The sequence below is a fragment of the Methylobacterium trifolii genome, assembly GCF_022179685.1.
In the GTDB taxonomy this organism is placed as follows: Bacteria; Pseudomonadota; Alphaproteobacteria; order Rhizobiales; family Beijerinckiaceae; genus Methylobacterium; species Methylobacterium trifolii.
In genome coordinates this window covers 1-46,631 of the sequence record NZ_BPRB01000227.1, presented here as the reverse complement: position 1 = coordinate 46,631, position 46,631 = coordinate 1, and the positions used below count along the sequence as shown (strand labels likewise).

Here is a 46,631-nt window from a genome sequence, read left to right as displayed (position 1 = left end):
CGCACGGGAGAGGGGGCCGGGCCGCGCTTCGAGCGACCTCATCGGTTCCGCTGCGCAGGTGTGTGAATTCGGCAGCCCGCACACGGGGGAGGGTTCTCGTCGCGCTGTTGATCGCCCTCGCCCCATTGCAGGCCGCTGCGCAGGCACAGCCACGCCCTGCGCCGGAACGCCCGGCCGAGCGCGCGCCGGAGGGCAAGAAACTCCCGGCCGACGCCACCACCCAGCACGCCGTCACCCTGCCGGACGGCCAAAAACTCGACTTCACCGCCACCGCCGGCAGCCTGCCGCTGGTGGACGAATCGGGCAAGCTCCAGGCCGAGATCGCCTTCGTCGCCTATACCCGTCCGGCGCAGGCCGGGATCGAGCGGTCCGTCACCTTCGCCATCAACGGCGGCCCCGGCGCATCCTCCGCCTACCTCAACATCGGCGCGATCGGCCCCTGGCGTCTGCCCGCGGACGGGGGCAGCATCAGCCCCTCGCGCCCTACCGCCCTGGTGCCGAACGACGGCACCTGGCTCGACTTCACCGACCTCGTCTTCATCGATCCCATCGGCACCGGCTACAGCCGCGCGGCGGACGGGGAGCCCAAGAAGTACTGGAGCGTCGATGCCGACGCCTCGGTGCTGGCCTCGGCCATCGCCCGCTACCTGCGCGTCAACGACCGGATGGCAGCGCCGAAATTCTACGTCGGCGAGAGCTACGGCGGGTTTCGCGGGCCGCTGATCGCGGGCAAGCTCCAAGAGGAGATCGGGATCGGCCTGTCCGGGCTGGTGCTGCTCTCCCCGGTGCTCGACTTCGCCTGGCTGCAGCAACCGCGCACCAACCCGTGGGGCTTCGTCCTGCGCCTGCCCTCCTACGCGGCCGCTGCCCTGGAGCGCGGCGACACGGTGCCGACGCGCGACCTCCTGGCCGACACCGAAGCCTACGCCACCGGCCCCTACCTCGCCGACCTGCTGAAAGGCCCGGCCGACGCCGAGGCCGTCGCCCGGCTGACCGAGCGCGTCGCGGCGCTGACCGGCCTCGACCCGGCCTTCGTGAAGGCGCAAGCCGGCCGCCTCTCGTCCAGCAGCGTCCAGCGCGAGATCGACCGGGCGGGCGGGCGCGTGGCGAGCGCCTACGACACGGCCGTGACGGGCTGGGACCCGGACCCGAACGCACCCCATTCCGGCTTCGAGGACCCGCTGCTCACCGCGATCCAGGCCCCGCTCACCAGCGCGATGATCGACCTCTACGCCCGGCAGCTGAACTGGCGCGTGCCGAACCTGCGCTACGAACTCCTCAACGGCGCGGTCAACCGCGGCTGGACCTGGGGCTCGGGCCGCTCGGCGCCGGAATCCCTCGGGGCGTTGCGCGGCGCCCTGTCGCTGGACGGCAACCTGCGTGTGCTGGTGACCCACGGCTTCACCGACCTGGTGACGCCCTACTTCGCCTCGAAGCTGCTGATCGACCAGATGCCGGCCTACGGGAGCGACAGGCGGCTGACGCTGTCCGTCTATCCCGGCGGCCACATGTTTTATTCGCGCGCCGATTCCCGCGCCGCCTTCAAGCGGGACGTGGCGCGGATGTACGCCGCCGCCCTGAAGGCGCGCGAGGCCGGTCCGTCCCGTCCCGCGATGCCGGCGGCCGAGCGCCTCAAGGACACGCCGTGACCCGACGCCTCACCGCCCTCCTGCTGACGACGAGCCTGCTCGCCGGCTGCACCAGCGCCGAGCGCACGCCGCCGCCGACCCCTTCCGAGATCGCCCCGGTGCCGCCGAGGCCGCCCGCGCCGCCGCCGCGCTTCACCGGCCCGGTGCTCGCGCCGGACGGCACCTGTACCGGGCCGGTGCCGGGCAGTGCCGCGGCCATCGAGCCCGGCATCAGTGAGTGCGACCTCGTGCGCCTTAAGGGCAAGCCGCCGACCGACGTGCTGGTGGGGGAAGGCCGCTCCGGGCGCGAGGTGCAGGTGCTCTACACCGAGCCCGGCGCGAAGGAGCTGTACTTCTTCGTCGACAACCGCCTCGACCGCATCGTGAAATAACGATGCGTCGGCCGCTCAGCGCTGCACCCGCCAGACCTTGAGCACGCCGGGGAGCGCCACCGGCTCGAGCCAGGGCGTCGATACCGTGCCCTGCGCCAGCCGCGTCGCGAAGGCGGTCTCGGCCTGGAGGTCGGCGCCCGGTCGCGCCGGGCAGGCGACGAGGTAACCGACGCCCAGCGCCGCGACGTGCCGGCGCAGGTCCGCCTCGGTGCCGCCCAGGCCCTCGATCGCCGCGGTGAGGCCGGTGATGGCGCGGTGATAGGGAGCCGCCACGACGGCGTGCGGCGTGCGCAGCAGGATCGACGGCCCGAGGAAGATCGGCGCCAGCACCGTGCCCGGCGGTAGGGCGGCCAGGGGCGCCACCGCCTCGTCCGACTGGCAGATCACCGCGCCCTGCACGTCCTGCGCGGTCCCCGCTTCCGCTTGCAGCAGGGTGGCGAGGTAGGCGGGCGCCATCCAGACCGAGCCGACGAGCCCAGCCGCGAGCAGGCCGGTGCCCGCCCGGCGCGCCGACGCGGCCTCCCGGTCGGCGGCGAAGCTCAGCGCCCGGTCGATCACGGGGCCGGCGACCAGGGGAATCAGGCCCGAGGCCACGTAGATGCCACGGAACTGGAACCAGCCGACGATCAGGCCCGGCCAGAGGAACAGGGCCGCGACGCCGAAGGCGCGCCGCTGCGGGGCCGGCCCGCGAAAGACCCCCCAGGATGCGGCGGCGGCGGCCAGCGCCAGCACCGGATAGAAGACCAGCACCTCCCACTGCCCCCTGGCCACGAACTTGGGCACCGAGGACATCTCGTTCACGGTGAGCAGCCAGTAGTCCCGCACCAGGGCGGGCATGCCGGGGAACGGGCCGCCGAGGCAGGCCGGGAACAGGGCGGCGAACCCGCCGACCAGCCCGGCGCCGATGAGGGCCACGAGCCCGGCGCGGCCGACGGGGGAGGGGAGGGAGCGGTCGGTCGCCGCGCAGGCCAGGGCCGCGAAAAGCCCCCCTCCGGCGAGCCAGAGCCAGGGCGGCGAGAGGGCGTCGCAGGCGGTCGTGCCCCACAGGGACGGTGCCGTCTGTGCGGCGAACAGCAGGGGGGCGGCGAGCCCGAGCCCGAGCCCGAACCCGAGGAAGCCCGGCAGCGCGGTCCGTCCGCGAAAAATCCAGTCGGCCACGAGGAACAGGGCGCCGAGCGCCACGTAGGGCAACCCCTCCAGGCCGACCGCGAGCGACAGGGCGGCGAGCCCGCCCGCCAGCATGCCGGCCCACAGGTCGCCGCGGATCAGGCAGAAGGCGAGACCCAGGATCGTGATGAGCTGGACGTTGTGGTGGTCGACCCGCCCCGCCCGGAACTGGACCGTCAGGCCGAAGGTCTGTGTCGCCGCGAGCACCGCCAGGATCGCCGCGCGTTTGGAGAAGAGACTCCGCGTTCCGCGATACAGCACCAGGGCGTAGAGCCCGAGCAGCAGCGGCGGCCAGAACGCGGCCGTGAGCCCTTCCGCGAGGCGCTGGCCCACGAGGGGGCGCAGGAGCAGGATCAGGCCGGCCAGCGGGGCGTCGACGAGGCGGGACCAGTGGCTCGCCACGACCCCCGGCGGCAGGAAGCGGTGCTGCACGGAATCGAACCAGCCCTGGCCGGCCACCAAGTCGCGGACTTCGACGAGGCGCATGGCGTCGTCCGTGTCCGGCACGCGCAGGTGGTCGATCGTCTGCCAGATCTCGGCCGGCGCGTTCAGCGTCACGACCGAGAGGGCGACCAGCAGCCAGAGGAAGGTGTCGGGGGCGATCCGCGCCGAGGACGCGGCCGGTAGGGACTGGGCCGGAATCGACATCTCACCGCTCCGATCCCGGGCACCTTGCGAGGATGTCCGAAGGTCTCGGGTCCGGTGTCGCATTTCGGGCCTTAACGGCCGGTCAAGGCCGGGCATATCCGCGCCCCGGATTAACCAATTCTCATCCCGGACACCGTAGCTTCGGCCCCGTTCCGGAGCGTGTCCGCATGTCCCAGCCAGCCCTGCGAAGCGGGCAAGTCGCCGTCGTCGGCATCGGCGCCCTCGTATCCCTGGCAAGCTGGCTCTCGGTCCGGCCCTGGGACACGGCCGGGTGGATGATCGGCGCGCCGTTCGGGCGCGACTTCGTCAACTTCTGGATGGCGCCGCGCCTGGTGATGGCCGGGAACGGCGCCTATCTCACCGATCTGCCGGCCTACCAGGGCGCGATTCGGACGCTCTTCGGCCTGTCGCTCGATCCGGCCCTGGTCTTCGTCTATCCGCCGCACGCGCTGCTGTTCCTGGCGCCCTTCGCGCTGCTGCCGTTCCTGCCGGCGGTCTGCGCCTGGACCGCCCTGAACCTCGCGGCCCTGACGGGGGCCCTGCGCGCCTGCGACACCGGGCGCAGCCTCCCGCGCGGCCTCCTCACGCTCCTCGTCTGCCTGTCGCCGCCTGCCGTGGCCATGATCGTCTACGGGCATTTCGGCGGCCTGATCGCACTCGCCGCCACCCTCGCGGTCGTGGAGGGCCAACGCCGCCCGTGGCTCGCGGGCTTCTGCCTCGCCTGCCTCACGGTGAAGCCGCAATTGGCCTGCGTGCTGGGCCTGATCCTGCTCTGCGGCGGCTACTGGCGCTGCCTGTTCGCATCCGGGGTCTTCACCGTCGCCCTCGTCGGCCTCTCGGTCGCGGCCTTCGGCGTCGAGCCCTGGCAGCGCTTCGTCACGGTGACGATGCCGATGCAGAGCGCCTTCGTGACCGCCTTCGACGCCCGCTGGATACAGACCTCGATCTCGGTCTACTTCTCGGCCCGGTTCTGGGACCTGCCGGCCGCCCTCGCCTGGACGATCCAGGGTAGCGTCGCGGCCGTCGCCTTCGCCGGCGCGGTGACGGCCCTGCGGCGCGGCCGACCGGACCCGACTCGCCTCCTCGTCATCCTCCTCGCGGCCATCGTGATCCTGCCCTATGCCAGCCATTACGAGCTGGCGGTGGTCGCCCCCGTGCTGACCCTCGTGGTCCTCGACCGGGCCGTCGAGCCGGCGCCGCCGCCGCTCCTCGTGCTGGCCTGGATCACGATTCCCCTGGCGCGCATCCTCTACGTGTTCGACCTGCCCATCCTGTCGTTCGTCGTCGCGGGCGGCCTGTTCGCCTTGAGCCGGCGTCTCCTGGCGGACGGGTGGCTGGCGCCCGCGCCCATGGACCGGCCGGCGCGGGCTTGAGGGCGGCGGAGCACACGCAATTCGGGCATGGGCCGCGCGCCGGCACCGCCCACAGGCGACGGGACGGCAGCGGATGGCACGTGTTCTGGTAACCGGAGGCTCCGGCTTCCTCGGGTCGCTCCTCGTCGGGCAACTGGTGCTGGACGGCCACGAGGTCACGAGCGTCGACCTCCTGCCCAATGCGATCCGGGACCCGCGCCTGCGGGCGGTGGTCGGCGACATCCGGGACCGGGCGCTCCTCGATTCGCTGCTGGCGGGCACGGGCCACGAGGCGGTGTTCCACTGCGCCGCGCTGCTGGCGCACGGCGCGCTCTCGCCCCGCGAGATGTGGTCGTCCAACGTCGAGGGCACGCGCACCCTTGCCTCGGCCGTGGCGGCGGCCGGCATCCCCAGCCTCGTCTACGTCTCCAGCAACTGCCTGTGGGGCCACGGCTTCGATCGGCCGGTGCGCGAGGACGACACGCCTGCCCCGTGCGAACTCTACGGCGCCAGCAAGTGGGAGGGAGAGAAGATCCTGGCCGGCCACGCGGGCGATTTCGCCGCGACGATCATCCGCTGCCCCACCATCATGGATGAGGGGCGGCTCGGCCTGCTCGCCATCCTGTTCGAGTTCATCGGCGAGGGAAGGCGCGTCTGGGTCGTCGGCGACGGCTCCCACCGCTACCAGTTCATCTACGCCCGCGACCTGATCGCGGCGATGCTGCTGGCGTGGCGCCGGGGCACGGGGGGCGTGTTCGGCATTGGCTCGGACGATGTCGACACCATGCGCGACACCTTCGCCCACGTCATCGCGCGGGCCGGCAGCGGCTCGCGGATCGGCTGCCTGCCGAAGGGGCCGGCCGTGCTGGCGATGAAGGCCGCCCACGCCCTGCGGGTGTCGCCGCTCGGCCCCTACCATTACCGCATGATCGCGGCCGACTTCGTGTTCGACACCACCCGGATCAAGGCGGAGCTGGGCTGGCGCCCCACGCTGACGAACAGCGAGATGCTGCTGCGCGCCTACCGCTACTATGCCGCCAACCGGGCCGAGATCGCCGCCCGGCGCGACGTGTCGGCCCATCGCCGCTCCGCCGACATGGGCGTGATCCGCATCCTCAAATGGATGTCCTGACGGGTCCAGTATTCACCCTCGCGGCTGCCGAGGAAGCGGTTCCTTAACCTTCCCGGTGTCACTGTCACCCCCGCGAGCGGGCCCGGCGCGGGTCCTCGCCGTCCTGCCGGAGCCGCCGATGAGCCACCACACCGAGACGCTCGTCATCGGCGCAGGACCGGCGGGTCTGACCGCCGCCTACCTGCTGTCCAAGCACGGCCGCGACGTCACGGTGCTGGAGCGCGACCCCGCCCAGGTCGGCGGCATCTCGCGCACCGTCTCGCACAACGGCTACCTGTTCGACATCGGCGGCCACCGCTTCTTCTCGAAGTCGAAGGCCGTGGTCCAACTCTGGGACGAGATCCTGCCCAACGACTTCATCGAGCGGCCGCGCCTGTCGCGGATCTATTACAAGGGCAAGTACTACGCCTATCCGCTCAAGGCCTTCGAGGCCCTGCGCAACCTCGGCATCCTCACCAGCACCTTGTGCGTCGCCTCCTACCTGCTCGCCCGCGCCAAGCCGATCGAGACCCCGAAGAGCTTCCACGAGTGGGTGCGCAACCAGTTCGGCGAGCGCCTGTTCTCGATCTTCTTCAAGACCTACACCGAGAAGGTCTGGGGCATGTCCTGCGACGCGATCTCGGCCGATTGGGCGGCCCAGCGCATCAAGGGCCTCGACCTCGGCGCCGCGATCCGCGACGCCCTCAAGCGCTCCCTGGGCCTGCGGGCCAAGCAGAAGCCCGGCGAGCCGGTGATCAAGACGCTGATCGAGTCCTTCCGCTATCCCCGCCGCGGCCCCGGCATGATGTGGGAGGCGGCCGCCGAGAAGACCGCCGCCCAGGGCGGCCGCGTGCTCCTCGACCGGGGCGTCGACGGCCTGAGCTTCGAGCCCGCCACCGGCATCTGGACGGTCTCGGCCACCCGCGGCGACGGCACCCGCGAGACCTACACCGCCCGCCACCTGATCTCCTCGGCCCCGGTGCGCGAACTGGTCGACGCGATCAAGCCGCGCCCCTTGAGCACCTTCAACGCCCGCTCACTGCAATACCGCGACTTCGTGACGGTCGCCCTGATCGCCAAGTCGCAGAAGGACTTCCCCGACAACTGGATCTACATCCACGACCCGTCCGTGCAGGTCGGCCGGGTGCAGAACTTCCGCTCCTGGTCGCCGGAGATGATCCCGGACGAGGACCACACCTGTCTCGGGCTGGAATATTTCTGCTTCGAGGGCGACGGCCTCTGGACCGCCTCGGACGAAGACCTCGTCGCCTTGGCCAAGCGCGAGATCGGCCAGATCGGCCTGATCGATCCGCGGGAGGTGGTCGATGCCTGCGTCGTGCGCCAGCCCAAGGCCTATCCGGTCTACGACGAGACCTATGCCGACAACGTCGCCAGCGTGCGGCGCGAGCTGGAGCACGACTTCCCGACGCTCCACCTCGTCGGTCGCAACGGCATGCACAAGTACAACAACCAGGACCACGCGATGATGACGGCGATGCTGACCGTCGAGAACATCATCGCGGGCCACCGCCGCCACGACGTCTGGCGGGTCAACGAGGACGCCGAGTACACGGAGGCGGGCGTCTCCGGCGCCCAGGACGCGCTGGCGAGCGAGCGCCTGGTGCCCCGCAAGGTCGCGTAAGGGACAGGACAGGCGCGGGCGGGCGTCACCGCGCCGCCTTGCCGGCTGCCGCCGAACGCCTACGATTCCCGGCAACGCCCGACGACGGGGCGAATCCGGGAAGGAAGTCCATGCGCTCCGCGATCCTCGCCGCACTTCTCGCCGGCGCCGCCACCGGCGCCCTCGCTCAAGGTGCCCCTCCGGCCGAGACCAAGGCCAAGGTGGACGACCTGGAAAAGCTCCAGGCGTTCAAGAGCACGAACACGGCGCCCGCCGCCGAGGTGCCGCAGACCGGCCGCCGCGCCGACGCGATCCGCAAGACGCTCGCCAAGATCAAGCTGCCCGAGGGCTTCAAGATCGACCTCTACGCCGTGGTGCCCGACGCCCGCTCGATCGCGGTCGGCCCCAACGCGGGCGTGCTGTTCGTCGGCACCCGCAAGAGCAAGGTCTTCACCGTCACCGACCGGGACAAGGACCGGGTGGCCGACGAGGTGCGGCCCTTCGCGCCGGGGATCGAGTTCAAGATCCCCAACGGCGTCTGCTTCTCGAAGGACGGGGTGCTGACGGTCGTGGAGCAGAACCGGGTGCTGTCGTTCCCGGCGGCCGAGTTCTTCTACGAGGCGCCGGACGTGGCCGCCGCCCTCGTGGTGAAGCAGGGCGACCTGATCCCCGCCTCCGAGGAGAGCTTCAACCACACCGCCCGCGTCTGCCGCGTCGGGCCGGACGGCAAGACCTACATCGCGCTCGGCCAGCCCTACAACGTGCCGGCCCCGGAGAAGCTCGACCTCTACGCCAAGCACGGCATCGGCGGCATCGTCCGCATGGATGCGGACGGCAAGAACCGTGAGGTCTTCGCCACCGGCATCCGCAACTCGGTCGGCATCGACTTCGCCCCGGACAAGACCCTCTGGTTCACCGACAACCAGGTCGACGGCATGGGCGACGACAAGCCGCCGGGCGAGTTGAACCGGGCCACCAAGGCCGGCGAGAACTTCGGCTTCCCCTGGTACGGCGGCGGGCAGGTCCGCACGGTCGAGTACAAGGACCAGACCCCGCCGGCCGGCGTGGTCGCGCCGGTGGCCGAATTGCCGCCCCACGCGGCCGACCTCGGCCTGACCTTCTACAACGGCAAGCAGTTCCCCAAGAGCTATCGCGGCGGCATCTTCATCGCCGAGCACGGCTCCTGGAACCGCAGCGAGCCGGTGGGCGCGCGGATCATGTTCGCGCCGGCCGGCGCGGACGGCAAGGTCGGGCAGCCCGCGCCCTTCGCCGAGGGCTGGCTCACCGGCGACGGCGAGTACCTGGGCCGGCTGGTGGACGTGGCCGTGCTCCTCGACGGCTCGCTCCTCGTCTCCGACGACACCGCGGGGGCGATCTACCGCATCTCCTACGAGGGCGATGCGAAGTAGGCGGCACGACCCGGGCGGCGCCGGAGCGCGCCGCCTTCCTGCTCGATCCCCGCGCCCGGTGGGTGGGGGCCGGCGCCCGAACGGAAGAATCCGGAGAGCCGCATGATCCGCCTGTCCGTTCTCGCCCTGCTGCTCGCCCTCGCGCCGGCCTGCGCCCAGGCCGGCGACGCCGGTGCGGGGCGCAAGCGTGCCTCCGCCTGCCAAGCCTGCCACGGCATGGACGGGCTCTCGAAGCTGCCCGAGGCGCCGAACCTTGCGGGCCAGGTCGAGATCTACCTCGTCAAGGCGCTCGGCGAATACCGTGACGGCACCCGGAAGAACGAGGTGATGAATGTCGTGGCAAAGGACCTGTCGGATACCGACATCGCCAACCTGGCGGCCTATTACGGCGGCCTGCAGATCGAGGTCCTGCCGCCGGGCTGAGACCGGCCTCAGAGCGCGATCCCGAACCGCTCGCGAAAACCTGCGCGGCCCGCCTCCGTCACCGTGACGGCGCGGCTGTCGCGGCTGCGGGCGATCCAGCCAAGGTCCTCGCAGCGGGTGCAGAGGGCGGCCCCCAGGATGCCGGCCAGATGCGGGCGCCGCTCGCTCCAGTCGAGGCAGGGCCGGCAGAACAGGCGCCGGCCCGTCCTCACCGGCTCCTGCGCGATGCCGAACTCCGCGAGCAGGGAGTGGCCGGCCGGCGTCACCTCGCCGGCCTCCTCCGTGAGCTGGATCGCGCCGCGCGCGACGAGGGCGTCGGCGAGCGACACCGCGAGCCGCCCGGCGAGGTGGTCGTAGCAGGTGCGGGCCTCCCGCAGCGCCGGGTCGATCCGCGGCGTGACGCGCCGGGCCGGGGCGGGCGCGCCGGCAAAGACCAGGATGCCCTCCAGCATCCGCGCCACCTCCGGCGAGGCGAGGCGGAAGTAGCGGTGCCGGCCCTGGCGGGCGAGGCCGAGCAGGCGCCCGTCCACGAGCTTGGCGAGATGCCCGCTCGCGGTCGCGGGGGCGATGCCGGCGGTGAAGGCCAGTTCGGTCGCTGTGAGCGCGCGGCCGTCCAGCAGGGCGGCCAGCATGTTGGCCCGTCCCGGGTCCGCGATGAGTGCGGCGACCTCCGCCATGCCGATGCCTGAACGCATGATGGGCGCAATCTAGCCCCGGATCGTCCCCCGATCACGCACGAACGCTTCGGCCGCGACCGAAGCGTTCCGGGATGACTCCGCCGGCCGGCCTCGCCATCCTTCCGCCCATGACGGCCCCGGCCGAGGACCGGCGGCATGACGCGACACGGGAGGAATCCGGCATGATCACCTGCTGCATCCGCTACACCCTCGATCCGCACCGCATCGACGCGTTCGAGGATTACGCGACGGCCTGGCTCTCGATCATCCCCCGCTGCGGCGGCGACCTGATCGGCTACTTCCTGCCGAAGGAGGGCAACAACACCGTGGCGCTGGCCCTGATCGGGTTCGAGAGCCTGGCCGCCTACGAGACCTACCGCGCACGCCTCGCCGACGATGCGCAGGCGCGGGCGAATTTTGCGATGGCGCAGGCGTCCCGCTGCATCCTGATCGAGGAGCGCACGTTCCTGCGCCGGGCCGCCGCCTGAAGGAGGATGACGATGTTCACGGTGATCTTCGAGGTCGAACCCGGTGAGGGCCGCAAGGACGCCTACCTGGCGCTCGCCGCCGAGATGAAGCCGGTGCTCGAATCGATCGACGGCTTCGTCGACAACGAGCGCTTCGCCAGCCGGGGCCGGGCGGGTCGCATCCTGTCCCTGTCCACGTGGCGGGACGAGAAGTCGGTGATCCGCTGGCGCACCGAGGCGCGCCACCACCTCACCCAGGAGAAGGGCCGCTTCGGGATTTTTTCGGATTATCACCTGCGCGTCGGCGAGGTGACGGCGGACACCCGCCCGCCCCAAGGCCTGTCCATTCGCGAGCAGCGCTTCGACGCCACCGAGACCGGCCGCGCCAAGGCCTGCACGATTACGGAACTCGAGCCCGACGACGCCGCCGCGCTGCCGGACGGGGTGGGCGGGGTGCTCCACGCGGTGGGGCTCGATCCGGCCGCGCCCGGACTCGTCGGGCACGACGTGTTCGCGAGCATCTACCGGCCCGGCAAGCTCCTCGTCCTCGGCTCCTGGGCCGGGCCGGAGGCGGCCGGCGCCTTCGGCCCGATCCCGCCCGCTGCCACAGGGATGCGCCACCGCGCCGTCCGGGTGATCCGCGACTACGGCATGTTCGACCGCCGCGAGAGCCCGCAATACTACCCCGACGTGGTCCGCTGACCGCGCCGGCGCTTCCTAAAACCAACCCGGAGACCGGCCATGCCGGACATTGCCGGACCGGGTGAGGGACATCGGAGCGCACGCGACGTTCGGCCTGATCAGCAGAGCCAAGATCGGAACCTTATATCGATCAGTCCGCGGGCCGACGTTTCGAGATGAGCAAAATATAGCCTCATCTCGGCAAACCGGCTAAATTTCCCCCATATTTCCAATTCCGGGGCGCGGCTCGAAACTTTCGCGTCCGGCTTCCGTAGGATTCGTCTTGAGGCGCGCGCGCCGAACCATCGGGAGCCTCTCATGCGGATCTGTCTTGGCGCCATGGCCTTCGCCGCCCTGGTCGCTCCCTGTTCGGCGCAGGACGGTGCGCGGCTACCGTCCGTGACGCCCGAACAGCGGGAATCCGTGGGCGAGAAGCGGGCGGAGGAGACCCGGGAACTGTTTAGGCGCGCGAAGCTCCGGCAAGGGCAGATCGACCGGAAGAACAACGCCCTGTGGACGCGGTGGATCTTCGCGGTCTGCGTTCAGTGCAGCATCACGCCGAAGAACGTCCGGATCGTCTACACCAATCCGATCCGTGTGCTGGCCGGCATCCCGGCGGCCATGGACGACGCGCGCCGGCTCCGGCGTGGGCAGTCGATCTGAGCCACGTCCCGTTCGGTCGTGGACGATCCGTCCGACCGGATGTACGCTTCCGGTCCCGCGCGATGCGAGGTCCGCCGGTCGGATCGCCGCGCCGACGGTCCTGTCTCTCGCTGGAGGCTCCGATGCACGCTTCGACCGTATCCGACGCGACGGCCGGGCTACGGCAGGACGTCCGACCCGCCCTGTGGCCCCCGACGGCCCGTGCCGTCCTGGCAGGCGGCACAGTGCTGGCGCTCGCCGCCGCGGGACTCGTCGTGCTGCGCGCGCCCGAGGTCGCCAGCGATCCGGATCTCGCGCGGGTGATTCGCTGCGTGGCCATGATCAAGGGCGGCTTCGCGCTCGCCGCCCTGGCGGCCTGCCTTTGGCGGCTCGGGCGCCCCGTATCCGGATGGCGGCACCTCGCCTACGTGGCCGGGCCTCCGCTGATGGCCGGCGGCGCGGTCGTGCTGTGGTCGCTGCACGGGCTCGCGGCGGCGCTCGGCCTGCATCTCGGCCTGTTTTCCGTCGTGGCCGCCGCTTTGACCGATGCGGATTTCATCCCCGCCCTGCGCGGCCGCCGGCTCTAATACCAAGCCTCGGTGAGGATGCCTCATCGTGGCTTGGCCCCCGCGACTGCGCGGCGGCGGCCGTCCACCGGACCTCATAGGTTCTTGCCTATGAGGCTTGGTATAAGTCTTTGATTTGACGCGCCCCCTTACGCCGAGCCGGTGCTCACTTCGGCGGGGAGCGCTCTAGCGGCGCTTGAGGGCGCGCCTGGCGGTCTCGCGCGCCCGGTGCTCGAAGTGGGCGAGGCGGATGCGCCGGTCGAGGGAGAGGGCCCCGGCACCGGGGGGGAGGGCGACGACCTCCGCGATGGTCTCGCGCTCGCGGTAGAGGCCCTCCAGCACGGAACCCGCCAGCGTCGCCGAATCGAGCCGGTCGGCGAAGGCGGTCTCATGGCAGGCGCGCACGATCTCGGCCTCCAGCAGCAGGCCGGGGGCATGGGTGCGCAAGCCCTCGTCGAAGGCGGTCTTCAAGAGCGTGGCGGTGCCATTGCCGGTGAGCGCCAAGCTGATCGCGACGGGCCGCCCGTCCAGGGTCAGGGCGTCGGCGCGCGCACCCACCGGGCCGTCCGTCTCGGCAAATAGCGCGCGGGCGAGGGCTACTGTCTGCGGGCGGCAGGCCATGGCGCTGCCGGCCTCACCCTTCCAGCCCGCCCGTTCGAGGTCGAGGAAGGCCTCGACCAGGGCCGTCAGGCGCGGGCCGCCGGCGGCCGTCTCGAAACCGAGCACACCGCCTTCGGCCAGCCGGCGCGCCCGCCGCCGCAGGTCCTTCAGGCGCGAACGGTGGGGATGGCCGGAAAGGAATGCCTCGTAACTCTCGCGGCGGTCGAGCACCGGCCGGGCGAAATCCGCGACCGTTGCGTGCTGCCAGCCTGCCGCGCGCATCGCCGCAAGCATGCCGGCGCCAGCCGGGCTCTCGACGGGGAGCAGCGGCCAGCGCCAGGCCCCGCTGCCCGAGGCGGCTCCGAGCCCGGCGACGAGGGCGTCGAGCGTGCCGGCAAGGTCCGGGCCGTCCGCCACGAGGGGCGCGGTCGCCGTGACGAAGGGCGAGAGGAAGGGGCGGGCGACGTGGGCGCCGAGGCCGCTGAGGTCGCGCCGCGACCGGAACGGCAGCAGGGCGTCGAGGCGCGCCCCGTCCCGGACGACGACGAAGGCGAGGTCGTCGGGCAGCAGGCCGGCGGCCCGGTGCGCGCCGAGCACGTGCCGTCCGTAATGCGGATGCGGCGCCCGTGCGCGCGAGAACAGGTCGTCCCAGGCGCCCGGATCGATCTGCGAGAACCCGCAGATCCCGGTCCGCGGGTCGGCGTTGCGGCGGGCGGCGATCATCGGGCCGCTCCCGCCAGCCCCGACCAGACCGGGGTCGACAAGCCGTGCACGGCGCCGGCCGCCACCGCCAGGACGAGGGCGCGCAGCACGGTGGCCAGCGCCATCGCGGAGGCCGCGCCGGTGACGCCGAAGGGCGGGATCAGGGCGAAGCACAGGCCGGCGGCCACCGCCAGCATCGCGAGCGTGATGCCCGCGCAGAGGCGCTCGCCGCCGAGCATGGTCAGCAGGTCCTCGCTCGGGCCGAACAGGCTCGCCGCGACGCTGCCGGCGGCGAGGATGGCGAGGATCGGCACGCTCGCGCCGAAATCCGGGCCGAACATCGCCAGCAGCAGCGGGCTCGCCGCGATCACGCCGAGGGCGACGAGGGCGGTGGCGCCCGCGGTGGCGAGCCCCATGCGCCGGACCAGCAGGATCAGGGCCTGCCGGTCGTCGATGGCGTGGGCCGCGCTGTAGCGCTGTGCGGTGGCGGCGGTGGCCGCGAAATGCACGAAGACCACGAATTGCTGGATGCGCGTGGCCGCGAAGTAGAGGCCCACGGCCGAGGGCGGCATCAGAAAGCTCAGGACCACCACGTCGACGAAGGTGAAGCCGGCATTGGCGAGGTCGATGGCCGCGATCGGCAGGCTGGTGCCGAGCCAGTGCCGCCAGCGGTAGCGGCGCGGGCCGGCGGGGATCGTCCGCCGCAGGCGCAGGATCAGGAGGACTGCCTGGAGGGTGATGGCGAGGCCTGCCGCCACCAGCATGCAGCCCATGGCGACGCCGGCCTTGGCGGGCGCGCCGGCCAGAACGGACAGCAGCATGGCCGCCATCATCACGATCTGGCGCAGCAGGTAGGGCGGGGCGATGGCGAGCACGGCCCAGTCCTGGCTGCGGGCGACGCCTTCCAGGTAGTCCTGGAGGGCGAAGAGCGGCAGCACGCAGGCCGCGATCAGCAGGGGCGCCTGATAGGGCTGCGAGACCAGGTTCGGCCAGAGCGTCAGCAGGGCGGCGCCCGCGAGGGCCACGACGAGCGCCGCGCCGCCGGTGACGAGGGCGCCGGCCATGAGGTAGCCGCGGGCGTGGTCGAGGTCGCCGCGGGCCTGGTCGACGGGCAGGAACCGGCAGGCGCCCTGCGACAGGCCCAGCGTCACGGAATGGCCGAGCATCGCCGTCCAGACCCAGACGGTGGCGAAGATGCCGTATTCCTCCCAGCCCATCAGCCGGGCGGCCAGGACCTGCGCGCCGTAGGCGAAGGCGGCCGAGGCGATGCGGATGGAAAAGACCGTCAGCGCGGACCGCGCCGGTCCGCTCCGGAGCGACCGGAGCCGTCCGAGCGTCGTCCCGAAGGATGCCCCCGCTGCCATGCCCGTGTCCCGACCGATCGATCGGCTCCCGCCCCGGAGCCCGGCCCCGAGACTTAAAGGGCCGCCGTTGCGGGGGCGTTAACGGCGCCTCACCGGTCGGCGGGCCTGGTCACGGGAGCAGGTGTGGCCTTGCCGGGCACCGTGCCGGTGGCGTCGGGCTGGAGCAGGGACAAGGTGATCGCACGGGTGACGTGCTCGGCGAGGCAGCGCAGGCCGAGTTCGTTGAGGCGGAACTGGCGCCCGAGCATGTGCCCTTCGCCCTTGTCGGTGCGGCCCGCGAGGTAGCGCAGGGCCTCGTAGCGCAGGACGAGGGGGACCTGCTCGCGCGCGGCGACCTCCCGGACGCTGCGCACGATGCTGCTGTAATAGGCGTCGTCGGCGAGACTCGCGGTATAGAGGGGATCGACGAGGACCACGTCGATGTCGTGCGACTTGATCCACTTCACGGTCTCGTCGAGGGCGTCGGCGAAGGCGTCCACGTCGACGCGGGCCAGGGCGTCGTGGGTGCCGACCTGCCAGATCACGAGGTCCGGCTCGACCTCGGCCACCATGCCGCGCAGGCGCTCGGCCGCCCCGCCCGCGACCTCGCCCTGGAGGCCGCGGGCCTCCATCACCACGTCCACGTCCGGCAACGAGCGCTCCAGGGCGTTCTCCAGCTTGACCGGATAGGTCGCCGACGCCCCCAGCGCCGAGGTGCCGCCGATCGCCAGAACCCGCACCGGGCGCTTGTCCTTGAGCGCGGCCTTCACCGCCGCCAGCTTGGCCAGGGTGTAGAGCTGGGAGCCTGGAACCCGGCATTCGGGCGAGAGGCTGGCGTCGCCCGCCTCCGGCGGACTGCCGCCGGGGAGCGTCGGCGGCGAGACGATCGTGGGGGAGACGGCCTGCCGGCTCGCCTGCGGTTCCTCGGCCGCGGCCGTCCCTCCGCACAGGAGGGCGGCGGCGAGGAGCACCCGGGTGGCGGGATGCCGGGACATCAGGCCCGTTGTCCGGGCTTGCGGGAACGCCATTCGACGAACCATGCGGTGAAGCCCAGGCCGAATACGCCCGAGCCGACGACGATCACGTCGACGAGTAGTCCGCCTCCCGTCCAGAAACGCAAGAGCTGGCCGGCGAGGCTCATGACGGAACCCATCGAGAATACAGCGAGCGAGTTTCGGCCGAGGCGCGCGAGATAGCGGACGACCGGTCCGATCCGCGGCGCGATCATGGGATAGACCGGTCCGAACGCGAGCAGCACCCCGAGGAAGTGCACCAGCCGCGCGGGGGTGAGGTAGGACTTCTCGAAGGTGAACAGCAGGCGGGGCTCCGGCACCGCGAGGGGATCGGGCCTGATCTCGAGGACCGAGAGCACCACGCCGACGACGACGATGACGACGCCTGCGGGAAACAGCCGGCGCGACCAGCGCCGCAGGGTGTCCGATTCCCGGTTCCAGTCGTGGAGCACGAAGCCGAGCACCAGCAGGAGCTGCCAGCAGAACGGGTCGAAGAACCAGTCTCCCTGCCCGGGCCAGGACGGCAGGTTCCACTCCTCGATCAGGCTGAGGAGGTAGATGCTGGCCGAGAGCAGCATTGCCATGGTCCGGCTGTCGCGGGCGAGCAGCACGAAGAGCGGTGCCGCCCCGAGCAGGACGACGTAGAGCGGCAGGATGTTGAAGAAGCCGAGCTGGTGGGACAGCAGCGCCACGCCGACGATGGACTGGATCGGGTCGGCGAAGAACGTGCCGGCGTTGTGCCATTCGAGGATGAGCGGGTTGTCGAGCACCAGTGCCGTGCCCGCGATCATCGCCAGCGCCAGCACCATCACGGTAAGCTGCGCCCGGTAGACCTCGATGGTGCGCGAGAACAGGCGCAGCACGGTCTTCAGCCGCGGCTCGGGGACACCGTCGCGCCCGCGGGTGGCGATGCCGATCGACCAGCCGGCCAGGAACACGAACAGCTCGGCCGCGTCCGAGATGCCGTACTGGGAATAGGTGTAGCGCTCGAAGGTGTTGCCCGGCACGTGGTTGACGAAGATCGTCACGAGGGCGAGCCCGCGCCAGAAATCGATCGCGTTCGGTTCCCGCATCGCGGTGGCGGCTCCGGAGTTCTGCTGAAGACCGCGTGCGTGGTCGGGCGGGGTGCGGCGGGCCCTGATACGGCGCGCGGGCCCGATCTGCAAAGATGGACGAAGGCGGGCGGCCACGAATCACGGTGTGGGTCCGCCGTCCGGGCGAACCGCCGCCACGCTTGCGCGTTAGGCCGCTTCGAAGGAGATTTTTCGATGCCGATGTCGCACCTGCTCACCGCCCTGTCCCTCCTGGTCCTGACGGTGCTCGGCGCGCCGTCCGCGGCCCGCGCCCAGGCTCAGACCGGGACCGGCGGCGGCCCGGCATCGACCGTCACCGCGCCCAACACCTCGACCGTGGGCCGCACCAAGCCGCCGGGCGCGGCCGCCGGAGCCGAGACACCGGGCGACCGGCGCGAGCGCACGCCGGAAGAGAAGCAGAACGACAAGATCCAGAAGGGCATCTGCATCGGCTGCGGCGCGAAGTAGGCGCCGGTCACCGCCGCGGCTTCATTACCAGCCAGGGCGTCGCGCCCGAGCGCCATTCCCACATCGCCAGCAGCCGGTCGAGATGGGTGGTCTGCTCGAACCAGTCCGGCAGGGCAGGGGGCGTCAACTGCTCGTCGACGCGCCGGACGTGGTGGGTGGCCCGAAAACGCTCGGCGATGGTCTCGCACAGGCCCGGCTTGAAGATGTCGTGGCATTCCACGAGCACGCTCATGCCGGCGAGGGCAGAATAGAGGTCCGGCCGCAGCAAGGCGTCCTCCCCGCCCTCGATGTCCATGACGACGAGCGTGCGCCCGCCGGCATGGAGCGCGAAATCCGCGCCTTGGAACTCGCCCCCGGTCTCGATCCGGTCGGCCACGCCGTTGAGGGCCGCCAGTTCGCGCACCGCGTCCTGCGCGATCGGGTTGGTGTCGTGGGCGAGGACGCGCGTCGTGGTGGTGCGGCGCGCGAGCCCCACGGCGTAGTAGCCCTCCGCCGAACCGATATCGATGATCGTATCGAAGGCCGAGTCCGTCACCTCCATCAGGAAGGGATGGAGGGGCGCCTCGTAGCAGCCCAGCAATTTGGGCGCGAGGCAGCCTTCCGCCGACCGGTTCAGGAACACCATTCCGGCGAAGGGGCCGTTCTGCACCGTGAGCCCGTGGCGGGCGATGATCTGGTTGTCGATCAGCTTGGAGCGCCAGATCGCCAGGGCGCGCAGGCACTGGTTCAGCCCGGCCGGCGAATCGAGCGCCCCGTCCTGGATCGCCTTGCGCAGATGCTTGGCGGCGAGTTCGTGAAGGTCCATCCGGTCCGGTACTCGACGGTGACGGCGCGTCGAAGGGGAGGTGCGACGGACGCCCGGGGGCGACAGTGTCCGCTCGGTGCTTGCAGGATACAAGAGGCCGATCCTCCGGCGGACGTGCATCGGACGAGGTGGGGTTGTGAGGGCCGGCGCTTCGTGAGATGCCGCGCCCGATGACCACGCCCGATCGCCCAGGCGACGCATCCGCGCGGACCCGGCCGGCCGAACCGGAGGCGCCGGGCCTCGGGCTCGCGATCCTGTTCTGGTTCTACAAGGCGCCCGAGATCTGCGAGGACCGCCTGCGGCAGTTGCGGGCCCTCAACCCGGGCACGGCGATCTACGGGCTCTACGGCGGTCCGCCCGGCGAGGCCGCCGGGATGGGCGAGCGTCTCGGGCCCCTGCTCGACGACCTTTACCTCTTCGCGCAGGCACGAGACGACGCCTGGAAATGGCGCCACGGCGACCAGCTCGTCGCCGCCTGGCACCGCGACCGCGGCCGGCACCTGCCCTGGGACACGGTTGTGCTGGTCCAGTGGGACATGCTGCTGCTCAAGCCCGTGGCAGAGCTGTTCGCGATGCTGCGTCCGGGCGAGGCCCTGTTCTCGGGGTTCCGTCCGGCCGAGGAGGTCGCCGGGTGGTGGGGCTGGCTCGACCCGGCCCGGCCCGGCCGGGCGGGCGACCTCGACGCCTTCCGGCACTATCTTCTCGGATCGCACGGCTACGACGGGCCGCTCTGGTGCTGCCTGTTCGTCGTCGTGTGCCTGCCGCGCGGCTTCCTCGACCGCTATCTCGCCGCGGGCCACCCCGAGGCCGGCTTCCTCGAATACAAGCTGCCGACGCTTGCCAAGGTCTTCGGCACGCCGGTCTGCACGGACCACCCGTTCGTGCCGTGGTGGGCTGCCGACCCCGCGACCAGGGACGCCCCGGCCGGTCGGCGCCTGCTCAACGCGGTCGGTGACGACGTGCCCGCCGAGGTCGTGCGGGCCGAGAGCGCGGCCGGGCGCGCCCACGTGTTCCACCCGTTCCGTCGGGTATTCGCCGCCGGACCATCGCCGGTCCCGGCCTGCCGCCTCTGCGGCAACGCCGCCGGCAATCGCTGCCACGCGGCACGCGAGATGATGCTCGGCCGGCGCGATCCGTTCGATTACGTCGAATGCGCCGCCTGCGGCTGCCTCCAGATCGAGACCGTCCCGGCCAACCTCGGCGAATATTACGGGGCCGACTACTACAGCTTCGGCGACCTCGACGGCGAGTTCGCCGATCCCGCCCGGCGGCGGCAATACGCGGAGGCGGTGCGCGGCCTCCTGACGCTGCCAGAGGCAGAGGCCGCCGCCATCGCCCACGCGGACATGCGCCGCCCGCTCTGGTCGCTGCGCCGCCTCGACCTGGAGCGGCGCCGCCGCATCCTCGACGTCGGCTGCGGCTCGGGGCGCCTGCTCTACCAGCTTCGTCTGGCCGGCTGGACGGATGGGGTCGGCATCGATCCCTACCTCGCGGGCGACCTGCGCTACGACATCGGCCTCGACGTGCGCCGCGCATCGCTCGCCGAGGTCGAGGGCTCCTTCGACGCGATCATGATGCACCACGTCTTCGAGCACCTGCCCGACCCCGCCGACGCCCTGCGGCAGGTGGCGGCGCGGCTCGCCCCCGGCGGCCTCTGCCTGCTGCGTCTGCCCTTGGCGGATTCGCAGGCCTGGGAGACCTACGGCACGGACTGGGTCCAGCTCGACGCGCCGCGCCACCTGTTCCTGCACACCCGCAGGAGTCTCGAACGGCTGATCGCCGCCGCGGGCCTGCGGATCGTGGACGTGGTCCACGATTCCTACGATCTCCAGTTCTGGGGCAGCGAGCAGTACCGCCGCGACATTCCCCTATTCGATCCGCGCTCCTACCGCTGGGGCCAGGGCGCGCCGCTGTTTACCGCAGAGGCGATCGCGGGCTGGCGGGCCGAGGCCGAGCGCTTGAACCGGGCGGGCCGGGGCGATCAGGCCGCCTTCTACCTCGCGGCCGCGTGACCGGCCCGGCATGGATGGAGAGCCGATGACCCTGCGCCTCTTGAGCCTGCGACCTACCCACCTCGCCCTCCTGCCGCTCCTGGCATCCGCGGCATACGCGGAGGAGATCAGGCTGCACTTTCCGCTGGCCTGCGTGCCGGGACAGACCTGCTTCGTCCAGCACTACGTCGACCAGGATTCCGGGCCCGGCGCGCGGGACTACACCTGCGGCAGCCGCACCTACGACAAGCACAACGGCACGGATTTCCGCATCCGCACCGGAGCGGAGGCGAAGGAGGAACCCGGCACGGTGCTCGCCGTCGCCGCCGGACGGGTGCTGCGCGGCCGCTCCGACATGGCCGACGGGCGCGAGCGCGGCTCGGACGCCGCCGCGGTCAAGGGCCAGGAATGCGGCAACGGCCTCGTCATCGCCCATGACGACGGCTGGGAGAGCCAGTACTGCCACATGGCCCGCGCCAGCCTCAGGGTGCGCCCGGGCGACACGGTCTCTGCCGGCCAGCCGATCGGGCAGGTCGGACTGTCCGGCGAGACCGAGTTCCCGCACCTGCACCTGACCCTGCGCCACGGCGGCAAGGTCATCGACCCCTTCGCCCCGGACGCCACGGAGGGCACCTGTGATCCGGGCGCTCTGGCGCCGGCGCGCAGGACCCTGTGGAGCCCGGAGGCGCAGGCACTGCTCGCCTACCGCGCGGGCACCATCCTCAACGCGGGCTTCGCGGACGGGCCGGTGGCGATGCAGGCCGTCGAATCCGGTGCCGTGCACGCGCCCGGCCCTGACGCGGCGGCGCTCGTCGCCTATGTCAGGGTGATCGGCCTCGATGCCGGGGACGTGCAGAGCCTGACCCTGGCCGGGCCGGACGGCCGGACCCTGGCCGAGCGGGTCGAGCCGGCCCTGGAACGCTCGCGGGCGCAATCGCTCCTCTTCGCCGGTCGCAAGCGACCCCCGGAGGGGTGGCCGCCCGGGCGCTACACGGCCCGGTTCACCCTGCGCCGCGGCGCGGCCGTCGCACTGGAGCGGGACTGGACCATCGAGCCGGCACAGGCGCGCCCATGACGGGCGCGTGAATTGACTTAGCCGTGCGAAAGGGTCTGACTGATCCGCGGTGGCGGACCGCTTTTGTCTCCCGCGAGCCCCGGACGGCACGGTCCCGTCCCCCGTCCGGCACGGGCCGATCCGCCAACGCAACGACCAACCGAAACAGAGCCTGACCGTGGACGATACCCTCGAACTGCGCCAGCAGTTGGCGCGCGCGTGGCACTCCGTCCTCGACGCGGCCGTCGAGCGCGGCACCCCGACCCAGGCCGTGATCGAGACGATGGCGGCCGTCGCCCACGAGCGCTTCGCCGAGAGCTTCGGTCCGGCGGCGGCGGCGAGCTATCTCTCGCTGCTCGCCGAGCAGCTTCGCGACGCCGAGCGCTCGCAGACCGATTTCCTCGTGCGCGGCGACGACGCGCCGACCCGGCCGCCGCCGCCCGCGCCGGACGACCTGGACGCGATGATCGACCCGAACTGGCTGACGCGGGACGAACTGTTCGGTTAGCGCAGCGAGCCCGCGTCGTTCTCGCGGGCGAGACGGAGCAGGTTCTGGCCGTAGGCGGTCTTCGAGAACAACTCGCCGCGGGCGACCAGCTGCTCGCGGTCGATGAAGTTCTGGAGGTAGGCGATCTCCTCCAGGCAGGCGACCTGGAGGCCCTGCCGGTGCTGGATCGTGCGCACGAACTCGGAGGCTTCCAGCAGGCTGTCGTGGGTGCCGGTGTCGAGCCAGGCATAGCCCCGCGACATTCGCTCGACATGGAGCTGCCCGCGTTCGAGATAGGCCTCGTTGACGGAGGTGATCTCCAGCTCGCCCCGCGGCGATGGCTTCACGGCGGCGGCGATGTCGAGCACCTGGTTGTCGTAGAAGTACAGGCCGGTCACCGCCCAGGTCGATTCGGGCTCCTTGGGCTTCTCCACGAGGCGGAGCGGCCGGCCGGCCGAGTCCAGCGTGACGACGCCATAGGCCTGCGGGTTGTCGACGTGGTAGGCGAACACCGTCGCCCCCGCCTTGCGGCTGGCGGCCCGCCCCAGCAACTCGCTCATCCCGGCGCCGAAGAACAGGTTGTCGCCCAGGATCAGGGCCACGTCGTCCCCGCCCACGAATTCGCGGCCGATGATGAAGGCCTGGGCCAGGCCCTCGGGCTTGGGCTGGACCGCGTAGGAGAAGCTCAGGCCGAACTGCTCGCCGGTGCCGAACAGGCGCTTGTAGTTGTCCAGGTGCTCCGGGCTGGAGATGATCAGGATCTCGCGGATGCCGGCCAGCATCAGCACCGAGACCGGGTAGTAGATCATCGGCTTGTCGTAGACCGGCAGGAGCTGCTTGTTGATCGACAGCGTGGCCGGGTGGAGCCGCGTGCCGGAGCCCCCGGCCAGAACGATGCCCTTCATCGGTGGTCCTTCTCCATCGGGTCCGAGACCGGCCCGACGAGGCGGTCGAGGATGTCGGCGAGCGCGTCCTGCCAGGGCCGCATGGTAAGGCCGTAGGCCGCCTCCAGGCTCCGCGTGGACAGCCGGGAATTGGCCGGGCGCCGGGCCGGCGTCGGGTAGGCGCTGGTCGGAATGCCTGTGACGGGGACATTGCGCCCGCCCCGCCTCACGCTGCCGGCGACGATCGCCTGCGCGAAGCCGCACCAGGTCGTGTCACCCCCGTTGACGCAGTGGAACGTCCCGGTCGGCGCGACCTCGTCCCCGGCGAGCCGCAGGGCGATCGTGGACAGGGCGGCGGCGAGGTCGGCCGCCGAGGTCGGGCAGCCGTGCTGGTCGTCCACCACGGTGAGCGCGTCGCGCTCGGCCGCAAGCCGCAGCATCGTCTTGACGAAGTTGCCCCGGTGCGGGCTCACCACCCAGGCGGTGCGCACGATGGCGTGGCGGGGGTTGGCCGTGCGCACCGCCAGTTCGCCCGCGGCCTTGCTGGCGCCGTAGACGCTCCTGGGGTCGATCGGGTCGTCGGGCTCGTAGGCGCCCTCGCCCGAGCCGTCGAAGACATAGTCGGTCGAGACGTGCACCAGCGGGATCGCCAGACGGGCGGTCTCCGCCGCCAGGATCGCAGGCGCCAGCGCGTTGAGCCGCCATGCCTCGGCGACCTCGCCCTCCGCCTTGTCCACCGCGGTGTAGGCCGCCGTGTTGACGACGGCGGCATAGGGCCGCCCGGCAAGGACGGCGGCCACCGCGGCGGCGTCCGTGACGTCGAGCTCGGCCCGGCCCGGCGCGTGGATGCGGGTGCCGGCAGGCCAGGACACGGCCTGCAACTCTGTGCCGACCTGGCCGGCGCCACCGAGGATCAGGAGGTCCATTCAGCCGGCCTTCGTCGCGAGGCCGAGGCGCTCGCCCTTGTAGCGGCCCTCGCGGATCGGGCGCCACCAGCCCTCGTTCTCGAGATACCAGCGGATGGTGTCCTCCAGCGCTGCCTCGAAGCTCTTGGAAGGCGCCCAGCCGAGTTCGGCCTCCGCCTTGCCCGGATCGATGGCGTAGCGCCGGTCGTGGCCCGGCCGGTCGGCGACGAAGGAGATCAGTTTCTCGTGCGGCCCGTGGTCGGGCCGCAGCCGGTCGAAGGCGGCGCACAGCGCCTTGACCACGGCGAGGTTGTTGCGCACGGCCCGTCCGCCGAGGAGGTAGGTCTGGCCGATCCGGCCCCGTTCCAGCACCGCCACGAGGCCCCTGGCGTGATCCTCGACGTGAATCCAGTCGCGCTCGTTCAGGCCGTCGCCGTAGACCGGCAGAGCGCGCCCCTCCAGGGCGTTGAGGATCATCAGGGGAATGAGCTTCTCGGGGAAATGGCGCGGCCCGTAATTGTTCGAGCAGTTCGTCACCAGCACCGGCAGGCCGTAGGTCTCGTGCCAGGCCCGCGCGAGGTGGTCGGAGGCCGCCTTGGAAGCCGAGTAGGGGGAGCGCGGGTCGTAGCGGCTCTCCTCGGTGAAGTAGCCGTCGGGCGGGAGCGAGCCGTAGACCTCGTCGGTCGAGACGTGGAGGAACCGGAACGCCTCCTTATCCACCCCGGACAAGCCCTCGTAGTGGCCGCGGGCGGCGTCGAGCATCACCTGCGTGCCGATGACGTTGGTGCGCACGAAGGCGCCCGGATCGGCGATCGAGCGGTCGACGTGGCTCTCGGCGGCCAGATGCATCACCGCCTGCGGCCTGAACGCCGCGAAGGCCGCGCGCACGGCGGGCGCGTCGCAGATGTCGGCCTCGACGAGGCGGTGGCGGGGGTCGTCGGCGAGGCTCGCCAGGGAGACGGGGTTGGCGGCGTAGGTCAGGGCGTCCAGCGTCAGCACCTCGTGGCCGAGGTCGTGGACGAGATGCAGCACGAGGGCCGAGCCGATGAAGCCGCAGCCCCCGGTCACCAGAATGCGCATGTCAGGGCTCTCCTTGCTCAGCGCTCAGAACACGGTCCCGAGGTCGGACAGCCGCGGGGCGCGCTTGTCCTTGTCCGACAGGATCGCCTCCGCATCGGCGACCGGCCAGTCGATGCCGATCTCGGGGTCGTTCCAGACCAGCGCCCGGTCGTGCTCGGGGCTGTAATAGGCGTCAACCTTGTAGGCCACCATCGTGTCGGGGGTGAGCGTACAAAAGCCGTGCGCGAAGCCGTGCGGCACGTAGAGCTGCTCGCCGCCCTCGGCGTCCAGGGTCACGGCGACGTGCTGGCCGAAGGTGGGGGAGTCCCGGCGCAGGTCGACGGCCACGTCGAGGATGGCGCCCGAGAGCACCCGCACCAGCTTGGCCTGGGCCTGGGGCGCGAGCTGGAAGTGCAGGCCGCGGATCGTGCCCTTCGGCGCGGAGAAGGACTGGTTGTCCTGCAGGAAGGGCTGGACGATGCCGGCCCGCGCCAGCACGTCGGCCCGGAAGGTCTCGGAGAACCAGCCGCGGGCATCGCCGTGGCGCTTGGGCACCACGCGCTTGACGGCCGGAATCCGGGTCTCGATCACATCCATGCAACGGCCTCCGGGGTCGATCGGCCCTAGGCCTCGGCACGGCGCTGAAGAGCGGTCCGCACGTCGGGCTCGGGGCATCGGGCTGCGGCTTCCGGCCATTCGGCACGGTTGTCAAGGGAAGCGGGGCTCGTGTCCCGCCGTCGTTCCGCTCCCTCAGGCAGGAACCGCACCAACTCCGTCCACCGTCTCCGCGAGCCTTTCACGCCGTCCCCTCGGACGGCGGTTCGGGCCTCGGCGGGGCGGGCGGGAACAGGGCCGCGAGCGCCGGATGGCGGGCGGCCGGCATCCAGGCTTCGCCCTGCGGATGGACCTGCGTGGCCGGTCCGATCCGGCCGTCCCGCACCATCGCGGAGAGTTCGGCCAGCGGGTAGGGGCCCTCGACCGTCTCGCGGAAGACGAAGAACAGGGTCTGCGGCGGACGCTGCGGGGCGTCCGGTGCCGGATCGGACACGCCGAGGCGCAGCAGCGCTGCCGTCTCGAACCGGGCGGGGTCGACCGCGCGCTTGTCGAGGGCGCGCAGGGCCGGCGGATCGGTCGCGTCGCGGTTGGCCTCGGTGGGCTCCACGTCGCCGAGGCTCCCGGGAATCGGAACCGTCCAGCGCTCGATCGCTCCGAGGAACGTCTCGTAGAGCGCGTCCGGTCCGGCGGGGATCCCCGCCACGCGGCTGGCCGGGTCGAGGGCGGCGCGGCGCCAGCGATCGGCCAGGGCCAGGGCGACCCCGTGAGCGATGCCGCCGATTCGGGCCTCCGCGTCGTAGTTCACCGTCTCCCGCCGCGGCGCGTAGGCGCGCTTGCCCGTCCAGGCGAACAGGGCCGCCATCGCCAGCGCCTGCACGGGCGAGAGCGCGGCTTCGGCGCGGGCGATGTGGGCCTCGACCGCGTAGCGCTGGGCCGGATCGAACAGCTTGCGCCGCAGGGTGCGCTCCGAGCCGATGCTGCGCCAGTCGCCGGGCTCGAACTCGAAGCGCCAGAGGCCGTCGTCGGGATCGCGCCGGAACAGGCCGAGGCAGACGCCGCGCAGGAACAGGCCGAGCGTCTCGCGCAAAGCCTCGACCTCCTCGGCGGAGGGCACGACGGGATCGGGAAAGCGCAGGTAATCCTTGTGGTTGTGCAGGGGGATGGCGTCGATGCGGTTGAGTTCCTGGGCATAGGCCGTGCGCCAGTCGCGGCGTAAGGGGCCGAGCACGTCGAGCGGCACGCCCGACAACTCGCAGTAGCAGACGATACGGCCGCGCACCCCGGATTCGAGGTAGGCGATCTCCCCCGCGCCGAGCAGCGGCGGCAGGGCCGCGCGCAGCATCGCCCCGAACTCCGCCTGGAAGGCGCGGGCGCCCTCGACCGCCAGGATGGTCTTGAACTGGTCGCCGCTCGGCTGGAAGGCGTCGAAGCGGGCGAAGATCCAGGGCAGGCAGCGCAGCAGCATCGTCTCCAGCATCTCGCGCTGGCGGGCGGGGGCGAGTTCGCGCAAAGCCGCCAGCGCCGAGGGGATGCGCGCCTGGTGGGGCCCGAGCCGGCGCCGGGCCATGCTCCGCACGGCGTTGAGGAGTTCGGCCCGGCTGTCCTCCTCCCGCATGAGGCGGAAGATCGCCTGGGACCCGCCATAGGCGCGGAACGCCTCCCGCGCCCAGGCGAGGCGCTCGCCGGCATCCACCGCGATCTCCGGCAGGCTGCCCGAGGGCAGCACCAGGAAGGTGCCGCCGGAGGGGCGCTCGATCGCGTTGCGGATCTCGGCGAGGTCTAGGCGCAGTTCGGCGCCCATCCGCTCCACGTCCGCATGGCCCTGGCGGAGTTCGCCGAGCAGCCCGTCGTAGCGGCTCTGCCCGGTCTCCTCGTCGCGCCCGATCCGGCTCCCCAGCCGGCCCGAGACCCGGCGCAGGAGGGCTGCGGCCTCCCGCGCGGCCACCGCCCGGATGCGCAGGACGGCGAAGCCCCGCAGGTCCTCGCGCGCCTGATCGAGGTAGCGCTCCGCGTCGCGCCGATGCGAGAAGATCAGGCCGGGCCGGACTTGATCGAGGCGGGTGAGCGAGGCGGAGAAGTGCTCCGACAGCATCTCGTCGGCGATGCGGGCATAGGCGTCGGACGCCGCCACGAGACGCGCCAGGGCGCCCCCGTCGGATTCGATCACCTCCTTCACCCCCTCGATCAGGGCGAGGGTGTAGTCGAGGCCGCCGCGCTCCTGGTCGTCCAGCCGCTGGTAGAGGGCGCCCCGCAGGGACGCGGCCTCCGCCTCGGAGAGCAGCGCGGTCTCCAGGCGCGCGCGCACCTCCTGCACCTCGGCCCCGCGGGGACCGTAGGTTACGCCGGAGCCGGTGCGGCCGAGGATGTCGTCGCGCAGGCGGTCGGCGACCTTGCGCAGGTTGCCGGCCCAGTCGCGGACCGAGGAGACCTCGACCTTGATCGCGTCCACCGCCTCCTCGACGCCGAGCGCCACCGATTCCTGGATCGAGCCCCCGTCCGCGCGCTGGAGCAGTACGCCGACGAGGTCGTACTCGGGGATGCCCGGGGGCACGGGCGCCAGCACCTTGGGGAACGCCTCGAAGGCGGAGAAGCGCAGCGACAGCCGGTCGGCCAGGAAGCGGTCGCGCTCCTCCACCGTGGGGATGTGGCGCTCGCCCGCGCCGCGGGCGACGCCGAAGAAGGCCTCGACCATTCCGAGGCTGGTGCGGGTCGCCGTCTCCTCGAATTCGAGGCTGCCGCGGGTGGCGAGCACCGCCTGCCCGAGGGTCGAGTAGTTGAGGGAATAGAGCGCCGTGCGGCCCCCGCCTTCGCCGGCCGGCGGCGCCCATTTGCGCATTTTGTGCTGGGTCTGGTTGACGCCGGTGGAGCGCTTGCGGGCCGAGAACTCGGAATTGCCGAAATCCTCGAACAGCACGTCGGCCATCATGTCGTAGAGGTCGCCGACGTTGCCGGTGCGCTGGTCGGCGAGGTTGTGGGTGTCGAACAGGTACACGTCCGAGAACGGCCGCTCCACGTCGCGGGAGACCGTGTCGTAGTCGCTCCAGCGGGTGACGTAGGGCGGCTGCGGGTTGCCCCGCATGGCGTATTCGAGTTCCGACAGGGTCGCGAAGCCGTTGGCGAAGACCCGCTCCTTGTTGGCGCCGACATAGCCGGAGGGCAGGGCGAGGAAGAGCTCGACGGAATCCGGGCGCTTGGGTGTCTCCAGGGACGAGATGGCGTAACCGGCGTCGATCACCGCGCCCGAGCCGGTGCCGCCGGCCACCGAGGCGACCACGACGACGCGCAGGTCGGTGGAGGTGTCGAGGCCGGCCGCGCGCAGGCGCGTCTCGTTCGACATGTTGGCGAGCACCGCGTTCGCCTTGGCCACCATCCGGCCGGTGAAGTTGCGGTACGCGTCGAAGAACAGCAGCCGGGCGATGCTGCGGATCTGCCCGGCGCCCTTCGAGGAATCGATGCGCGAGAGGTCGCGGGCGGGCAGCCATTCGTCGATATGCGGGTAGTTGCGCCGCTCGGCCTGGTAGCGGGCGAGGTTGACCGCCTTCTGCAGGGTCTCGCCCTCGCTGAAGGCGACCTTGGCGGCCATGGGATCGGTGGCGGCCGCCCGCCCGCTCTCGCGGGCATCCAGGGTGTCGGTGTCGAAGTAGAGGAAGCTCGCGGCCGGGAATTCGTCGATGGCGTTGAGCCGCGCCCCGTTCCAGTCCGCCTGGAGGATGCGGCGGCGCAGGCGCAGCAGCACCTCCATGCCCGTGCCGCCGAGCGCCACGAACACGGTGGGGCGGACCTTCAGCAGGGTCTCGGAGCCGCCTGGCCTCACGTCCGCATCCGCCATCGCCCGATCCGCTCCCGATTGCCGCCGTGGTTCAGCGCCGCCGGCCGGGCGCGCGCACGAACAGGATTGCGAAGACGATAAACAGCACGGCGCAGAGGGCGAGCGCCGCGCCGACACCGAGCCAGTACCGCCACAGGCCGCCCAGGGTCGCTGCCGTCAGCACGCCGGCCGTCAGCATCAGCGCGGAGAATAGCATCCAGCTCGCGCCGTTGGCCGCATCGAGGGCCGCCCGGCGCCCGACGAGATGGGTGCGTACCCCCTGCCGCACGAACAGGAACACCACCGCCAGAACCACGAGGAGCCCCGCGCCCAGAACGGTGTCGGTGGTGCTCGGGCTCCGGTCGAGGCCGGAGAACGGGGTGGGGTCAGTCTGTGTGCCCGCGCGGGGCGGGGCCGGTTGGCCGGGTGCGGCAGGCGCCGGGGCGGGGATGGTGAAGTCCCCCTGGGGCTGGTTCTGCGCGAGGGTGATCATCGGGGACATCCGGATGCGGGTATCACGAAGCCGGGGACGAGGGACGGCCTCACGAACCCGTCTCCGGCAGCCGGCTCGCCCCGGCGGCACCGAACAGGCCGCGGCGGACGCGCCACCGGCTCCCGTCCGGGGCCCGCAGGACCTGCGCCCGGAAGGGCTTGAGGGTCACCTGCCGTAGGAAGGAGCCGAGCATCACGGGGCTCGTCCGGGGCCGGTTGGCCGCGACCGCACTCAAGCCCAGGGCGGCCAGCAGGGCGAGGGTGCCCGCGCCCGCGCCGACCAGCGGCCAGGGGGAGAAGCCGACCTCGATCCGCACCGGCAGGGTCGTGGCCGTCTCCGACACGCGGCGGAAATCCAGGAAGATGTCGGGCAACTGGCTCTCGATCGCGCGGGCCTGCCCCTCGGCGAAGAGGGCGCCGCCGAAGATCGGTTTTATGCGCTCCAGGAAGGCCGGGTCGAGGTCGAGTCGCATGTCCCGCAGGCGGATCGCCAGGGTGCCGTCGACGGTCCGGTCGTCGGCCAGCAGGCCGGCCAAGCCGGAGGGCCGCGGGATCGGCGGCAGGGTCAGGGTCACGGTGAAGGGGGGGCTGTCGGCCTGCGGCGCGAGATCCGCGACGCGGCCCGGCGCGATCTCGGCGCGTGCGAGGCCTGCGGCCTCCGCGCCGATCTCGGCCCAGGCCAGCTCCACCCGCCCCGCGGCGATGCGCTGGGGATAGAAGCCGTTGTGCAGGCGCCCCTGGAGCCTCAGGGTCGCGCCGTCCGCGGCCCGTGCGCCCCGTACCACCAGCACGCCGTTCTCGATGCCCGCGCGCAGCCCGCCAGCGTCCAGCCCCTCGAAGCGCAGGCTCACGGGGGCGTCGAGCACCGGCTTCAGGCCGACCGGGGGGAAGCTGAACAGGGCGCGGATCGGGGTGCTCGCGAGGATCGCGTCCAGCGCCCGGCCGCCGCCCGCGCCGTAGCCGATCCCGTAGACGACGAAGCCGCCCTCGGAGAAATTCGCGCCGCGCAGGGGCATCCGCACCGGATAGGCGACGATCCGGGTGATCGCCTCGGCCCCGCGCAGGCTCGCGTAGAACCCTTGCGTGTTGCGCTGGACCTCCTGGCTGTTGCCGGGGGAATTCTTGTTGTTCGTGACCATCCAGATCACGCCCTCACGCCCGTGCAGCAGGGTGCGGATCGTGCCCAGGAGGGCCCCGTTGAAGTCGGCGTCTGCGTAGGCGCGCGTGCCCTTCTTGAACGGCAGGTCGATCGCCTCGATGGCGGCGGCGATGCGGGCGTCGTCGTAGGCGCCCTCGAACAGCACCTGCGGCGAGGCGCGCCCGGCCACCTGTCCGTCCTGGTTGAAGGCGGCCACCGCCACCGGGCCGTCGACGCCGCGCGTGGCACCCGCGAGCGCACGCACCAGCGGGCGGAAGCGGGAATCCTTGGCCGTCAGGAAGGGCTCCATCCAGCCCGAGTTCTGCACCAGGAAGACCTGCGGCACGCCCTGCGCCCGCGCCGGAGCGCAGAGCGCCGCGAGGACCAGCAGCAGGAGCGCGACTGCCGGAACCCTCATCGGGCACGCAGGGGCAGACGGTGGCAGCGCCGCTCCGCCCGGCTGTAGAGGTGGAGGGCGCCGTCCCGCAGGAACGCGGCCGCGTCGTCGATCGCGCAGATCTCCAGGCTCACCGGCAGCCGCCGCAGGCCGGCCCCGTGGGCGTGGTGCAGGACGTAGCCCGTCACGGGGCGGCGCAGGCGGCGGCCGCGGATGAAGTCGCCCAGGCCCCCGTCGAGCCGCACGGCCAGCAGCACCGCGTCGCGGGGGAGCGACAGGAGCGGCACCAGCAGGCTGCCGCCGTAGGCCCCCAGCGTCAGCGCCTCGGCCGGCTCGGCCCAGGGCGGGGAGAAGCGCTCGGACCCGCTGTAGCTCACCGTTCCGGCCGCGAGGTGCGGGCCGTTGAGGCGGTGCAGCGCGCCCGTCCGGTCCAGGGCGGCATAATGGTAGCGGCCCTCCCGCATGCCGAGCTGATGGAAGACCTCGCTGCCGTCGCGATAGGGCGCTTGCGCCAGCACCGGCTCGAAGCCCTCCGGCCAGGGCTGGAGCCTCGCCCCCTCCAGGCCGGCGGGGCAGGACAGGAAGCCGGTCGTGCCGGGCCAGACCCGGTCGCCGAGCCTGTTGGCGACGGGCCGCGCGAAGGCGGCTCCGTCGGCGGCGCCGAGCGTGTCGAGGGTCGGGTCCGCGCACGGCATCCCGCCGCGCATCGGCAGGCGGCAGAGCACGAGGCGGCCCTCCCGCAAGGCCGGCGCGACGAGTTCCCCCGGCATCCAGGCCGGTGCGCCCAGGAATCGCAGGCCCGGCGGTCCGATCTCGCTGCGGGTCAGCTCCGGTCCGAGCTGCGGCAGCGGGACGACCACCAACGCGTCGCCCGTCGCGAAGGCGAGCCCGTCGGGGGTCGCGGCGAGGGCATGGGACCAGGCCGGGAGGCCGACCGGCGGCAGGCGGCCCATCGCGATCCAGGCACGCCCGGCCGGGTCCCACCATTCGAGGGCGCCGAGGTTCTCCTGGAACAGGTACGGGGAATCGGGCCGGCCGGCGTGGAACAGGAAGGGCACGCCCTCCGTCAGCGCGATCTCCTCGGATCGGTCGGGGTCGATCTCCAACGTCTCCGGCTCGTCGGACGGGGCGCAGGGCGGGGGCAATCCCACCCCGGTCTCGGGGCAGAAGGCGAACGCAGCCGGATAGGCCCGTCCACGGGCATCGCGCCGGATGCCGAGGAAGGGAAGCCGGGCATCCTCCGCCGACAGCCGCGCGCCGGCGGTCTCGACCGAGCGCGCGCCATCCTCCGCGAAGGACCAGAGCTGGCGGGCGGACAGGTTCGTAATCGCCGGATCGGGGTCGATCGGCCAGATTCCCTCCGTTCGATCGGTTGGCGCGAGTGTCATGCAGGGGCGGTCAGGCGCCGGTTCCGGCGCGGGGTTTCGCGCCCTGAAAACGGGCGTCCGCTCCAGCCGCGGAAACACAAACGTCCACCCGCATCGTCCTCCTGTCGTATCGACGCCGATCGTTTCCGATTTCCCGTCTCATGGGAAGCGAAACGGTCTCGTCGCGGAGGCGGTCCACCGGGGATTGGCGGAATCACGGAATACCGATGATCTTGTGGGTCTGGAGCGAGAGCCGCCAGCGGGCGTCGCTCCGGCAATAGGCAACCGCGGCGCCGGTGTTCTCGGCGGCCGCCGGCCCATCCATCGGCTGGAGCCAGCGGTGGCGGAAGGCGAGGCCGGTCAGGCTCTCGGGGTCGAGGCCGGCCTGCGGGAAGACCAGCTTCAGTTCGTGCCCGCTCCTCTGCACCAGCGGGTTGCCGGCCTTGGGGCTGACGCAGACCCAATCGATGCCGGGCGGCGCCGGCAGGGTGCCGTTGGTCTCCACCGCGATCTCGAAGCCGCGCCCGTGCACGGCCTCGATCAGGGCGGCGTCGAGCTGCAGGAGCGGTTCGCCCCCGGTGAAGACCACGTAGCGGCCGTGGGCACCGCCGCCCCAGGCCGCGGCGACGGCGTCGGCCAGCGCCGGCGCGGTGGCGAATCGGCCCCCGCCCTCGCCGTCCAGGCCCACGAAGTCGGTGTCGCAGAACCGGCAGGCGGCCTCGGCCCTGTCCTCCTCGCGGCCGGACCAGAGGTTGCAGCCCGCAAAGCGGCAGAACACCGCCGCGCGCCCGGCCTGCGCCCCTTCGCCCTGCAGCGTATGGAAGATTTCCTTGACCGCGTACGCCATCGTCTCGCCTTGCCGCGCCGGGACGGCCGGGGTGCGCGTGTCGCCCGCACGCGGGCGCTTACTTCGCGCTGCACATAGGACCGGACGCGTCCGCACGCCACCACCGCGTCGTGCATGCCTAGTCCCGGGACCGCCATCCTCTTGCCACGGTGCCCGCGTTGAACGGGTCGGCTGCGCGGCGGAGGGGGCTCGCGCGGTGCAGTCACGCGCGGCCCGTCGATTGCGGTGCCGATGCAGCGTTCCACTTCGAGCCAGGCCTGATGTCGAACCCAATCGTAAGGCGCCTCACCCTCGGCCTCGCGCTCTGCGCGAGCCTCTTCGGCGCAGGTGCCGCCGGCGCCGTCACGGCGCCGATCCTGGTGGTGGAGGTGGATTCCGGAAAGGTGATCTACGGACAGGCCGCCACCGACCCATGGTTCCCGGCCTCGATCACCAAGCTGATGACCGCCTACGTCGCCCTCGACATGGTGCGCCAGGGCAAGGTCTCCCTGGACAGCCTCATCACCATCTCGGCCGGGGCCGCCTCCGAGCCGCCCTCGAAGATGGGCTTCCGGCCCGGCACGCAGCTCACCCTCGACAACGCCCTCAAGATCATCATGGTCAAGTCGGCCAACGACGTGGCCTACGCGATCGGCGAGAACCTGGGCGGCACCGTCGAGGGCTTCGCCGACATCATGAACGAGACGTCCCGGCGCATCGGCATGCACGAGAGCCGCTGGTACAACGCCAACGGCCTGCCCGATCCTCGGCAATGGACCTCGGCGCGCGACATGGCGGTGCTCGGCCGCGCCCTGATGCGCGACTTCCCCGATTCCCGCGACCTGTTCTCGATCTCGGCGATCCAGTTCGGCCGCTCGGTGATGGCCAACCACAACGGCCTGCTCGGGCGCTATGCCGGCGCGGACGGGATGAAGACCGGCTTCATCTGTTCGGGCGGCTTCAACGTGGTGGCGAGCGCCACCCGCAACGGGCGCCGGATCATCACCGTGGTCATGGGCCAGCCCAGCGCCCGCGAGCGCGACATCAAGGCCGCCGACCTGTTCGATTACGGCTTCGGCCAGTCGACGGGCTGGACCAGCCAGACCCTGGAATCCCTGGCCCCCTCCAACGCCGCCGCCCCGCCGGACATGCGCCCCTACGTCTGCGACCGGCGCAAGCCCGTGCCGATCGAGGAGGGCCCCGGCGCGATCTCCGCGGGGGGCGCCGACAACGCCGTCGCCCAGCTCATGAGCGGCAGCGCCGCGAATTCCCCCGCCGTGGCGCTGGCCGCCTTCAACAGCGCGGCCATGCGCAACCGCGTCCTGCCGCCGCGTGCCCCCCTCCAGCCCATCGCCGTCTGGATCGGCCGCAACCCGGCCGAGGGCGAGACCCTGCTGAGCGAGCAGGAGCAGGCCGAGAAGAACGCGGCCGCCACGGCCAGGACCGCCAAGCTCGAGGCTGCCAAGGCCAAGCGCGAGGCGGCCAAGGAGGCGGCCAAGCAGGCCCGGGAGGCCAAGCTCGAGAAGGGGCGGACCGACAAGGCCAACGCTCCGAAGGCGGTTGCCGCCAAGCCCGCCGCGAAACCGGCCGTGAAGGCCGCCGCCCATGGCGGCGGCGTCCCGCGCACGGCGACGGCCTACACCTCCGTCGAGGCACCGGTGATCCCCGCGGCCAAGGCCAGGCCGAAACCCGCGGTGAAGGCGTCGCACACGGACGCCAAGGCCGCGCCCAAGGCCCAGCCCGCGAAGGCCCAGCCCGCAAAGGCGCGACCCACCGCGAAGGCTGCGGAGTAGTCCGGAGCCGGGGCCCGTCCGGGGTCGAAGCCTGCAGACTCCCGTCTGCGCATCGGCTTCTGCCGAAAACCGGCTCCCATGGTTCGGGTCGATGCTGTAGGCGGGGGGCATGACCCAGGACTCGCGCCGCCCGGAGCCGATCCCGCTTACCGTGCTCACGGGCTTCCTCGGAGCCGGCAAGACCACGCTGCTCAACCGCCTGCTGCGCGATCCGGCGCTGGCCGACACCGTCGTCATCGTCAACGAGTTCGGCGAGATCGGCCTCGACCACCTGCTGATCGAGCGGGTGGACGAGGACATGATCCTGCTCGGCGCCGGCTGCCTCTGCTGCACCGTGCGCGGCGACCTGATCGCGACGCTGGAAGACCTGCTGCGCAAGCGCGACAACGGCCGCATCACGCCCTTCCGCCGCGTGGTGATCGAGACCACGGGGCTCGCCGACCCGGCGCCGATCCTGCACGCGCTGATCTACCACCCGTATCTCGTCCTGCGCTATCGGCTCCAGGGCGTGGTCACGGTGGTCGACGCGGTCAACGGGCAGGCGACCCTGGACGCGCATCCCGAGGCCCTGCGGCAGGCGGCGGTGGCCGATCGTATCGTCCTCGCCAAGGCCGACCTTACCGGCGATACGGCGCCGCTCCGGGCGCGCCTGCGCGCGCTGAACCCCTCGGCGCCGGTCGATCCGCCCGACGTTGCGGCCGAGACCCTGCTCGGCGGCTTCTTCGGCCTCGACGGCAAGGGCGCGGACGTGCGCGCCTGGCTCGGCGCCGAGGCGGCGCAGGGCGCGGAGCACGGACACCACCACCACGACGTGAACCGGCACGATGCGTCGATCCGGGCCTTCTCCCTGGTCAGCGACGTGCCGGTGCCGCGCGCCACCTTCGAGATGTTCCTGGATCTGCTGCGCTCCGGCCACGGCCCGAAGCTGCTGCGCCTCAAGGGTCTGGTGGCGCTTGCCGACGACCCGGACCGCCCGGTCGTGGTGCACGGCGTGCAGCACGTGGTGCACGCCCCCGTGACCCTGCCGGCCTGGCCCGACGCCGACCGCACCTCGCGCCTCGTCCTGATCGTGCGCGACCTCGACCCGGCCTTCGTCACCCGCCTCTGGGACGCCTTCCTCGGCCGGCCGCGCCCCGACGCGCCGGACGCGGCGGCCCTGACCGACAACCCCCTCGCCATCCCCGGGGGGTGAGCCGGCGGCACCGTCCTTGAAGCATCGATCCCGAAAGGCGCCTGCGGGGCGCCGCCTGTCCCGAAACGGGACGGATCTGCGGAAAAACGGGATCTGCGACCATGACGCGACGCTTCACGGTGATCCAGGGCGGTCTCTCCCTCTCCGCTGCGGACGAGGTCTCGACCGGGCGGCAGGATGCTGCGGTCGCGGCGGACGACTGGACGGTCGACCTGCAGCGGGCCGGCACCGTGGACGACGCGGCGGTCGCAGCGTGGCGGGCGCTGATGACGCGCAACGCGGTGGCGGACCCGCTCCAGGACCCCGACTACCTGCTGACGCTGGCCCGCCACCGGCCCGCCGGCGGCCGGATCGCCTTCGCCCTGGCCTGGAACCGGGATGCGCGCGGCGCGCAAGCCCTCCGCGGCGTGCTGCCCTTGGTGATGCCGCACCCGGTCTGGGGCCGCGCCCGCGCCCGTCCCTGGCAGCCGCACGGCCTGCCGAACGCCGCTTCGGTGATCGACGGCGAGAGGGCGGAGGCCGTGACCGATGCCGTTCGGGGACGCCTCCGGTCGCTGCGCCGGCCCCTGATCCTCGACGGCGCGGAGCCGGCAGGCGCTTCTTCGGGGGCGCGGGTTCCGACCCTGGTCGCGTCGTCGCGTCCGGTGGTGCGGGCCCGAACAATCCCCGCCGACAGCGTCGTCGGCGTCCGACCGCAGGATTACCAGTCCCCTGCCGAGATCGAGCGTATCCGCGAGCCCGCGCGGATTCGCGATGCCGTCGAAACCTTCCTGGCGCTCGATGCGCGCAGCGGCCCCCGTCCGATCGTCGCCGACCCGTCCGAGGCCGCGCTGGTGCGCGTGGTGAGCCGTCTCTTCGCCCGGCGGCAACAGATGTCGGTGGAGTTCGCGCGCCGGTCGGGCGAGGTCGTGGCCGGAACGCTCCGCCTCGGTGCCGGGCCGCATTCCGTGGCCTGGCGCCACGCGGCGCAGGGCTGAGGCTACTCGTCCTCGCCGAATCGGTTGGCGAGCAGGGCCGTGATCGCGTCGAGCGCCGCCTCTGCATCCGTGCCGACGGCGGTGACGGCGATGGACGTGCCCTGCGCGGCCCCCAAGGTCAGCAGGCCCATGATCGAGCGCCCGCCCACCGTCTCGCCCGCGCGGGTGACGGCGACGATGGCGCCGAACTTCTCCACGGTCTGGACGAACTTGGCCGAGGCGCGCGCATGCAGCCCGCGCCTGTTGATGATCGGCAGGGTCCGCAGGAGTCCACCCTCGGGCACCGGGGGATCGTCGTCCGTTTCGTAGAGGTCGTCCATCGGCGAGGCTGTGCTTCCGTCGACGTCGCCCGCAACGGGCGAAGGCCAATAGCTCGGTCCGCTGTGAACCTCTGCCTAACGGGTTCGGCGGGACGACGGAAGGCGGCTCGGGGGCCCGGTTCGCACGTCCGATCCGCGACGTAACGTTGTACGAGGCGGCGTTATTTGCCTGCGAGCACGCGCGAGGCGACGTTGATGTACTTGCGGCCGGCTTCCTGGGCGTGGAGCACGGCGTCCCCGAGGGATTCCTCGTCCCGCACGCTGGCGAGCTTGATCAGCATCGGCAGGTTGATTCCGGCGACCACCTCGACGGCGCCGCCGTTCATACACGAGAGGGCGAGGTTCGACGGCGTGCCGCCGAACATGTCGGTGAGGACCACCACGCCCTCGCCGGTGTTCACGCGGCCGACCGCGGACATGATGTCCCGCCGCCGCAATTCCATGTCGTCCTCGGGCCCGATCGTAATCGTCTCGATCTGCTCCTGCGGACCGACGACGTGCTCCAATGCGGCCTTGAATTCGGTCGCGAGCAGCCCGTGGGTGACAAGCACCATGCCAATCATCGACACGTATTCCGGCGTCCTGTGAGTGGAGCCGCCATGTTGTGCACCGCAATCGCGGACACAAGGCGCTCGCGACGTTTTGCTCGAAGCGTGGTCATCATCATGCCACGCTCACAGGCAGCGCGCTATGGGGCTGCCAGCGCGTGTCCAACTCCCCTGTCGTGTGCGGCTGCGAAGACACGCCCAGCGCCCGCAGCACGAGGGTGGGCGCGAGGCCGACATCCCGCATGGGCCGGTCGATGACGAGGCGCGGCAGGGCCACGTCGAGGATCACGGCGTCGGCCGGAGGCGGCGGCAGGCGCGGGGCGGCCGCGACGAGGTCGACCACGAGGCGCAGCACGGCAGCCGGCAGCCAATCGGTCGCGGCGATCCCGAATCCGCGAATCTCGGCGAGCCCCGCGACCGCAGGATGCGGGCGGGCGACGAGGCGGCCGTCGTGCCGCTCCAGCCTTATCCGATCGTCGCCGACGAGTGCCGCGAACCGTCCCGTCCCGGTGACGCAATCGATCAGGGCGAGGGCGAGGCTCGTCTTCCCGGCCCCCGCCTCGCCGCGGATCAGCACGCCCGCCTCGCCGACGACGATGCAGGTTGCATGGACCGTCGTCCCGTCCCCTGCCGTGCCGATCGACGGGGACGTGTCCGTCATGTCTGGGCGAGCTGCCGGGGGGCGGCGGGCAGGCGCACGATGAAGCGGGCGCCGCGCACGGTCGGCTCGCCGTCCTCGTCGGCGGGACCGGGCCGGTTCTCGGCACGGATGGACCCCCGATGGGCCTGGACGATCTGGCGGGAGATCGAGAGGCCGAGCCCGGAATTCTGGCCGAATCCCTGTTCGGGCCGGTCGGTGTAGAAGCGCTCGAAGATGCGTTCCAGGGCGTGCTCGGGGATGCCGGGGCCCTCGTCCTCGCAGATCAGTTCGACCTCGCCGCGCACCCGCCGGAGCGCCACCCGCACCTTGGCCTCGGTCGGCGAGAACGAGCGGGCGTTGTCGAGGAGGTTGTTGACCACCTGGCCCAGGCGGCTGTCGTGGCCGACGATCGCGAAGGGCGAATCCTGCTCGGCCGGGGCGTCCACGTCGAGCTGGATCAGGCAGTCCTTGGGGCGCTTGCGCTCGTTGGCCACCGAGACCACCGTCGTCAGGAGCTTGCGCAGGTCGACCCGGCGGGCCTCGGCGCGGGCGAGTTCCGCGTCGAGCCGCGAGGCGTCGGCGATGTCGCTGATCAGCCGGTCGAGGCGCTTCACGTCGTGCTGGATGATCGCCATCAGGCGGCCGCGCGAATCGTCGTTCCTGGCGAGCGGCAGGGTCTCGACGGCGCTGCGCAGCGAGGTCAGCGGGTTCTTCAGCTCGTGGCTGACGTCGGCGGCAAAGCTCTCGATGGCATCGATTCGGCGGTAGAGCGCCTGGGTCATGTCGCGCAGCGCGCCCGAGAGGTGGCCGATCTCGTCCGTCCGGCTGGTGAAGTCCGGGATCTCCTCGCGGGTTTTGATGCCCATGCGGACCTTCTCGGCAGCCTCGGCCAGACGCCGCACCGGCCCGGCGATGGCGCCCGCGAGCAGGATCGAAAGCACGACCATGATGACGGCCGCGACCAGGAAGACCTGGAACAGGCCGAACCGCTCCGAGGCGATGACCCGGTCGATCGAATCACCCTGGGTCGAGAGCAGGAGGGCGCCCCGCACCGAACCGCCCCGGTGGATCGGCACCGCCACCGAGACCGCGGTCTCGCCGAACTCGTTGCGGCGCACGAGGTTGCCGCGGGCGCCGTTCAGCGCCGTCTGGACCTCGCGCAGGGAATGGCCGTTGGCCGGCCCGACCTCCTCCTGCGGCTTGCCGCGACCCCCGAACAGGGCGGAGACCTTCTGCTGCACGAAGTCGAAGGCCTGCTCCAGGACGCTGCGCTTGTGCGGACGCTGCCCGGACACGTCGCCGCGCGCGCCGTCGCGGCCGAATTGCGAACGCGTGTCGAACAGGAGGCCGCCCTCCTGGTCGTAGACACGCGCCCGGTTGCCGGTGGGCGTGACCAGGCGCGACAGGAGAGGCGCGACCCGCTCCGGGTTGATCGAGAAGGCGAGCGGCGAGGATTCCTCCTCGGCGGCTGCGCCCTCGCCGGCCTGGAGCTGGAGCAGCTTGTCCGGGTCGACGCGGATCGTGTCGGTCTCGACGGATGCGGACGCCGCGAGTGCGCTCGCGATGATCTCGCCCTGGATCGCGAGGCTCTGGACGCGGGCCTGGATCAGCCCCTGTCGGAACTGGTTCAGGTAGAGGAAGCCGAGCAGCAGCGCGATCAACCCAACGAGGTTCAGCACCACGATCCGGCGGGTCAGGCTGGAGGCGGCACGCTGGCCGATCCCGTCCCATAGGGCACGCGGCCATCGCAGCGGCCGCGTCAGGGGGGGCCGGCGCGGGCTTTCGTCGGTCAGGGGCGGCACGGTGGCTCGGGGTCTCGTCGGCTTCGGTACGGCTCCGGAAAGGGCTCAGCTTTCCTTGAAGCGGTAGCCGACGCCGTAGAGGGTCTCGATCATGTCGAAGTTGGTGTCGGTCACCTTGAACTTCTTGCGCAGCCGCTTGATGTGGCTGTCGATCGTGCGGTCGTCCACGTAGACCTGGTCGTCGTAGGCCGCATCCATCAGGGCGTTGCGGCTCTTCACCACGCCGGGGCGGTGGGCCAGCGCCTGGAGGATCAGGAACTCGGTGACCGTGAGCGTCACCGGCTCGCCCTTCCAGGTGCACGTGTGGCGCTCCGGGTCCATCATCAGGGAGCCGCGCTCCAGGGAGCGGGCGGCCGCATCCGCCTCGCGGGCGGCCGCGCCCGGACCGTCCTTGGGGGCGAAGCGGCGCAGCACCGCCTTCACCCGCTCCACCAGCAGGCGCTGCGAGAACGGCTTATGGATGAAGTCGTCCGCGCCCATCTTGAGGCCGAACAGCTCGTCGATCTCCTCGTCCTTCGAGGTGAGGAAGATCACCGGAAGGTCCGATTTCTGCCGCAGGCGCCTGAGAAGCTCCATCCCGTCCATGCGCGGCATCTTGATGTCGAAGATCGCGAGGTCGGGGGGCGAGTGCTTCAGGCCGTCCAGCGCCGAGGCTCCGTCGGTGTAGGTCTGGATGCGGTAGCCTTCGGTCTCCAGCGCGATCGACACGGAGGTGAGGATGTTGCGGTCGTCGTCGACGAGGGCGATGGTCGGCATGCGCGTTCCCTGACTGTACGGAAGCGGCGTGCGGACGGGACGCACCGTCCGGCGAACCGGGTCCGGCCCCTGGCGGGGCAAGCGAGAGCGCGAACACGGCCCCCACGCCGGATGGCGGGGTTTCGTTTCACGCGGAAGGGACTGGTGCTTTAGTATGATCGATCGAAAAAAGCGAGCGGTGGTGGTAGCTTGGCCGTAACAGGCCAACGCGCCGCGGGCGCCGGGCCTCGTCCGCGCCACCCGGCTGCGGCTATGATCCGCCCGAGTCAGGACTTTTTTCGATCCGCGTGAAGGGATGGCCGATGGGCGAGGACACCACACCCGAGCGGGCCGGTCCCGCCCGGCCGCTGCCGGCGGCGCAGGCTCCCTTCGACGCGGTCGGCCTTTCGCGAAAACTCCTGCGCAGCATCCGCTCCGGGGCGCTGGCCACCCTCGATTCGGACGGGACGCCTTTCGCCTCCCTGGTGACCATCGCCACCGACGTGGACGGCACGCCCCTGATGCTGCTCTCGCGGCTCTCGGCGCATACGCGCAACCTGATGGCAGACCCGCGCTGCTCCCTGCTGTTCAGCGCCGGCGGCAAGGGCGATCCCCTGGCCCATCCGCGTCTGACGGTGGCGGGCCGTGCCGACCGGATCGAAGTGCCGCGCGCCCGCGAACGCTTCCTCGCCCGCCACCCGAAGGCGAAGCTCTACGCGGACTTCCCGGACTTCGGCTTCTTCGCCCTGGAGCCGTCCGCCGGCCACCTCAACGGAGGCTTCGCCAAGGCCGCGACCCTGACGCGGGCCGAACTGCTCCTCGACCTCACCGGAGCGGAGGCGATCGTGGCGGGCGAGCGCGGCGCCGTCGAGCACATGAATGCGGACCACGCCGACGCCCTCGCCCTCTATGCGGGCGCGGACGGGGAGGGTGCCTGGCGCCTCACCGGCCTCGACCCGGAGGGGATGGACCTGATGGCGGGCGACCGGACGGCGCGGGTGACCTATCCCGGCCCGGTCACGGAGATGGGGGCGCTCCGCAAGGCCCTCGTCGTCATGGCCGCGGATGCGCGCAAGTCCGCCGCCTCGTCGGAGCCGAACTAGACCGCACGGCCCGACCGGATGCGGGCGGCGCCATGCGGGGAAGGCCAAGTCCCAAGCGGGTCGGGATCGAGCCTCCGATTCACCGGTGTCGCCGACACGCTCGGACCGGCGCGAGGGAAGACCGGACGGTCGTTCAAACTTCCTCGGCGGCGGCCTCGGGCGTCTCGGCGGGCGCGGCCTCGCTCTGTGCCGCTTCCGGCGTGGCAGGCAGGCGGGAGCGGCGGCGCGTCCAGTTCGGGCCGGACTTCTGCGTGCCCGCCGTCACCGGTTCGCTGCCTTCGAGCACACGGCGGACGCGTGCGTTGAAATCCGTCATCGACATGGAGGGCGAGCGCCCGTTGGGGGGTGTGCGAGCCATGGCCGCAATGCTCCGCTTCGTTGCCCAAGGCACAGGATCGCGCGGAGGGAATAAGGCTTAGATAGTGTGCGCCTGCCGGAATCCGAGGTGCAGCCGGGACACAGGCCATGCTTGGCGTGCCTGCCCGGCACTGCTATCCCGCGGGCGACCAGACGACTTCCCCTTATCAGACGGCGCGCAGCGGAGCCCAGGCGGGCTGGCGAGCCTTGCGCCGGAGATCCCCATCGATGACGACTTCGCCGATCGACAACATCCGCAACTTCTCGATCGTCGCCCATATCGACCATGGCAAGTCGACGCTGGCCGACCGGCTGATCCAGACCACCGGCACCGTGGCCCTGCGCGACATGAGCGAGCAGATGCTCGACTCGATGGACATCGAGAAGGAGCGCGGCATCACCATCAAGGCCCAGACCGTGCGGCTCGAATACCGCGCGGAGGACGGCAAGGACTACATCCTGAACCTGATGGACACCCCCGGCCACGTGGACTTCGCCTACGAGGTCTCCCGGTCGCTGGCCGCCTGCGAGGGCTCGCTGCTGGTGGTGGACGCCTCGCAGGGGGTCGAGGCGCAGACGCTGGCCAACGTCTACCAGGCGCTCGACGCCGACCACGAGATCGTCCCCGTCCTCAACAAGATCGACCTGCCGGCCGCCGAGCCCGAGCGCATCCGCGCGCAGATCGAGGAGGTGATCGGCATCGACGCCTCGCAGGCCGTGGCGATCTCGGCCAAGAGCGGGCTGAACATCGAGGCGGTGCTGGAGGCGATCGTCACCCGCCTGCCGCCGCCCAAGGGCGACCGCGACGCGCCCCTGAAGGCGCTGCTGGTGGACAGCTGGTACGACGTCTATCTCGGCGTCGTCGTGCTGGTGCGCATTGTCGACGGCGTGCTCAAGAAGGGCATGAACATCCGCATGATGCGGGCCGACGCCGTGCACGGCGTCGACAAGATCGGCGTGTTCCGGCCGAAGATGTCCGACATCGGCGAGCTCGGCCCCGGCGAGGTCGGCTTCTTCACCGGCTCGATCAAGGAGGTTGCCGACACCCGCGTCGGCGACACGCTGACCGAGGACAAGCGCCCGTGCAAGGAGATGCTCCCGGGCTTCAAGGACGTGCAGTCGGTGGTGTTCTGCGGGCTCTTCCCCGTCGACGCGGCCGAGTTCGAGACCCTGCGCAGCGCCATGAGCAAGCTGCGCCTGAACGACGCGAGCTTCACCTACGAGATGGAGACCAGCGCTGCCTTGGGCTTCGGTTTCCGCTGCGGCTTCCTGGGGCTGCTCCACCTCGAGATCATCCAGGAGCGCCTGGAGCGCGAGTTCAACCTCGACCTGATCTCGACCGCTCCCTCCGTCGTCTACCGCCTCGCCATGACGGACGGGAGCACGAAGGAACTGCACAACCCGGCCGACATGCCGGACGTGATGAAGATCTCGGCCATCGAAGAACCCTGGATTCGCGCCACCATCCTCACCCCGGACGAGCACCTGGGCGGCGTGCTCAAGCTCTGCCAGGACCGGCGCGGCACCCAGGTCGACCTCAACTACGTCGGAAAACGCGCCATGGTCGTCTACGACCTGCCGCTCAACGAGGTGGTGTTCGACTTCTACGATCGTCTGAAATCGATCTCGAAGGGCTATGCCAGCTTCGACTACCACATCTCCGACTATCGCGAGGGCGACCTCGTGAAGATGTCGATCCTGGTCAACGCCGAGCCTGTCGACGCCCTGTCCATGCTGGTCCACCGCAGCCGGGCCGAGCATCGCGGTCGCGCCATGTGCGAGAAGCTGAAGGACCTGATTCCTCGCCACCTGTTCCAGATCCCGGTCCAGGCCGCCTTGGGCGGCAAGATCATCGCCCGCGAGACCATCAAGGCCCTGTCCAAGGACGTGACCGCCAAGTGCTACGGCGGCGACATCTCCCGCAAGCGCAAGCTCCTGGACAAGCAGAAGGAGGGCAAGAAGAAGATGCGCCAGTTCGGCCGGGTGGAGATCCCGCAGGAGGCGTTCATCGCAGCGCTGAAGATGGACGATTGAGGAGTCAGGCGCGCCTCACGCGACCCGGACGTTGCGCGCGATGCGCGGCGCCTCCTCCGTGCCCGTCCCCGCTTCGACGATCCGCATGTCGAGGCGCCCCGACTCGTCGCGAAAGACGTCGTAGGCCACCCGGTCCGTGACGACGTTGCCCTCACCGAAGATCAGGACCCGCGGCTTGTGGGCGATCACGTCGTCCACGGCCCCGTAGGTGGTGGAGGCGATGATCACCACGTCGCCGACCTGGCAGGTCCGCGCCGCCGCCCCGTTCAGGACGCAGCAGCCGGAGCCGGCCGGCCCGTAGAGCACGTAGGTGCTGATCCGGGCACCCGACATCTTGTTCCAGATCTCGACGAATTCCAGCGGATCGAGCCCCGCCTCGCGGCAGAGGTCGGCATCGAGGGTGATGGAGCCGTGATAATCGAGGTCGGCCCCCGTGACCCGGATGCCGTGCAGTTTGGCTCGAACGAAGCTCTGCATCTTCCCGACCTCGCTGTCCGCGCCCGACGCCCCGGTCCGCGCCCACGGGAGATACAGGCGGCAGGCCCCGGCCGCCACAGCATTCAGCCGTTTCCGCAAGGACGCGAGGCGAGCCGGCAATGCTCGGTCCGGAGGGCGTGGGCAGGCGACGCGATGCACTGCGAATGGTCTGGCGCGTAATGACCTGAGGTGTGATAAATCGGCGTATCCGGCTTGAAAAATAACCTGAGGTGATTGAACGTGGCCCGCCACAGCCGGGTCCGTCGATGCCGATCAGCGATGATGCTCTCGAAACCGTCGTCACCGAACTCGTCGGACGCCCAGGGCACGAGAAGGTCCGGGCGCTCCTCCACCGTCTCCTGACCGACGCGCTCGGCGCGCGCAGCGACCAGATCGCGTTCGAGCGGAGATTACCTGAGGTCAACGGCCGGGCGGACGCCCTGCTCGGCCGCACCGTGATCGAGATCAAGGCGGACCTGCGCCGGGAGCGCGTGGCGGCCGAGGCGCAGCTCGCCCGCTACCTGCCCGAGCGCGAGCGGGCCACGGGCCAGCGCTACGTCGGCCTCGCCACGGACGGCGCGAGCCTCGTCGCCTACGAGATGCGCGACGGTGCCCTGGTGCGCCTCGCCGGGCACGAGGTGCGCGCCACGGAGGCCCGCGCCCTGACGGCGTGGCTGGAGGGCGTGATCGCCGTCCGCGACTGGCTGCCCGCCGACGCGCTCGGCATCACCAACGAACTCGGCCGCCACAGCGCCGCCTTCGCCCGGACGCTGGGCCTGCTGGCCACGGCCTGGGCCGCGGTCGCCCGCGATCCGGAGGCGGTGCTCAAGCGGCCGAGTTCGTTGGTGATGCCGAGCGCGTCGGCGGGCAGCCAGTCGCGGACGGCGATCACGCCCTCCAGC

At 71.5% G+C, this 46,631-nt stretch carries 43 protein-coding genes and 1 pseudogene; 21 read left to right on the top strand and 23 right to left on the bottom strand.

Annotated features, from left to right (window positions below):
• Window positions 1–107: 107 nt before the first annotated feature.
• Both COGEMETH_RS18985 and COGEMETH_RS18980 read left to right on the top strand, forming a co-directional pair.
• Window positions 108–1,649, top strand: coding sequence for a S10 family peptidase (locus COGEMETH_RS18985; protein WP_373875396.1), 1,542 nt, complete (start codon window positions 108–110; stop codon window positions 1,647–1,649).
• Entirely contained in the window at window positions 1,646–2,020 is a 375-nt protein-coding gene (locus COGEMETH_RS18980; protein ID WP_238184163.1) for a hypothetical protein, read from the top strand. The genes COGEMETH_RS18985 and COGEMETH_RS18980 overlap by 4 nt, the downstream gene beginning before the upstream one ends.
• 15 nt (window positions 2,021–2,035) lie before the next feature.
• On the opposite strand, the gene COGEMETH_RS18975 is transcribed toward COGEMETH_RS18980, so the two are convergent.
• Complete coding sequence (locus tag COGEMETH_RS18975) at window positions 2,036–3,835, bottom strand: hypothetical protein (RefSeq protein ID WP_238184162.1); 1,800 nt, start codon at window positions 3,833–3,835, stop codon at window positions 2,036–2,038.
• A gap of 167 nt (window positions 3,836–4,002) precedes the next feature.
• Here COGEMETH_RS18975 and COGEMETH_RS18970 point away from each other — a divergent pair, with 167 nt between their 5' ends.
• The 5 genes from COGEMETH_RS18970 (at window position 4,003) to COGEMETH_RS18950 (ending at window position 9,751) form a co-directional block, all read left to right on the top strand.
• A complete protein-coding gene (locus tag COGEMETH_RS18970) occupies window positions 4,003–5,208 on the top strand; it encodes a glycosyltransferase family 87 protein (protein ID WP_238184161.1) in 1,206 nt (401 codons plus the stop codon).
• 73 nt (window positions 5,209–5,281) lie between these two features.
• On the top strand, window positions 5,282–6,319 hold the full coding sequence (locus COGEMETH_RS18965) for an NAD-dependent epimerase/dehydratase family protein (protein ID WP_238184160.1): 1,038 nt from the start codon (window positions 5,282–5,284) through the stop codon (window positions 6,317–6,319).
• A 118-nt stretch (window positions 6,320–6,437) separates the two neighbouring features.
• Complete coding sequence (locus COGEMETH_RS18960) at window positions 6,438–7,940, top strand: NAD(P)/FAD-dependent oxidoreductase (RefSeq protein ID WP_238184159.1); 1,503 nt, start codon at window positions 6,438–6,440, stop codon at window positions 7,938–7,940.
• A 110-nt stretch (window positions 7,941–8,050) separates the two neighbouring features.
• Window positions 8,051–9,328, top strand: a complete 1,278-nt coding sequence (locus tag COGEMETH_RS18955) for a PQQ-dependent sugar dehydrogenase (RefSeq protein WP_238184158.1) — start codon at window positions 8,051–8,053, stop codon at window positions 9,326–9,328.
• A gap of 102 nt (window positions 9,329–9,430) precedes the next feature.
• Entirely contained in the window at window positions 9,431–9,751 is a 321-nt protein-coding gene (locus tag COGEMETH_RS18950; RefSeq protein WP_238184157.1) for a c-type cytochrome, read from the top strand.
• 8 nt (window positions 9,752–9,759) lie between these two features.
• On the opposite strand, the gene COGEMETH_RS18945 is transcribed toward COGEMETH_RS18950, so the two are convergent.
• Window positions 9,760–10,446, bottom strand: a complete 687-nt coding sequence (locus COGEMETH_RS18945; RefSeq protein ID WP_238184156.1) for an ArsR/SmtB family transcription factor — start codon at window positions 10,444–10,446, stop codon at window positions 9,760–9,762.
• A 164-nt stretch (window positions 10,447–10,610) separates the two neighbouring features.
• Between COGEMETH_RS18945 and COGEMETH_RS18940 the strand changes: the two genes are divergently transcribed.
• The 4 genes from COGEMETH_RS18940 (at window position 10,611) to COGEMETH_RS18925 (ending at window position 12,805) form a co-directional block, all read left to right on the top strand.
• Window positions 10,611–10,916, top strand: a complete 306-nt coding sequence (locus COGEMETH_RS18940; protein WP_238184166.1) for an NIPSNAP family protein — start codon at window positions 10,611–10,613, stop codon at window positions 10,914–10,916.
• Window positions 10,917–10,928: 12 nt separating this feature from the next.
• Window positions 10,929–11,597: an antibiotic biosynthesis monooxygenase family protein gene (locus COGEMETH_RS18935; RefSeq protein WP_238184155.1), complete on the top strand. Its 669-nt coding sequence runs from the start codon at window positions 10,929–10,931 to the stop codon at window positions 11,595–11,597.
• A 297-nt stretch (window positions 11,598–11,894) separates the two neighbouring features.
• On the top strand, window positions 11,895–12,239 hold the full coding sequence (locus COGEMETH_RS18930; RefSeq protein WP_238184154.1) for a hypothetical protein: 345 nt from the start codon (window positions 11,895–11,897) through the stop codon (window positions 12,237–12,239).
• Between the two features lie 122 nt (window positions 12,240–12,361).
• On the top strand, window positions 12,362–12,805 hold the full coding sequence (locus tag COGEMETH_RS18925; RefSeq protein WP_238184153.1) for a hypothetical protein: 444 nt from the start codon (window positions 12,362–12,364) through the stop codon (window positions 12,803–12,805).
• A gap of 165 nt (window positions 12,806–12,970) precedes the next feature.
• Here COGEMETH_RS18925 and COGEMETH_RS18920 read toward each other — a convergent pair whose 3' ends face one another.
• From COGEMETH_RS18920 to COGEMETH_RS18905, 4 genes are all read right to left on the bottom strand, one after another.
• Complete coding sequence (locus COGEMETH_RS18920) at window positions 12,971–14,107, bottom strand: GNAT family N-acetyltransferase (RefSeq protein WP_238184152.1); 1,137 nt, start codon at window positions 14,105–14,107, stop codon at window positions 12,971–12,973.
• Complete coding sequence (locus tag COGEMETH_RS18915; protein ID WP_238184151.1) at window positions 14,104–15,450, bottom strand: oligosaccharide flippase family protein; 1,347 nt, start codon at window positions 15,448–15,450, stop codon at window positions 14,104–14,106. Before COGEMETH_RS18915 ends, COGEMETH_RS18920 begins: the two co-directional genes overlap by 4 nt.
• 89 nt (window positions 15,451–15,539) lie before the next feature.
• Entirely contained in the window at window positions 15,540–16,457 is a 918-nt protein-coding gene (locus tag COGEMETH_RS18910) for an SGNH/GDSL hydrolase family protein (protein WP_373875395.1), read from the bottom strand.
• Window positions 16,424–17,515 carry an OpgC family protein gene (locus COGEMETH_RS18905; protein WP_238184149.1) on the bottom strand — a complete coding sequence of 364 codons (1,092 nt, stop codon included), beginning with the start codon at window positions 17,513–17,515 and terminating at the stop codon, window positions 16,424–16,426. The genes COGEMETH_RS18910 and COGEMETH_RS18905 overlap by 34 nt, the downstream gene beginning before the upstream one ends.
• A 201-nt stretch (window positions 17,516–17,716) precedes the next feature.
• On the opposite strand from COGEMETH_RS18905, the gene COGEMETH_RS18900 reads away from it, so the two are divergent.
• Complete coding sequence (locus COGEMETH_RS18900; RefSeq protein WP_238184165.1) at window positions 17,717–17,983, top strand: hypothetical protein; 267 nt, start codon at window positions 17,717–17,719, stop codon at window positions 17,981–17,983.
• Between the two features lie 7 nt (window positions 17,984–17,990).
• Here the strand turns inward: COGEMETH_RS18900 and COGEMETH_RS18895 are convergent, their stop codons facing one another.
• Window positions 17,991–18,788 (bottom strand): class I SAM-dependent methyltransferase, encoded by a 798-nt coding sequence (locus tag COGEMETH_RS18895; RefSeq protein WP_238184148.1) that lies wholly within the window; start codon window positions 18,786–18,788, stop codon window positions 17,991–17,993.
• A gap of 170 nt (window positions 18,789–18,958) precedes the next feature.
• Here COGEMETH_RS18895 and COGEMETH_RS18890 point away from each other — a divergent pair, with 170 nt between their 5' ends.
• The 3 genes from COGEMETH_RS18890 (at window position 18,959) to COGEMETH_RS18880 (ending at window position 22,341) form a co-directional block, all read left to right on the top strand.
• The gene (locus tag COGEMETH_RS18890; protein ID WP_238184147.1) at window positions 18,959–20,800 is read left to right on the top strand and encodes a class I SAM-dependent methyltransferase; all 1,842 of its coding nucleotides are present in this window, start codon (window positions 18,959–18,961) and stop codon (window positions 20,798–20,800) included.
• Between the two features lie 25 nt (window positions 20,801–20,825).
• Window positions 20,826–21,854, top strand: a complete 1,029-nt coding sequence (locus COGEMETH_RS18885; RefSeq protein ID WP_238184146.1) for a M23 family metallopeptidase — start codon at window positions 20,826–20,828, stop codon at window positions 21,852–21,854.
• A gap of 157 nt (window positions 21,855–22,011) precedes the next feature.
• On the top strand, window positions 22,012–22,341 hold the full coding sequence (locus COGEMETH_RS18880) for a hypothetical protein (protein ID WP_238184145.1): 330 nt from the start codon (window positions 22,012–22,014) through the stop codon (window positions 22,339–22,341).
• On the opposite strand, the gene rfbA is transcribed toward COGEMETH_RS18880, so the two are convergent.
• The 9 genes from rfbA to queE all read right to left on the bottom strand — a co-directional run bounded on the left by rfbA (window position 22,338) and on the right by queE (window position 33,772).
• On the bottom strand, window positions 22,338–23,225 hold the full coding sequence (gene rfbA, locus COGEMETH_RS18875) for a glucose-1-phosphate thymidylyltransferase RfbA (protein ID WP_238184144.1): 888 nt from the start codon (window positions 23,223–23,225) through the stop codon (window positions 22,338–22,340). The two genes, COGEMETH_RS18880 and rfbA, sit on opposite strands and share 4 nt — an antisense overlap.
• Window positions 23,222–24,130 carry a dTDP-4-dehydrorhamnose reductase gene (gene rfbD / locus COGEMETH_RS18870; RefSeq protein ID WP_238184143.1) on the bottom strand — a complete coding sequence of 303 codons (909 nt, stop codon included), beginning with the start codon at window positions 24,128–24,130 and terminating at the stop codon, window positions 23,222–23,224. Before rfbD ends, rfbA begins: the two co-directional genes overlap by 4 nt.
• The gene (gene rfbB / locus COGEMETH_RS18865) at window positions 24,131–25,189 is read right to left on the bottom strand and encodes a dTDP-glucose 4,6-dehydratase (RefSeq protein WP_238184142.1); all 1,059 of its coding nucleotides are present in this window, start codon (window positions 25,187–25,189) and stop codon (window positions 24,131–24,133) included.
• A 24-nt stretch (window positions 25,190–25,213) separates the two neighbouring features.
• Entirely contained in the window at window positions 25,214–25,765 is a 552-nt protein-coding gene (gene rfbC / locus COGEMETH_RS18860; protein WP_238184141.1) for a dTDP-4-dehydrorhamnose 3,5-epimerase, read from the bottom strand.
• Between the two features lie 199 nt (window positions 25,766–25,964).
• Complete coding sequence (locus COGEMETH_RS18855; RefSeq protein ID WP_238184140.1) at window positions 25,965–29,552, bottom strand: tubulin-like doman-containing protein; 3,588 nt, start codon at window positions 29,550–29,552, stop codon at window positions 25,965–25,967.
• A 31-nt stretch (window positions 29,553–29,583) separates the two neighbouring features.
• Window positions 29,584–30,024 (bottom strand): hypothetical protein, encoded by a 441-nt coding sequence (locus COGEMETH_RS18850; protein WP_238184139.1) that lies wholly within the window; start codon window positions 30,022–30,024, stop codon window positions 29,584–29,586.
• A 49-nt stretch (window positions 30,025–30,073) separates the two neighbouring features.
• Window positions 30,074–31,579, bottom strand: a complete 1,506-nt coding sequence (locus COGEMETH_RS18845) for a hypothetical protein (RefSeq protein WP_238184138.1) — start codon at window positions 31,577–31,579, stop codon at window positions 30,074–30,076.
• Complete coding sequence (locus COGEMETH_RS18840; protein WP_238184137.1) at window positions 31,576–32,946, bottom strand: hypothetical protein; 1,371 nt, start codon at window positions 32,944–32,946, stop codon at window positions 31,576–31,578. The genes COGEMETH_RS18845 and COGEMETH_RS18840 overlap by 4 nt, the downstream gene beginning before the upstream one ends.
• A gap of 193 nt (window positions 32,947–33,139) precedes the next feature.
• The gene (queE, locus tag COGEMETH_RS18835) at window positions 33,140–33,772 is read right to left on the bottom strand and encodes a 7-carboxy-7-deazaguanine synthase (RefSeq protein ID WP_238184136.1); all 633 of its coding nucleotides are present in this window, start codon (window positions 33,770–33,772) and stop codon (window positions 33,140–33,142) included.
• A gap of 260 nt (window positions 33,773–34,032) precedes the next feature.
• On the opposite strand from queE, the gene COGEMETH_RS18830 reads away from it, so the two are divergent.
• From COGEMETH_RS18830 to COGEMETH_RS18820, 3 genes are all read left to right on the top strand, one after another.
• Window positions 34,033–35,544, top strand: a complete 1,512-nt coding sequence (locus tag COGEMETH_RS18830) for a D-alanyl-D-alanine carboxypeptidase family protein (protein ID WP_238184135.1) — start codon at window positions 34,033–34,035, stop codon at window positions 35,542–35,544.
• Window positions 35,545–35,653: 109 nt separating this feature from the next.
• A complete protein-coding gene (locus COGEMETH_RS18825) occupies window positions 35,654–36,736 on the top strand; it encodes a CobW family GTP-binding protein (RefSeq protein ID WP_238184134.1) in 1,083 nt (360 codons plus the stop codon).
• Window positions 36,737–36,837: 101 nt separating this feature from the next.
• A complete protein-coding gene (locus tag COGEMETH_RS18820) occupies window positions 36,838–37,713 on the top strand; it encodes a GNAT family N-acetyltransferase (RefSeq protein ID WP_238184133.1) in 876 nt (291 codons plus the stop codon).
• A gap of 2 nt (window positions 37,714–37,715) precedes the next feature.
• Here the strand turns inward: COGEMETH_RS18820 and COGEMETH_RS18815 are convergent, their stop codons facing one another.
• The 5 genes from COGEMETH_RS18815 to COGEMETH_RS18795 all read right to left on the bottom strand — a co-directional run bounded on the left by COGEMETH_RS18815 (window position 37,716) and on the right by COGEMETH_RS18795 (window position 41,779).
• Complete coding sequence (locus COGEMETH_RS18815; RefSeq protein ID WP_238184132.1) at window positions 37,716–38,033, bottom strand: HPr family phosphocarrier protein; 318 nt, start codon at window positions 38,031–38,033, stop codon at window positions 37,716–37,718.
• A gap of 161 nt (window positions 38,034–38,194) precedes the next feature.
• Complete coding sequence (locus tag COGEMETH_RS18810; protein ID WP_238184164.1) at window positions 38,195–38,596, bottom strand: PTS sugar transporter subunit IIA; 402 nt, start codon at window positions 38,594–38,596, stop codon at window positions 38,195–38,197.
• A gap of 100 nt (window positions 38,597–38,696) precedes the next feature.
• Window positions 38,697–39,242, bottom strand: a complete 546-nt coding sequence (locus tag COGEMETH_RS18805; RefSeq protein ID WP_238184131.1) for an HPr kinase/phosphorylase — start codon at window positions 39,240–39,242, stop codon at window positions 38,697–38,699.
• Complete coding sequence (locus COGEMETH_RS18800) at window positions 39,239–41,023, bottom strand: sensor histidine kinase (RefSeq protein ID WP_238184130.1); 1,785 nt, start codon at window positions 41,021–41,023, stop codon at window positions 39,239–39,241. The genes COGEMETH_RS18805 and COGEMETH_RS18800 overlap by 4 nt, the downstream gene beginning before the upstream one ends.
• Before the next feature lie 45 nt (window positions 41,024–41,068).
• Window positions 41,069–41,779, bottom strand: a complete 711-nt coding sequence (locus tag COGEMETH_RS18795; protein WP_238184129.1) for a response regulator transcription factor — start codon at window positions 41,777–41,779, stop codon at window positions 41,069–41,071.
• Between the two features lie 302 nt (window positions 41,780–42,081).
• Here COGEMETH_RS18795 and COGEMETH_RS18790 point away from each other — a divergent pair, with 302 nt between their 5' ends.
• On the top strand, window positions 42,082–42,861 hold the full coding sequence (locus COGEMETH_RS18790) for a HugZ family pyridoxamine 5'-phosphate oxidase (RefSeq protein WP_238184128.1): 780 nt from the start codon (window positions 42,082–42,084) through the stop codon (window positions 42,859–42,861).
• A 133-nt stretch (window positions 42,862–42,994) separates the two neighbouring features.
• Here the strand turns inward: COGEMETH_RS18790 and COGEMETH_RS18785 are convergent, their stop codons facing one another.
• Entirely contained in the window at window positions 42,995–43,219 is a 225-nt protein-coding gene (locus COGEMETH_RS18785) for a hypothetical protein (protein ID WP_238184127.1), read from the bottom strand.
• Window positions 43,220–43,446: 227 nt separating this feature from the next.
• On the opposite strand from COGEMETH_RS18785, the gene lepA reads away from it, so the two are divergent.
• Window positions 43,447–45,252 (top strand): translation elongation factor 4, encoded by a 1,806-nt coding sequence (gene lepA / locus COGEMETH_RS18780; RefSeq protein WP_238184126.1) that lies wholly within the window; start codon window positions 43,447–43,449, stop codon window positions 45,250–45,252.
• A 15-nt stretch (window positions 45,253–45,267) separates the two neighbouring features.
• On the opposite strand, the gene panD is transcribed toward lepA, so the two are convergent.
• Entirely contained in the window at window positions 45,268–45,729 is a 462-nt protein-coding gene (gene panD / locus COGEMETH_RS18775; protein WP_238184125.1) for an aspartate 1-decarboxylase, read from the bottom strand.
• A 266-nt stretch (window positions 45,730–45,995) separates the two neighbouring features.
• Here panD and COGEMETH_RS18770 point away from each other — a divergent pair.
• Window positions 45,996–46,631, top strand: a pseudogene (locus COGEMETH_RS18770) (hypothetical protein); the annotation flags it as partial.

What these genes read in the sequence shown, in the direction of transcription:
- COGEMETH_RS18925 (WP_238184153.1), top strand. Translation starts at nt 12,362, where the DNA reads ATGCACGCTTCGACCGTATCCGACGCGACGGCCGGGCTACGGCAGGAC.
- COGEMETH_RS18830 (WP_238184135.1), top strand. Translation starts at nt 34,033, where the DNA reads ATGTCGAACCCAATCGTAAGGCGCCTCACCCTCGGCCTCGCGCTCTGC.
- COGEMETH_RS18920 (WP_238184152.1), bottom strand. Translation starts at nt 14,107, where the DNA reads ATGATCGCCGCCCGCCGCAACGCCGACCCGCGGACCGGGATCTGCGGG.
- rfbB (WP_238184142.1), bottom strand. Translation starts at nt 25,189, where the DNA reads ATGCGCATTCTGGTGACCGGGGGCTGCGGCTTCATCGGCTCGGCCCTC.
- COGEMETH_RS18900 (WP_238184165.1), top strand. Translation starts at nt 17,717, where the DNA reads ATGTCGCACCTGCTCACCGCCCTGTCCCTCCTGGTCCTGACGGTGCTC.
- panD (WP_238184125.1), bottom strand. Translation starts at nt 45,729, where the DNA reads ATGCAGAGCTTCGTTCGAGCCAAACTGCACGGCATCCGGGTCACGGGG.
- COGEMETH_RS18895 (WP_238184148.1), bottom strand. Translation starts at nt 18,788, where the DNA reads ATGGACCTTCACGAACTCGCCGCCAAGCATCTGCGCAAGGCGATCCAG.
- COGEMETH_RS18905 (WP_238184149.1), bottom strand. Translation starts at nt 17,515, where the DNA reads ATGCGGGAACCGAACGCGATCGATTTCTGGCGCGGGCTCGCCCTCGTG.
- COGEMETH_RS18930 (WP_238184154.1), top strand. Translation starts at nt 11,895, where the DNA reads ATGCGGATCTGTCTTGGCGCCATGGCCTTCGCCGCCCTGGTCGCTCCC.
- COGEMETH_RS18805 (WP_238184131.1), bottom strand. Translation starts at nt 39,242, where the DNA reads ATGACGGACACGTCCCCGTCGATCGGCACGGCAGGGGACGGGACGACG.
- COGEMETH_RS18840 (WP_238184137.1), bottom strand. Translation starts at nt 32,946, where the DNA reads ATGACACTCGCGCCAACCGATCGAACGGAGGGAATCTGGCCGATCGAC.
- COGEMETH_RS18850 (WP_238184139.1), bottom strand. Translation starts at nt 30,024, where the DNA reads ATGATCACCCTCGCGCAGAACCAGCCCCAGGGGGACTTCACCATCCCC.
- COGEMETH_RS18970 (WP_238184161.1), top strand. Translation starts at nt 4,003, where the DNA reads ATGTCCCAGCCAGCCCTGCGAAGCGGGCAAGTCGCCGTCGTCGGCATC.
- COGEMETH_RS18940 (WP_238184166.1), top strand. Translation starts at nt 10,611, where the DNA reads ATGATCACCTGCTGCATCCGCTACACCCTCGATCCGCACCGCATCGAC.
- COGEMETH_RS18790 (WP_238184128.1), top strand. Translation starts at nt 42,082, where the DNA reads ATGGGCGAGGACACCACACCCGAGCGGGCCGGTCCCGCCCGGCCGCTG.
- rfbA (WP_238184144.1), bottom strand. Translation starts at nt 23,225, where the DNA reads ATGAAGGGCATCGTTCTGGCCGGGGGCTCCGGCACGCGGCTCCACCCG.
- COGEMETH_RS18855 (WP_238184140.1), bottom strand. Translation starts at nt 29,552, where the DNA reads ATGGCGGATGCGGACGTGAGGCCAGGCGGCTCCGAGACCCTGCTGAAG.
- COGEMETH_RS18945 (WP_238184156.1), bottom strand. Translation starts at nt 10,446, where the DNA reads ATGCGTTCAGGCATCGGCATGGCGGAGGTCGCCGCACTCATCGCGGAC.
- rfbC (WP_238184141.1), bottom strand. Translation starts at nt 25,765, where the DNA reads ATGGATGTGATCGAGACCCGGATTCCGGCCGTCAAGCGCGTGGTGCCC.
- COGEMETH_RS18785 (WP_238184127.1), bottom strand. Translation starts at nt 43,219, where the DNA reads ATGGCTCGCACACCCCCCAACGGGCGCTCGCCCTCCATGTCGATGACG.
- COGEMETH_RS18910 (WP_373875395.1), bottom strand. Translation starts at nt 16,457, where the DNA reads ATGGCGTTCCCGCAAGCCCGGACAACGGGCCTGATGTCCCGGCATCCC.
- COGEMETH_RS18915 (WP_238184151.1), bottom strand. Translation starts at nt 15,450, where the DNA reads ATGGCAGCGGGGGCATCCTTCGGGACGACGCTCGGACGGCTCCGGTCG.
- COGEMETH_RS18965 (WP_238184160.1), top strand. Translation starts at nt 5,282, where the DNA reads ATGGCACGTGTTCTGGTAACCGGAGGCTCCGGCTTCCTCGGGTCGCTC.
- COGEMETH_RS18885 (WP_238184146.1), top strand. Translation starts at nt 20,826, where the DNA reads ATGACCCTGCGCCTCTTGAGCCTGCGACCTACCCACCTCGCCCTCCTG.
- COGEMETH_RS18825 (WP_238184134.1), top strand. Translation starts at nt 35,654, where the DNA reads ATGACCCAGGACTCGCGCCGCCCGGAGCCGATCCCGCTTACCGTGCTC.
- COGEMETH_RS18795 (WP_238184129.1), bottom strand. Translation starts at nt 41,779, where the DNA reads ATGCCGACCATCGCCCTCGTCGACGACGACCGCAACATCCTCACCTCC.
- COGEMETH_RS18955 (WP_238184158.1), top strand. Translation starts at nt 8,051, where the DNA reads ATGCGCTCCGCGATCCTCGCCGCACTTCTCGCCGGCGCCGCCACCGGC.
- COGEMETH_RS18950 (WP_238184157.1), top strand. Translation starts at nt 9,431, where the DNA reads ATGATCCGCCTGTCCGTTCTCGCCCTGCTGCTCGCCCTCGCGCCGGCC.
- lepA (WP_238184126.1), top strand. Translation starts at nt 43,447, where the DNA reads ATGACGACTTCGCCGATCGACAACATCCGCAACTTCTCGATCGTCGCC.
- COGEMETH_RS18960 (WP_238184159.1), top strand. Translation starts at nt 6,438, where the DNA reads ATGAGCCACCACACCGAGACGCTCGTCATCGGCGCAGGACCGGCGGGT.
- COGEMETH_RS18935 (WP_238184155.1), top strand. Translation starts at nt 10,929, where the DNA reads ATGTTCACGGTGATCTTCGAGGTCGAACCCGGTGAGGGCCGCAAGGAC.
- queE (WP_238184136.1), bottom strand. Translation starts at nt 33,772, where the DNA reads ATGGCGTACGCGGTCAAGGAAATCTTCCATACGCTGCAGGGCGAAGGG.
- COGEMETH_RS18890 (WP_238184147.1), top strand. Translation starts at nt 18,959, where the DNA reads ATGACCACGCCCGATCGCCCAGGCGACGCATCCGCGCGGACCCGGCCG.
- COGEMETH_RS18815 (WP_238184132.1), bottom strand. Translation starts at nt 38,033, where the DNA reads ATGGACGACCTCTACGAAACGGACGACGATCCCCCGGTGCCCGAGGGT.
- COGEMETH_RS18975 (WP_238184162.1), bottom strand. Translation starts at nt 3,835, where the DNA reads ATGTCGATTCCGGCCCAGTCCCTACCGGCCGCGTCCTCGGCGCGGATC.
- COGEMETH_RS18820 (WP_238184133.1), top strand. Translation starts at nt 36,838, where the DNA reads ATGACGCGACGCTTCACGGTGATCCAGGGCGGTCTCTCCCTCTCCGCT.
- COGEMETH_RS18810 (WP_238184164.1), bottom strand. Translation starts at nt 38,596, where the DNA reads ATGATTGGCATGGTGCTTGTCACCCACGGGCTGCTCGCGACCGAATTC.
- rfbD (WP_238184143.1), bottom strand. Translation starts at nt 24,130, where the DNA reads ATGGACCTCCTGATCCTCGGTGGCGCCGGCCAGGTCGGCACAGAGTTG.
- COGEMETH_RS18845 (WP_238184138.1), bottom strand. Translation starts at nt 31,579, where the DNA reads ATGAGGGTTCCGGCAGTCGCGCTCCTGCTGCTGGTCCTCGCGGCGCTC.